Below are 57671 nucleotides of genomic sequence, written 5' to 3'. Positions count from 1 at the left end.
TCCGCTACCCGAGTGCGAGCGGAAGGCAGGTCGAGGAGTCCGGCTTCGAGACCCAGCTTGGCCATCGACCGATTGACCACCATCCCCGTGGACAAGACACTCCGGCAGGCCCTTCGACCTCACAGCCCACTGTCCCTTGAGCTTCGCCCAGCCGTGTCGGCTGACGGCCCTGATCGGCGATCGGATGCGCCGCCACGTGCCCGACTTCCTGCTGGTCATGCGCTCGGGTACGGCGCGGGATGGTCAAGGTCAAGCCAGCTGACCGCCTACAGGATCCGAAGATCGCTGAAGCGCCGGCATGGCCGGGCGCGCTGGTCGAACAGCACGGTTGGGAGTATGAGGTATGGTCCGGCGCGGACCGGGTGCTGCTGGAGAACGTCCGCTTCCTGGCCGCGTACCGGCGCCCCTGTGTCGTGCCCGAGGCCGCGGTCGAGCCGGCCTGAGCGGACGTGGCGGACGGCGAACAGCTGGCCGTCGCCGAGTGATCTCCGGGTTCAGCACGGGGAAGGCGTAGTAGAGGATCCCTCAGCTGGTGATCTGCGTGACGCAGAGGGCGGGGAGGACGGCACGAGGTCGCGACAGGTCCCCTGTTCCGGTCGCGGCCTGGTCCGTGCGGGTGTTGAGATGACTCATCAGAGAATCATCAGCAGCCGTCGGCGCTGACGGGTTCGCGAGCGTCGGTGTCGGCGGCGGCCGGCCCGGCGCAGCACGAGCTGCCCTGTTGCTTGGTCAGGTTGGCGGCGTCGGCCTTGACGACCGCGACGGCGCTGACGCGTAGCCCGCCGGGGTCTCCCAGATGGAGCCGCATGGGGATACCCGTAGACCCTTGGCCGCACGGCACCACCTGGCACTACCCCGACAAGGAGCATGAGCGGAATTTCATTCAAGCCGCGGTCATGGTCAGGCACTTCCACAGCGGGGGTACCTGGAGGTGTCCTTCGAAGGCGACCTGGTCGACAACCACGAAGGCCGGGCACGCCGGGCCCGGTGCGATTCTGACGAACGAGGACGGAAAACACCGGGTTCTGTTCTACAAAGACTTCACCATCAAGGAGCTCTCGGGGATCTACAGAGCCCAGCAGCACGGACGGCCCCGCCGTGCACGACGGCCGCGACAACGGGGTCACCGACACGTGGACACCGGCGCTCACCGGAAGCCAGGACAGGCCTCACGAAAGCCGAGACCCCGCCTGGGTCGTTGTGCCCGACCACCTCACCGCCGGGAGAGATCGTCGGGACACCCCACCTTCATGGCACGCGAACGGTGCCTTGACCGACGCGAAAGCGATGCACCCGGCGTGGTGGGGACTGCGCGGGGCGCACGAAGCGGCCTGACAGCGCTCCGGGGGCGGCGCGAGGTGTCATACATCTGATGGGATGTCTCAAGCGCCCCTGCGCTCCCCCGTGCGCCTCCGAGCCCTTCCGTTCAAGATCGGAAGCGGTGCTCTTCAAGAGCTTTTTCGCTGCCGGCTCCTCAGCAGGAGCCTTCGTCGCAGGCGGTGGGCAGAAGGAAGCGTGAGCAGGAGTGGCCCGCCGACCCCGCGTGCGCCGGCGTACGAGCAGGTGTCCAGATCGGGCCACTGGCGCAGCGTCGCCGGGGCGGCATGCGGTCGGGCTATACGGTCCAGGGGCATCGGTCCCGCCAAGTCTTCCCCCTGCTGCGGAACGGATGCAGCGCACATGTGCGGCCGGCGCCGACAATGCCTTCGGCGCCCAGGCGCCCCGGATGACAAACGAGGCAGATCTGGAGAAGGCGATGCTCCCGTCACCGCAAGAACCTGCGGCCGCCCGGCAACCGGATCGTCCCGATGAGGACTGTGATCTGGCAGAGGTACTGCGCAATGGTCCCTTCGCCCTGGCCCTCCGGCTCGCCATCCGGTCGCGTGGGCTGACGCTCGACCGGATACACCACCGTCTGAGGCTGCGCGATTGTCCGGTCAGTGTCACGGCCTTGAGCAATTGGCAGAGCGGCCGCAATCAGCCGGAACGGCCCGAATCGTTGCGTGCCCTCACGGAGCTGGAGGCGATACTTGCTCTCCCCGTCGGCTCCCTTGCGGCCCTGGTCGGCCCCCCGCGTCCGCGAGGGCGGTGGCTGAACCGCCCTCCCGGCACGAGGACCCCGGAGGACGTTTGGGAGGACATGGCGGCGCTGGGGCGCGTACTGGGAAGCATCGGCGCTTCCGTCCGCGACTTCGATGTCTACACCGACGTCGTGGTTCATCAGACGGCTCATGTGAATGCCAACCGACTCCGCACGGGAGTGAGCCAGCGCAAGACGATCAGGGCCGAGCGGAGCGGTGTGAGCCGGCTGATTGTCGTGTGCCGGGAGGCAGGAGTCTCGCAGCCTCCCAAAATCGTCCGCACCCGTTACTGCCGTCTGGGGAGAACCGGCTTCGACACCGGCAGCGGCTATGTGGCCTTCGAGCTCCTCTTGGACCGGGCCCTGCCCGCAGGGCAGTACGCGTCATACGCGTACGAATTGTTGTTCCCCGCGGGGAGCGAGAGCAGCTTCGCCGATGTCCGGGTGACGTCACGCCTCCAGGAGCTCGCACACGAGGTGACGTTCGCTCCCCTCGCTGTGCCGAGGCACTGCTGCCGGTTTCATCTCGACACGGTCACGTCACCTCATGAGGACGTGTCCGAGATCTGGCTGGGCCCCTCAGCCACCGCGCAAACGGTCATGATGGATCCGGCACCTGGCGTCTACGGCATCCGATGGGAATGGCAGTGAGCCGTGCGAGGCGGTTCCGCCCTGGGGCGGTTCGGAACAACGGCCCCCGGGCGGAACTTCGCCAGGCGGCATCGTCCGGCTCCTGGTGGACGACGACGTCGTCCAGTGCCGCCTCGAAGAGGCTGCCGGATCCCTTGTCCGCCGCGTCGACTCGCAGGTACACGAGCTGTCCGGCAAAGGCCCTGAGGTCCACCGTCACAGTCGTCCACTGTCCGTTCGCGACCGCCGACGACACCCCCTTCTCGGCCAGTCGGGGGCAGGGCGATGAGCGGAGACCGTATCGAGGTCATACCACCGTCGACATCGTGCGATCCCACCGACGATCCGGCAAGCCGGCCGGTGACAAGGCTGTTGGATCCGCTCCGGACCGTGCCCAGCTGCGGGGACCGGAGGGCATGGACGTCGGCTCCGGGTTCACGCGCTCCCACACACCGGTCGTCGGAGTGTCGGAGCCGGTGTCGTCGCGCAACTGGCCGCGGTCCGTCTCGAAGTCATCAAGGAACACCGGTGCCGAGTGCCAAAAACAAGGTGCGGTTGACCGTGAACCACTGGTGCAACGTCGCGGTGGCCTCATCGCCTTGAGGCCCTGGTAGAGGGCCGCTACACCGGCCAGGTGCGGGGTGGCCATCGACGTACCAGACTTGGCTCCGATACCACCGTTGAATACGGCCGAGACACTGCTCGGGCCGGGGGCGCGCAAGTCGACACATGCTCCAGGGCTGGAGGTGGCCGGGCGGGCGTCGGTACGTCGGTACTGGTCGCGTTGGCCACGACGGTGACTCCCGCCGCTGCTCGGGGGTGATGTCGCATGAGCCGTCGCCGGTGTTGCCGGCAGACGCGGCGACGAAGACCCCCGAGGTTGCGAGCGCCTCGACAGCGTCCTCGAGTGATGGAACCGTCAGCAATCGTTTTTTCAGTGCCAAGTAGTTCCCTTCTGTTTCCCGCCGGAGGCACGGCGTGCACGAGTCCAGCGGAAATGCACCGCAGGAGGCACGTGAACCACCGTCAACAAGCGATGGTGGCAGGAATTTCCGAGAACTGGTGGCGGCGTCAGAGCATCCGGGCGAGAGCTGGGAACAAACACGCCCCCATGCCTTCCTCACGGGCAGTGTGAGCCACTGCACCTATTCACTGAAGAGCCAGCGTGATCACATCCGCCAGCGGAGAGCAAGCGTTCGCATTACAACAGGAACAGCGACCACTATGCGCCTGAGCTGCACCATCAGCACAGAGAGATGATTGCGACCACAATGCTTGCTTCCCCGTAACGCCGACTCGTCAAGAGTTTTGAAACCTCTGGAACCAGCCACACTTGACTTGTTCCAGCCCATACCTAAAGTCGTGACCCGACGGGGCAGGTGCCCCCGGTCGGATCGCGCAGCAGTGCATTCCGGCGGGCGCTGGAAGCTCAACTACTGCGCAAGCCCCCGCGTACCGATCCACTTGGATTTCCCTGCGGGAAATCAGTGGGAAAAGGAGTTGAGTTCAGTGAATGCCCTTCGAAGAGAACGACCATCCGGCGCGGCCCGGATACCGGTGGTGGCAGCCTTGAGCCTGGCCCTGGTGGCCGGCGTCGCGGTAATCGGATCGATCGATGAAGACCCCGTGCCGGGCTTCGAGAAGGCGGCACTGACGGTCACGGACGTGCCCGCCGAGCAGGCTGCGAAGAGCGAGTACGTCGTGGCGGTGGCCGGAGACATCTGCGATTCCAGCAAGGAGTGTCTGCTGACGGATCCGCTGGTCGACAACATGAACCCCGACGCCGTGATCGGGCTCGGAGACCAGGCCTACAGCAGCGGCACCATCACGGAGCACAACAGCTACTACGACCCGTACTGGGGCAAGTACACAGACAAGACCAACCCGGTCCCCGGTAACCACGAGTACCTTACCGCCGGCGCCTCGGGCTACTACGACTACTTCGGTGCACGGGCGGGTGAACGAGGCAAGGGCTACTACAGCTTCGACGTCGGCGACTGGCACTTCATCGCACTCAACAGCAGCATCGACATGTCCGTCGGCTCCGCCCAGCACACTTGGCTGAAGGCCGACCTGGCCGCCAACTCCAAATCCTGCACGGGTGCCTTCCTCCACCACCCCCTCGTATCGGTCGGAAGGTACAGCGGCTTCTCGAGCACCAAGCCAGCCTGGGATGAGCTCTACGGCCACGGAGCCGACCTGGTCCTGGTCGGCCACGACCACAGCTACCAGCGCTACGCCAAGATCAATCCGTCCAAGGTCAAAGACCCCAAGGGCATCCGGGAGATCCTCGTGGGCACCGGCGGCAGGGGCTACTACGCCGCCGAGGGCACGCATTCGGCGCTCGAAGCGAAGAACGACAACACCTTCGGCGTGCTCAAACTCCGGCTGACGAGCAGCACTTACAAGTGGGACTTCCTACCCGTAGAGGGATCCACGTTCACCGACAGCGGGACGGCGAGGTGCAACAACGCCAAGGCGATCAGCATCGACCCGGGATCCGTCATCCTTCCCAAGGGCACGTCCAAGAGCGTCAAGATCTCCGTGTCCAAGGAATTCGCAGGCAGCACCGAACTGAGTGTGTCCGGGCTACCCGTTGGCGTAACCGGCTCCATCACCCCGAACCCAGTGACCACTTCCAGCACGCAGGACACAGTTTCGGCCACACTGACACTCACCGCGGACAGCCTTGCCACCTCCGGCAGCGCGACGGCGATCGTCACCGGGACATCGAGCACCCTGACCGAGAAGGCCACATTCGGCGTCCGGGTCGAGGATCAGGTCTACACGGACGACTTCGAAACGTCGACCGGCTGGACGATCAACGCAACTGGGACCGACACCGCCACCGTCGGCAAGTGGCAACGCGGCGACCCGCTCGCCACAAGCCACCGAGGGACGAAGCAGATCGGCACCGCGACCAGCGGACTCAACGCCCTGGTCACCGACAGGCGCTCCGGCGTCCCCTCGACCGGAACAACCGGAGCGACATACGACGTCGACGGCGGAACCACATCGATCCGCTCGCCGGAGATCGCACTGCCCTCGTCCGGTGCTCTCAATCTCTCGCTCAACTACAACTTCGCCCACTACAGCACCAACGCCTCCGCGGACGACCACTTCCGCCTCAGAATCATCGGCGCCACGGGCACCGTGACGGTCCTCGACAAAACCGGGACGCCCTCGACCAACCGGCGCGGTGAGTGGAGGCAGGCAACGGCTGACGTCAGCCAGTTCGCCGGGCAGCGGATCAGGATCCTCATCGAGGCAGTCGATGCCGCCGGCGCCACCATCGTCGAAGCCGCCGTCGACGACGTGAAGATCACCAGGACGTAACCCGAAAAGCTGCTGCGGCGACCCACCGCAGCATGCCGTCCGGCGGGGCCTTCCCCATGCCCCCGCCGGACGGCACTCCCGTCGACGCTCACGGGTGATGCCCGTCCCCTCGCCCCTCGGTGCCATCGTGAACGGAGAACGCCGTGTATCTCTCCGCCCCTTCGACCGAACCGGTCGCCATTCGGAAGATCGGCGGCCTCGCTCGACGCATCCCGAGCACTGTCGTCCTCCTCGGCGTCGTGAGCCTGCTCACGGACATCTCGGCGGAGATGGTCACCGCGGTCATGCCGGCTTACCTCCTGTACGGACTCGGCGTCGGCCTCCTCCAGTTGGGTGTGCTCGACGGCGTGTACACCGGCGCAACCGCAATGCTGCGGCTCATCGGCGGTTATGCGGGCGACCGCACGACCCGTCACAAACACGTTGCCGCGTTGGGATACGGCCTGTCGGCTCTCGCCAAACTCGGCTTCCCCCTCGCGGGCGCCTCGGTTCCCGCCCTATGCACCACCATCGCCGTCGACAGGGCAGGCAAGGGCATCCGCACCGCCCCACGCGACGCCCTCATCTCCCTCAGCGCACCGGTCGGCGACGCCGGACTCGCCTTCGGCGCCCACCGCGCACTCGACACCACAGGAGCACTACTCGGACCAGTGGCGGCCTTCGGCCTGCTGGCCCTCACCGTCGACTCCTACGATGCCGTGTTCTTCTCCAGCTTCTGCATCGCGGCCATCGCGTTCCTCGTCCTCCTCGCCTTCGTCCCCGCGCACCGGCCCGGCACCCGGTCCGCCAGGCGACCGGCACGCCTCGCCTCCGCTTTCAGGCTCCTGCGATCCCGGCGCTTTCGCACCACCTGCCTCTGCGCCGTCGTCCTTGCCGGCCTCACGGTGAGCGACACCTTCCTGTTCGTGGCTGTACAGCAGCGGCTGAAGGCGGAGCCTTTCCTTCTGCCGCTGCTGCCCGTGGCCAGCGCCCTGGTCTTCCTGCTCGCCGCTGTTCCACTGGGCCGCCTGTCGGACCGGCTCGGACGGCTACGGGTCTTCATCAGCGGACACGCGTTTCTGGCCGGCGCCTGCCTCCTGCTCGTTCTCCCGGCCTTCGGGTGGCCCTCAGCCGCCACCGTCCTCGTCCTGCACGGTCTCTTCTACGCATCGACGGATGGCGTTCTCATGGCACATGCCAGTTCCCTGCTGCCCGACGACTTGCGCGGCAGCGGACTCGCCCTGCTGCAAACCGGCCAGGCCGTGGGAAGGATGACCGCGGCTGTGGTCTTCGGCGCCGTGGCCCAGACCGCCGGACTCCAGCCGTCGCTCATCGTCTACGGGCTCCTGCTCAGCACGGCGATCGGGATCGCCGCCCTCTTCCACGGCAAGGTGATGGCATGAGATCGGCGGACCTACCCTCACGACGGGGCGTGATCGCCGCCCTCGTCACTATCGCCGTACTCATCGGCGCCGGCACCGCTTATGTGGCATGGGCAGCACTCGCACGACACAGCACGACGCCGCGTGGGGACGAGCGGTTCGACGCCTCCCACCCAGGGACCCTGCTCTTCGTGGACGAACGGAAGGAGCCCCGCCGGGCGGCCCAGGTGCCGACCGACCACCCGGACGCCGAGCCGCTGTTCGGACCGGCAGCATGCGTGCGCCAGTACGCGGCCGGGGGAACTTCGGTCTGCATGCGCCGGTTCGCGGGCCCCGCCGGCTACGAGATCATCCTGGACGCGAACGGCAGGCGTATCGACCGGAAGATCTCGGTGTGGGGCGTTCCGAGCCGAGCGCGCGTCTCACCGTCCGGACGCCTCGTCGCCTGGACCGTATTCCGTGACGGCGACTCCTACCTCGCGCACGGCTTCTCCACCACCACCGGCATCTACGACCTCAAGACAAAAACGCTGTACGGATCGCTCGAGGACTTCACTCTCCTCGTCGACAACCGTCCCTTCTCGGACCCGAGCCTCAACTTCTGGGGTGTCACCTTCCACGCCGATGACCAGACCTTCTATGCGACGGCGGCCGCGAAGGGACGTACCTGGCTCGTGCGGGGTGACCTGCGCAAGCGGAGCATGACCGCACTCCGGACCAACGCCGAATGCCCATCGCTCTCCCCCGACGGCCGACACCTGATCTACAAGAAGAAGACCGCCACAGGCGCTTGGCGCCTCCATCATCTCGACCTGACCGACGGGAGAGAGACGCCGTTGGCCGAAGCCGCCAACATCGACGACCAGGTGGCCTGGCTCGACAACCACACCGTCGCCTACGCGAAGAAGGCGCCGGGCGGGCGTTCGGACCTCTACGCCGTGGACACCTCTGACGGCGGGACACCCCGCCTCCTACGCCGTTTCGCCTCGTCTCCGGCGTTCATCCCCAACAGCACCCCGTGACGCACAGCGTCCCGCACCCTCCGCACAGATCGGCGCCCACTGGTTCTCAGGCGATCCGCCGCGCCGAACGGCCCTACCGAGAGGTGGTCTTCATGCCGGCATCCGAACGGACCGCTCGCACCACACCAGCCAAGGAGCCGGGCCTGAACCCGCCACAGGCCTCCCTCCTCGAAGCAGACAGCCACCGTGACGGGGGCGGAAAGCGCTACCGGCCCGGCTCCGTCGAACTCCTCGCCGCCCTGCTGCTCACCGCAGTTTTGCTGAAGACTCCGCTTACCGATCGGCTCGACCAGCCGGCCCTCAAGGCCTGGGCAACGGTGTTCGTTTCGATCATCTTTCAGGCCCTGCCGTTCTTGGGATTCGGAGTTCTGCTCAGTGCAGTGATCGCCGTTTTCGTTCCGCGTGACTTCTTCAACAGGGCCCTGCCGAAGCGCCCCTCCCTGGCCGTGCCCGTCGCGGGAGTAGCCGGAGTGGCACTGCCGGGCTGTGAGTGCGCGGCGGTGCCCATCGCAGGCGGGCTCATACGCAGAGGGGTGGCACCTTCAGCCGCCCTGACTTTTCTCCTCGCCGCTCCGGCGGTCAATCCCATAGTTCTCGCAGCCACAGCCATGGCGTTCCCCGGACAACCGGAAATGGTCTGGGCACGTTTTCTCGCCTCGGCCCTGGCGTCGGTGTGCATCGGATGGCTCTGGTTGAAGCTCGGAAAAAGCGAGTGGATCGCCTTGCCCCGCCAAAGCGACCTCGACGGCATGCCGAGAATCGTGGCCCTGGCCACCTCGGTACGGCATGACGTCATCCACGCCGGGGGCTTCCTCGTCATCGGCGGCACGGCGGCCGCGATACTCAACGTCACACTCCCGCCCGAATGGCTGCAGAACCTGGCTGACCAACCCGTGCTGGCCGTGGTTGCCCTGGGCCTCCTGGCCGTACTGCTGTCGATCTGTTCGGAAGCCGACGCCTTCGTCGCCGCGTCCCTGAATCAGTTCTCACCGACAGCGCGACTGGCTTTCCTCGTCGTCGGACCGATGATCGACCTCAAACTCTTCGCCATGCAGGCCGGCACCTTCGGCCGCGGCTTCGCACTGAGATTCGCACCGGCCACCTTCGTCGTGGCTGTCCTCGTCAGCGCCGTTGTCGGCCTTGCTCTCTTCTGAGCGGATACAGGAGTTCTCGTGAACAGTCGAGCGCAGGCTTTTATTCTTCTGCTGCTGGGGTCAGTGGTTCTGCGTGTCAGCCTCACCGACTTCCACCTGCGCTACGTGAAAGGCGGTTTGCGGCCGTTCCTGATCGTGACCGGCTTGATGCTGGTGGGCGTCGCGCTTCATGCCCTCTTCGGCAGGAGAACACGGAGCGGCAGCTGCGGCAACGAAGGCGAACACGGAGCCGGCCCCGGGTGGCTGCTGGTCCTTCCCGTTCTCGCCGTCCTCCTCATCAGCCCGCCGGCACTCGGGTCCTACTCCGCCCAACGCGAAGGCACTGCCCCCGTGGAGCAGGCCACCGGTTTCCCACCACTTCCGGACGGCGACCCCGCCGTGATCCCCGTCATCGACTACGCAACCCGAGCCATCTCCGGGGACGCTCGCCTCAAGGGCCGGACAGTCAAAATCACCGGCTTCGCGACGCCCGGCAAGGGGGGACGGCACTATCTCGCCCGTATTGTCATCGCCTGCTGCGCGGCCGACGCCCGCCCGATCAAAGTTGCCCTCGTCGGCGCACCTTCAGACCTGAAGGCGGATCAATGGTTCGAGGTCGTCGGCGCATTCGACCGAACGGTCGAGACTGACTCGGTCAACGGGGAATTCATCGCAAGCCTCAAAGTGCACAGTATGCGCCCGGTGGCCACACCTGCCCAGCCGTATGAAGGGCGTGGCGCTCCGAAGCGGTAGCAGTGCCGGGGCTCCATGAGGCGAGGACCTCAATGCCGCGAGGGCCTCGAGGTCCTACCGGCGCACAGCCTCGCACACCCACGGCCTCGCCAACCACGCCGCTCCCGTGACCCGGGCAGGACAGGCACAGGCTGCTACGCGCCACCGAGACAATCATTCCATTGCCAGCGCATTCCGTAGATCCCCGGCTTGGCATCCAATGTGACGTTTTGAACAGTGTGAGACGGGCCAATGTGCAGCTCGACAACTTCGTGAGCCGGCGCCGAGGCCCTCGGTCGGTAGTACCGGCTGCAGCTGATCGGCAATGCCTCCGCACAGAAGGCCACCTCCATGGTGAAGAGACGGATGGGAGCCCGGATCAGCAGAGCCGACTCTGTGGAGGCGTTTCCCGGCGGGAAGGCAATATCGAAGTCCACAACCGCATGCTCTCCGATACGCAGCTCGTGGTCGAGTATCAGCTCGAAAGCCAGAAAACCGCTATTTACATCGAAACGGGATCGCCCGAGACGACAGGAGCGCGACTCCACCTCGGGTGCCCGGGAAAGACCCCGTTGCCTGGTGGCGAATACCACCCGCCTCAATCCATCCTTCTCTGCTCTGACGGCCGAACGCCTACTGACACTGACCTCATGCCCATTGCGATCCACTGTGGCGCATTTGTAGATGGAGGTGGATCTGAAGGTGTCGAGGTCATAGGGCGACGCCCCGATGCGGGAGAGTGCCTCGATCAGGTCCGTGGAAGCGGACCAGACTTGCTCGGCAGCCAACGTACCGGGCACATGATGCAGCCATCTCCCTCGCGGCCTGGGCGCTCCGATAAGTCTCCGCAGAGATCCGTCCGGAAGGTCCAGTACAACTTCCAACGCTGTCACGGCCTGCAAGGACTCGGGCTTCTCCGGTTGGTTCTGACCACGCTGCCAGTAACTCATAGCGGTCGTACTGACGCTTACTCCTTGCCGCCGAAGCCGATACTGGATACGTTCCAGGGTGAGTCCACTCGCCCGAATAGCCATTTGCAGGGCCAAACTGAAAGGACCACTGACCAGGACCTCGGCAAGCTCCGGATCACCCACGGGATACATCCCGCGTGCTCCCGCGCCTACGGGAATCGTAACGTTCTCCCGGCGTTTCATAAATGCATTCCTCAAGTCCGCCGCAACGGGGTCGGCGCCTCGCATTTCCGGCGGCTGCCTGGTATGCGGATGGGGCAGTCGAGCACTGACGACTAGCACGTTGGCCATTGGTGAGGGGGATTTTGGACGACATCGGACAAGGTGTCAACACCTGTCCATCAGATGGTCAGGAAGATTTTCACGAAGCAACCCGGCAAACGCCAGCAAGGGCTTCCCTTCAGATTGCCAAAGAAGCCATGCGCGCACTGCACCGCAGGCCTCACAATCGCGCACCTGTCCGGCTGACGCCATTCCGCAGAACCGCCAGTTCAAGCGTCAACCAATTGCCGACTTGCGTCGCATGCCATCGTCGATTCCCTCAGTGGGCCCGGGCCCACGTTTGGGCCGGCTCCATCGTGTCGTCCTCGACGAGCTCGGGGCCCGAGGCGAGCTGGGCTGGTCGCACTACCACTCGGCCTATTCGACGTGCTGGACGGCACCGTCGAGGGCGGCGTCCCCGCCAGCTCCGTCCCGTCGCACAAACGGGACCTGAAAATGCTCTTCCAGAGCTACGCCCCGTTCCCGCTGTCAGTGGCGGACAACGTGGCCTTCGAGTTGAAGGTGGGCAACGCCACCCGCTACCACCTCACCCTCGCCGACGGCACGGAAGTGGTCGCCGAGTCACGCGGACCGGACCGCAGCGGACTCGCCGCCGGCGCCCCGGTCCGGGCGGGCTGGGATCCAGAACGCTCCCGGCTGCTGGCGGAATGACGCCCGCCTTGCGTCGTACGCCCCCGGCCGCCCACCGGCACGCACCCCACCCCGCCACCCACCAAGGAGATACGGCCGTGAAGGTCGCCGCAGCACAATTCGCCCCGACCGCAGACGCGGCCGCCAGCCTCGGCGGTCATCGAGGAGATGACCGCCGAGGCCTCGGCCGTCGGCGTCGGACTGGTCGTCTTCCCCGAGGAGTCGATGCTCCCCTCGGACTTCAGCAACGAGACCGACGCCCAGCTCAGGGACTTGGCCCGTCGCCACTGGGAGCCCTTCCTGGCAGGGCTCGCCCGCACCGCCCGCACTCATGGCATCGCGATCGTCGCCGCGGGCTACGAGGACAGCGACACGGCACTGCCGTACAACGCCATGGCCGCCGTGGACGCCGACGGGGAGTTGCTCGGCCTCTACCGCAAGATGCATCTGTACGACGCCTTCGACTACAAGGAGTCGCGTCGCATCCAGCGTGGCGACACCGGGCCGGTGGTGGTCCGCATCGGCGACTTCAACGTCGGGCTGGTCAACTGCTACGACATCCGCTTCCCCGAGTTCACCCGCTCGCTGGTCGAGATGGGCACGGATCTGCCGGCGGTGTCGGCGGCCGGGGTGAAGGGCCCGCCGAAGGAGGACCACTGGCAGACCCTGCTGCGCACCCGCGCCATCGAGAACACCTGCTGGGTCGTGGCGTCCTCGCTGACCACGCCCGACTGCATCGGGATGTCCATGGCCGTCGATCCCTTGGGTGTCGTGCGGGCCGCGCTCGGCGAGGAGGAGCGCTCGCTGCTCGTCACCGACGCCGACAGAGACCTGATCGACCGGGCCCGCACGGTCCTGCCCGTGCTCCGCAACCGCCGCATCATCATCGGACCGAGGTGACCCGCCCCATGCCCCTGGACAACCAACTCCGCCGTGCTGCACCACGCGGCCGGGATCGTCGGCCCGGGCGATGTGGTGGTGGTCGACACCGGCGCCGACCGCCGGCACGCCCCGACGGGGGAGGTGCTGGTCAACGCGCTGGCCGCGCGGGGCGCGGCGGGTGCGGTGGTGGACGGTATGCGCACCGACGTCGACGCGCTGCGGGAGGTCGGGCTGCCGGTGTACGCCTTCGGCCGTACCCCGCTGACCATCAAGCTGCACGGGCTGGCAGACGGTTCGCTGTGCGCGCCGGTCACCTGCGGCGGGGTGCCGGTACACCCCGGCGACCTGGTGCTCGGCGACGCCAACGGGCTGATCATCGCGTCGGCGGGCCGGCTCGCCGAGGTTCTGGACGAGGCAATCGAGGACGACGCGGCGCTGGTCCGGACGGTACGGGAGCTGACGACGGCGGGCTGATCCCGCCCCCTCGCCCGAGTGATCCATAGCCTCCGACGGCAAGAAGCCGCGAGGCCGTCGACTGTCCGGCCCGGGCGGACTCGGTCAAGCCAACACATCCGGTCGCGGATGCACTCCAGGCCACCGGATTCGCCCAGGTCTCGGCCATGGTCCCTTATGCAGCCGCTCCTCGGCTTCAGTCCGCCGCTCGGATTCGTCGCCGACACAGGATCGCTCCGCATCGAGCACGGAGCGATCCGGCGGGGTTGCGGGCGCCGATCTTCGACCAGGTGGGTGCAGGCAGCACACTCGCCAGCTACGAGCCCGCCACCTCCGCGACTTCCCCTTCCTCGCGGCACTGTGCCCTCTACCAGGCGCCGGGCGGACGAGTAAACCAGACCATCGCACAGCAGTTGCACCCGGACGATCTCCGACAGCGTCTACGACGTGGGATTGTTGATGAACAGCAGGCGGTTCGGGGAACCGGGTCCAGCGTTGGAGACCTTGCCGGGCGTAGCGCTGTTGATCACTGCGGCGTGTACTTCCGCTGGTGTTGCGGCGGGGTGGGCTGCCAGGTAGAGCGCCGCCGCGCCGCCGACGTGCGGTGTGGCCATGGAGGTGCCGCTGGCCGTCCGCGTCGAGGTGTTGGTTCCGATCCACGCGGACGTGATTCTGGTCCCGGGGGCGAACAGGTCGGTGCACTTCCCGTAGTTCGAGGTGGACGCCCGCTGGTCGGCGCTTGTGGAATTTTGCACGGTAAGGGCTTCCGGGAGGTGGCCTGGCGAGTAATTGCAGGCGTCACGGCCGTCGTTGCCGGAGCCCACCACGTATGTGATGCCGGCGGCGATTGACTTCCTGAATGCCTCGTCCTTGGCAGCGCTGATGCTGCCGCGAATGCTGACATTGGCCACCGCGGGCTTGACCGCATTGGCCGTGACCCAGTCGACGCCCGCGATGATCTGCGAGGTGGGACCGGTGCCTCCACAGCCGATCACCCGTACTGCGATCAGGTCGACCTGCTTGGCGATACCGAAGTCTTTGCCTCCGAGGGTGCCGGCGACATGGGTTCCGTGTCCGTGGCAGTCCTGACCGTTTCTGCCGTCGCCGACTGTGTCGACGCCGATGCGCGACCGTCCGGCGAACTGCTCGTGTGTGGTCTGGATGCCGGTGTCGATGATGTACGCGCTCACGTCGGCGGCAGTGCTTGGATACGTGTAGCGGTCGTTCAGTGGCAGGTTCCGCTGGTCCACCCGGTCCAGACCCCACGAGGGCGGATTCGGCTGTGTCTCTGCGATGCGCTCTGTGCCGTCCTGTTCGACGAAGGCCACTTGCGGATCCGCTGCGAGCCGGTGGGCCTGGGCGGCACTCATCTCGGCCGCATAGCCCTTGATCGCGGAACCGTACGTGTGTCGGACCTTGCCGCCGTACTCCCGCACAAGGCTCGTGACCCGCGACTTTACGATCCGTGGCGGGATCGCGGTGTCCTTGAGCACCACGATGTAGCGGCCTGGGATGGGGTCCGCCGCAGGGACAACCCTGCCTTCCGGCACCCGTAAGTGTTCATCGGGCTGTGCGGCGGCGGCACCTGATCCCATCAGGCACGCGAGCGCAAGACCGCCGACCGTGATGACGCCATGGCGACTTCTGAACACTGTTTCTCCTAGGGGGAGTTGAAGATGAGGATTGCGTGTTCAGTTGTACTGCCGACAGCCGGTCAAAGGTGTCACGCTCCAGCCAGTGGCACTGGCTGGTCACCCTGCTACTGCAGTGCGTTCAGGCCAACTTGACCGGGTGGGCGCCTGCGGCGCTGTGTCGATGTGCCCAGTTGTCGAGGGCCGTGCGGCATGCGTGGTCGACGTGGTCGACTTGAGAGAGGTCCAATTCGACCGGACGGTCTCGCGGGAGGGATTCAAGTCTGTCGAGGATTTTCGGAAGTCTGAGGAACGTCGCGTTTCCCGACAAGTGGGCCCGGATGGGACCGGTGCCGCTCTCGATGATCTCTACGCGGACGTGGGACGTGTCCCAGGCCGCCTTGACCACCGCGAGTGCGAGGCCGATCAGGACACCCTCGAACATGCTGATCGTGACGATCGACGCTGCGGTGGCGACCAGGACCAAGGACTCGCCTCGCTGCTCATGCCACAGCGTCACCAACTGCTTGACGGGGATGAGCTTGCCCCCTGCGTAGATAAGTACGCCGGCCAGCGCAGGGACCGGAATGATGCCCAGAGCTGCCGGCAGGAGGGCGGCGAACAGCAGCAGCCAGCCGCCGTGCATCACCCGTGAGGCCTTCGTACGCGCGCCGGCCTGAACATTGGCCGCACTGCGTACGATGACCGCTGTCATGGGCAGGGCGCCGAGCAGTCCGCTGACGGTGTTGCCCACACCCTGTGCCATCAGCTCCTTGTCGTAGTGCGTGGGCGGCCCGTCGTGCATCCTGTCCACCGCAGCCGCGCTGAACAGACTTTCGCAGGAGGCGATGAGCGCGAAGGCAAGGACGGTGGCAAGGACCCCTGTCTCCGCCAGTTTTCCCAACTCCGCGAGTGTGGGGGGCTGGGTGGCCGCGGCCAGTCCCTCCACCTCCACGTCGGCCACGGGCAGGCCGAACCCCCATGCGGCGATGGTTCCGAGCGCCACAGCTGCAAGGGGCCCGGGCACCATACGGACTGTTGCGGGCAGCTTTGACCACAGCAGCAGAACCGCGATGGTGCCGGCGCCCAGCAACAGCGACGCCTGAGCAGACGCGGAGCTCATCGAGTGCGTGAGCATCGCGGGCAGGCCGAGAATCTTGTCGACTCCGGTGGCAGGGGCGCTGCTTCGCGTCATGACGTACAGCTGTCCTGCGATCAGGACGAGTCCGATTCCGGCGAGCATGCCTTCGACGACGGCTACGGAGATCGCTCTGAACCAGCGGCCGAGGCGCAGGGCGCCCATTCCGAGTTGTAGCAGGCCGGTGGCGAGCACGATGACGCCGAGTGCGGCAAGTCCGTGGGCGTGGACCGCTTCGAAGACCAGCACCGTCAGGCCCGCGGCGGGGCCTGAGACCTGCAGGCTGCTGCCCGGCATCATGCCGGTGACCAGACCGCCCACGATCCCTGTGACGATTCCGAGTTCGGCCGGGACACCCGAGGCAACGGCGACCCCGACGCACAGGGGCAGGGCGACCAGGAACACGACCACTGAGGAGGCGAAGTCCTGCCGTAAGTGAGCCTTCGTATGCAGCAACTGGAGCCTCACAGCGCGACGAAGGTGTCGGAGCCGGCCTCGGACGCCAGGACTGTCCCGGTGTGGACCTCGTAGAACCAGGCGTGAACCCTGATTCGGTTCTCACCGAGGCGCGTCTTCACGCACGGGTAGGACGTCAGCCGGAGTATTTGGGCGAGCACGTGGTGCTGCACGGCTTCGGCCATCGTCGGGTCGTCGAGCGCACCGACGGGCCGCACAGCAGCGTACTTGAGCCAGTCGCGCACCGCCGGTACCGCCCTCAGATCGTCGCCCCGTAAGAGAGCGCCGACCGCGCCGCAATGCGAGTGTCCGCACACCACAATGTCCGTGACTCCGAGGACCTCCACGGCGTACTCGATGGTGGCGGCCCCCGAGGTCGGCCCGGCACCATGGGGCGGAACGATGTTACCCACGTTGCGCAGCTCGAAGAGGTCCCCGGGACCTGCGCCGGTGATCAGCGCAGGAACCACCCGCGAGTCGGAGCAGCTGATGAACAGGGCCCGAGGCGACTGCCCCTCACCGAGTTTCGCCAGCCTTTCCTTTCGGGAGGTGTTCTCCGCGAAGCGGCGTGCATTGTCGATGAATGGAAGCATGTCGGTTCCCTCCTGGGCGCCGGTGTCCGGGGCGTCGGATGACCAGGCGTGTTACTGGCAAGAGCGAATGGGGCGACCTTGGCGGAGCCCGGCTCGAGTGACGGCGCCGGTTCCTGGTGCGCAATGCACTTTCTGCAGCACGTGTCAGCGTGTCGGAATTCAGGCTGACAGCGGGAAGGCCGGCCGCTCGAAATGTATACAGCCCCGAACCCGGATTCCGTGTCCTTGTGACGCCACTGACTCGATTGGGCACCCTCACGTCTACAAGGCGTCTTGACGAAGATCTTGGACATGGCACCATGTCAGCCATCGCGACGGCTCACAGTCCCCCAGCGAACGAGCACCGCAGTCTCCTGCCCGCCGCCGGCTCATGCCCGGCTCCCGTAGGAAGCACCTCTATGACAGAAACCCCTCTCTCCGTACACCTTCGAGAGCTGGGCTTGCCGCAACGCGAGTCCGAGGCCTTCGAGACACTGCTCCGGACCGGCCCCTGCGGCGTTGGAGAGCTGGCGACGGAGCTGAATTGGGAAGCAGGACCGACAGCAGATGCCGTTGGACGGCTCATGGATCTCGGCCTCGCCACGACCTACGGTCCCGACCACGCTGCGGTCTGTCCCGCAGAGCCCACACTCGCCCTCGACCGTCTTACCCATGCCCGTTCGGCCGAGATCCAGCTGGCGCACCTTGCAGCCCTCAACGCCTATCGCGAATTTCGCAGGGCCATAGGGCCACAGGGCAATGAAACGCTTGTTGAGGTAGTGACCGGCGCCCCTCAGATCCGGGCCCGCATCCGAGGGTTCGAGAAGGCGGCCGAGCACGAGGTGGTCCGCTTTGATTCCCCGCCGTACCACAATCTCGGCCGCGCCAATCCCACAGAAGTAGCCAACCTCGAACGCGGCGTCAAGTACCGCATTGTCTATTCCACCTCAGCAGTGCAGAACGGCAGGTACTACGCCACCAACATCCAGCCCTGCATAGCCGCCGGTGAGCAGGCGCGCGTGCTGCCGACGGTCCCCGTCAAGCTCACCATCTTCGACGCACGTCTTGCCTTCGTATCGATGTCGTCGGTCGAGGCCGAAGCCAACGATTCCCTGCTTATCGTCCACCCCTCGAGCCTGCTCTCGGCACTTCTCGGCCTCTTCGAGACATCATGGCGCTCCGCGTTTCCCATGCACCTCAAGGACCAGGTCCCGCCGGCACTGACCCCGACCCAACGCCGCTTGCTGGAACTTCTCGGCACCGGGATCACCGATGAAACCATTGCCGAGCTGCTCGGCGTCAGCCGCCGGACCCTTTCCCGCAACATGGAGCAGCTCTACCAGCGTGCCGGTGCCACGTCGCGGTTTCAACTTGCGCTGCACGCTGCGCGCATGGGATGGGTCTGAGGTTGGGACTGATCGGTTGGCCAGCTGCATGGCCACAAGTCGCCAGCAGCGCAGTATGGACACCATGCCGGGGCATAGCCGGGTATTCAGGACAGCCGCGATGCACGCTCAAGGAGATGCCCCATGGATGCGACAAGGTCGACCTTCTCACTCCCTGCAACGCCGGCGGCCGTTCGTGCGGGACGCCACCAGATACAGGACACACTCTGCTCATGGGGGCTCAAGCTCGACGAGGACCTCGAGCTCGCCGTCGGTCTGGTTGCTTCCGAGCTGCTGACGAACGGCCACCGCCATGCGGGTGGACAGCTGACGGTCGTGATCGACGTGGACGCCGACCGTCTCATCCTCGAGGTCTTCGACGACAGCGTGACACTGCCGGTGCGAAGAGAGGCCGCGCCGGATGCGTGCGAGGACGGCGGCCGTGGGCTCGCACTCATCGAGGCATACTCTCTGACCTTTGGCGCGGAGCTCACCATGACCGGCAAGCGGTGCTGGGCCGTGCTGACTCTCTCCTCGGCCGTCCTTCCGGAGGGGACGGCCGCCCCCGCTGCGGATACCTCCCTCTGGTCTCTCGACGCTGCTGGTGCCGCGCTGCTCGGACAGAACCAGCCGTCACCTCCAGCGGCGTCCCCGCCGGCGGCAGCACGGAGAGGGAACCCGGAGTCCACTGCGGCCCACGACGGACACCGTTGACGCCGTGATGTGCGTGCGGGTAGGCGTTCAGCCGCTCAGAGACGCAGGTGATTCCGCGTCGCGGATCAGGACGTGGGGACGACCGGTTCCGTCTGCGGGAACGTGCCAGACGTCGGACCGTCCACGGCTGCGCGGCAGACCGTAGGCGATGCTGTCGTTGTCGATCCACGCCGGCTGGTCGTCAACGCTGCGTGTTTCGGCCAGCGGAGTGGTCCGTCCCGAGGCCAGATCCAGCACTGTCAACCGCCACCCCTGCTCGGGGTCGCCCTTGACGGCTGACTTGTAGGCGATGCGCTTGCCGTCAGGCGAGAGTGAGGGGCATTCCACGTTCTTGCGCAGGGTACGAAGGGTCTTGCCGACGATGTCTCCCTGGACCAGGTAGCGCTGCCCGCCGGTGGACATGGTCGCGTAGAAGTGCTGGTCGTCGGGGGTGAAGGTGATGCCCCAGAAGTTGCGGTCGGCGGCCTTGTTGCGTTTCCCGTCGACGAAGGCGGGCCATTCCTCGAGGTTGCCGACGAGCTCTTCGGTCACGGTGTCGAGGAAGCCCGCGCGTGTGGAGAAGCGACCGCCGTTGTAGGAGTCTCCGGTGACGAAGACGGTCCAGGCGACGTGGCGGCCGCTGGGGGAGACACGGGCGCGGTTCGGGACGCCGACGAGAGGGATCGTTGTCCGCTCTGTCAGCTTGCGGTCCAGCACTACGAGTTCGTACGTGGTCAGTTCGCTCGCGTCCAGGCGCAGGCACAGTCCGGTGCCTCCTGCGGTGTAGAGGCGATTGCACGTCTTGGGTGACACCACGCGTTGGGCACCTGGGTCGGACGTGGGTACGGTGGCGAGTCTGCCGTTGCTTCCCGGGGCCGTGCTGCGGAACGCCAGTCGGGGGCCGGGAGTCAAGGACACTGTCCCCGCCGCCTGCGGACCGGCTTCCTGTTGCGTGCGCTGTTCCGCGGACTTGACGGCGAGGGCCGCGGCGCCGATCAGCGCGGTGACGGATGCCAGCAGGATGAGAATGCGTGCGGAACGTTTCACCGGGCGGACTCCTCGGTTCTCGGTGCGGTACGCAGGAGCAGCACGGCAGTGGCTCCGGCGGAAAGGACAACGGCGCCGGTGGCGAGCCAGAGTGCCGTGGCGGTGGTCCCGTACTGCCAGGCCACGCCGAACCCGACAGAGGAAACGACGTATGCGAGAGCCTGACCCGTCTGGACCAGCGCCAGTCCGGTGGCCCTGAGCGGCTGCGGCAGGACCGGCCCTGCGAGTGCCATGAGGACACCGTCGGTCGCGGCGTAGAACATCCCGTACAGGGCAAGAGTGAGCACGGCCGCGGCTGTGCCCGCCCAGTTGGACAGGAGGAGCAGGTACACCAGAGCCAGAGCAGCGTAGCCGCCGAGGAACACAGGAGTGCGGCCCCAGCGGTCGGCGACGACGCCGAGCGGGCCCGCCAGCAGCAGAAAGGCGAGGTTGGTCGCGATGGCACACATCGGGAACCACGCTGTGCCGAAGCCTTGGTTGCGCATCAGGAGCAGATAGACGAAGCCGTCTCCGACAGTGACCAGGCCGAGCAGGCATGCCGCGGTCAGGACCCGGCGCACCGCACCTTCCTTCAGAAGGCCCACGGACCGCCGAACGGACACAGCTTCCTTGGTCGACGCGGACCCAGGGTGGTCCCGTACGAACAGGGCCAGGACCATCACGCCGGTGACGGCGACGCAGAAGCTGACCATGAACAATGCGTCGAACGCTTCGGGGGTGGCGGCGCCGATCACCCCCAGCACCGCGAGCGCGACGAGAGGGCCGGCGAAGGCGCCTGCACTGTCCATCGCACGGTGCACCCCGAACGCACGCCCGAGAGCGTGTTCCGGGGTGGACAAGGTGATCAGCGCGTCCCTGGGGGCGGAACGCAGCCCCTTGCCCGTGCGGTCTGCGACGAGCACGGCGCCGATGGCTCCGGCTGAGCTGCCGGCTGCCAGCATGCCCAGTTTGGCTGCCGCCGATATGCCGTAGCCGGCGCCGGCCACTGCCTTGTGGCGGCCGGCGCGGTCGGCCACGTAGCCGCCGACCATCCTCAGCACAGCACTCGCACCGGTGTAGAGGCCGTCCATCACACCGTAAGCGGCGGGAGTCATTTGAAGCGTGATGACGAAGTACAGGGGAAGCACGGCGGTGACCATCTCGGCGGAGACGTCCGTCAGCAGGCTCACCATGCCCAGGGCGAAGACGTTGCCTCCGACTGCGGCGGCGCCGGCCCGTTTGCTTTTCGCTTGTGAGATCTCGCGTCGTAGGCCGAGGGTGGACAAGTACATGTGCTCTCCTGCCTGCCGTTCGGAGCGCGGCGGCCCGGCGGCTGCCGGAGCACGGTGGTGACCCGGCAGCCGCTGTGGTGCGTTGGGTCAGTTCGTGGTGATGGTGAGGTCGTCGATCTGGGCTTCGAAGAGGCTGGCCGTGCCGGCGTCGACCGCTTCGACGTACACGCGGACGGTTTTGCCGGCGAAGGCCGAGAGGTCGACGGTCGCGGTGCGCCAGGCTCCGGCCACCTCGCTCGCAGCACCTGTCTTTTCGAAGACAGTGGTCGGCGTCGTGCCGTCGAGGACGCGCACGCGCAGGTAGTCGTCGGGGCCGGAGTTGTCACCGTGCGCGACGTTGTACGACACCTTCAGGGACAGCGCACCACTCGACGGCAGCGCGACCAGAGGGGAGAAGGCCGTGGTCCTACCGCCGTCGAGGTCGTTCGCGCCGTACCCGGAGCCTGCGGCGGCCCCGGTGGACAGGGCTCGGATGCCGGAGACAGTGGTGCCCAGTTGCTTGACCTGATCACTGTAGGTGGACAGCGTCTGCTCCGGATCACCGACTTCCCAGACCCCCGTCGTCGCCGTGTCCGTGCCCGCAGCATCGATCTGCCAGCCGCGATCCGACTCGAAGTCGTCCGAGAACACCACCGAACCCCCGGTGGCACTGACGGACCAGGTGAACGTGGCGGAGTCGGTCTTTCCGGCCGAGTCCTTCAGATCGACGGTCACGGTGAAGGTTCCGGGGGCGGTCGGCGTTCCGGAGATGAGGCCGGTCGCTGTGTCGATGGAGAGGCCGGGGGGAAGGCCGGTGGCCGACCAGGAGTACGGCGCGGTGCCGCCCGATGCGGACAGTTGCAGGGAGTCCGCGGTGCCGACCGTGCTGCTCTGGTTGGCGGGGTCGGTGATGGCCGGCAGGGTCGGATCGGTCGGTGTCGTCCAGACGTCGGTAATGGGGCTCTTGTTGGCGGCGTTGCCCAGCGGGGCGAGGCCGTACATGTCCTCCAGTGTCCGCAGGATCGTGTAGTGGTCCACGGGCGTGGTGGACTGGTAGCCGGCCTTGACATGCTGGCCGGTGAAGGTGGTGAAGATCTGGTTGACCGAGGAACCGGAATCCTCGTCGAATGTCTGGATGAGCAGGCTGTTGTGGGTCTTGGCCCACTCCGCGTATCCGCCGAGCTTGTTCTTCATCCAGTTGTCGCCCGTCCCGATCGAGCAGTCGTGCATGTCGCTGCACATGTCCGGGGTCACGAAGGAGACCGTCGGCAGCTTCGAGTAGTCGGTCGGGAACTGCGAGAACGGCACGTGGTACGTGGAGTTGCTGACCGTCGGGAAGCTGGCGGCCGGCGCGTGCTTGCGGTAGTACCGGCCGCTCGAGCAACCGCGGTAGCCGGCGCTGGGCAGTCCCTCCGAGTACGAGCGATAGCTGATGCCCTTGTCGACGAGCTGCTGGCCGAGATTGGGGCCGGTTACGTCCTTGCAGGTGTTGTTCGTGATGCCCTGCGTTGCGCCGGAGAACAGGCGGATGTAGTTGGGCTGGCTGGGGTGGGTCAGACCATACGACTTGGTGAACAGCGTGCCTTCAGCGGCCAGCTTGTTCAGGTAGGGGGCATTGGAGCTGCCCTTGATCGAGGAGTAGTTCTTGTTCTCGAAGAGCACGATGACCACGTGGTCGTACTTCGGTATGGCTGCCGTCGCCGAGACGGACTGCGTGGACGCAGCCTCTGGCGCGGGGCTCGGGGAGCTGCCGGTCGGCAGGACGGCGAGTGCCGCGAGTGCTGCGGCGGTTGCCGTGATGGCGATGCGCGATGGTCGCACCGTGTTGCCTCCTTCAGGGTCAGGCCGAACCTGATGGCTCGGTCTGCGGGGGGTCGCACTCCGCACCGGGCAGGAGCGAAGTGGTTGAGGGAGCGGCGATGGGGTGCCGCAGGGGGAAGCGTGGTCGCAATCGACTGTGGTCGGGTCAGTTCGTGGTGATGGTGAGGTCGTCGATCTGGGCTTCGAAGAGGCTGGCCGTGCCGGCGTCGACCGCTTCGACGTACACGCGGACGGTTTTGCCGGCGAAGGCCGAGAGGTCGACGGTCGCGGTGCGCCAGGCTCCGGCCACCTCGCTCGCAGCACCTGTCTTTTCGAAGACAGTGGTCGGCGTCGTGCCGTCGAGGACGCGCACGCGCAGGTAGTCGTCGGGGCCGGAGTTGTCACCGTGCGCGACGTTGTACGACACCTTCAGGGACAGCGCACCACTCGACGGCAGCGCGACCAGAGGGGAGAAGGCCGTGGTCCTACCGCCGTCGAGGTCGTTCGCGCCGTACCCGGAGCCTGCGGCGGCCCCGGTGGACAGGGCTCGGATGCCGGAGACAGTGGTGCCCAGTTGCTTGACCTGATCACTGTAGGTGGACAGCGTCTGCTCCGGATCACCGACTTCCCAGACCCCCGTCGTCGCCGTGTCCGTGCCCGCAGCATCGATCTGCCAGCCGCGATCCGACTCGAAGTCGTCCGAGAACACCACCGAACCCCCGCTGGGCGGCGGTGAGTTGCCGTCGATGAACAGGTTGCGGTTGGGGCTGCCGCTGCCGGCGTCGGCTATCACGTCGGGGGTCGCCGCGCCGGTCAGTGCGGCATGCACCTCGGCGGGGGCTGCCGCCGGATGGGCGGAGAGGTAGAGCGCTGCGGCGCCGGCGACGTGCGGGGACGCCATGGAGGTGCCGCTGATCGTGTTGGTCGCGGTGTCGCTGGTCTTCCACGCGGACTTGATGCTCGCGCCAGGTGCGAACAGATCCGTGCACCGTCCGTAGTTGGAGCTGGAGGAGCGGGCATCGCGGCTGGTGGCATTGTTGACGACCAGCACCTCGGAGATGCGTCCCGGGGAGTTCTTGCACGCATCGGTGCCGTCGTTCCCGGAGGAGGCCACATAGGTGATGCCGCCGGCGATCGAGTTCCGGATCGCTGCGTCTTCGGTACTGCTCGCGGGGCCGTTGATGCTCATATTGACGACCGCGGGTTTGACGGCGTGTGCAGTGATCCAGTCCACGCCGGCGAGGATCTGGGACTTCGAGCCAGTGCCGTTGCAGTCGAGGACGCGCACGGAGACGAGCTTGACCTCCTTGGCGATGCCGTAGTCCTTGCCACCCAGAGTTCCGGCCACGTGGGTGCCGTGCCCCTTGCAGTCCTGCCCGTTGTAGCCGTCGCCGACGGCGTCGAAGCCGACGGAGGCGCGCCCACCGAACTGGCTGTGCGAGGTCCGTATGCCGCCGTCGAGGACGTAGGCGGTGACGTTGCCGGCGGTTCCCGGATAGCTGTAGCTGCTGTTGAGCGGAAGACTGCGCTGATCCACACGGTCCAGTCCCCACGAGGGCGGATTCGGCTGCGAACCGGACTCCCTGATCACGCTGTCCTGTTCCACCCGAGCCACCCGAGGATCCGCTGCGACGCGCTCCGCTTCCGCAGGACTCATCCGCGCCGCATAGCCGCGCAGCGCGCTGCTGTAGACGTGGCGGACGCTCCCCCCGTGCATCTGAGTCAACTCGGCAACGTGCACCCTCGCCGCATGGTGCGAGAGCTGCTGGTCTTTGAGGACGACGACGTAGCCGGCCGGCACAGGCGCGTCCGAGAGAACGACTCGGCTGAAGCCGGGCCTGTTCTCCGGGGGTTGCGCGCCTGCGGTCGTCGCGGACAGCGCCATCAGAGCGCCTGTCGCAATCGTGGCTGCGGCCAAGGGATGAACGCTTTTTAACACCTGGACTCCAAGAGAAGCGGACCACACCGAACGGAAGACTGCTCTCCATGGATGTACTCGGGTGACGCAACGTCGTGTGGCAATGGAAAGCCAGTGGCGCACATGTGCATACGAGCTACGACTTCACAACGGACGTCGTGCCGACATGGCATCGCGAAGTCCGTCAGGTCATGGCGCGGGCTCGAGGCCGTCGGCATCGGGTGGCTTGACAGCGGCTTTCGCGCAGGCGTAGATATCCCTGCCAACGATCACCGGGACGTTCCTGTCCCACTCGGCTTCGCAGCACAGAGGCTGCGCGCAGCGACACACGCCGAGGCGGCTCACCCGGACGTCGATATCCACGGGTGGATGTCCGTCACGTGGTCACCCTTGCCATTGCGCCCCCGGGTCATGCCGGGAGCTCTCTATCCGTCCCCTGAACCACGCCAGAGGCCGAGGACATGCGTATCCGCAACAAGCCCATCCGGGTTCAGATCACTGCACTTCTCCTGGTCCCACTCACGTCGCTGGTCGGCCTCGGAGTATTCACTGCTCTCACCGTCACCGTCGAAGCCCGCGAGATGGTGCTGGGCACCAGGCTTCGTCAGCAATTCGGCCGGTCTGCCGACGGATTCCTTCTGGCCCTTCAGAATGAGCGCAGCGCCGCCATGGCATCTCTGGCCTCGGGGGGCTCCGGCGCCGTAGTGCAACAGGTTCAGACGGCGGCCACGGACGAGCTCGCGGACGCTGTAGTGCGCAGCCAGGCCCACCAGGGGGCTTCCCTGACCTCCGAGTGCCAGACCAAGCTTTCCGAACTGGTCGCGCTCATCGAGCAACTGCCTGCCGTCCGAGAACAGGTTCGGGTCAAGGTCCCCGCTCACCAAGTGATGGAGAGTTACAACACGCTCGTCACTGCGACGATCCAGTTCCGGTTCAGTCTCACGGCGGACACCTTCGCAACCCACTCACATCGCGTGTCCGTGCTCGATGATCTCACCCTCATACGGGAATTCATCTCCCAGGAGGAGGCAGCGCTCGCCGCTTCGCAGGAGAACAAGCCGCTCAGCGAACCGCTGTTCCGCCTGCTCGACGGTTCGGTCGAGGTGCATCGCACGCTGTACCACCTCACCGCCCCCGAGTTGCGGGGACAGGACCGGGCTGCGTATGCCAGGGTCGAGCAGAGTGGGTCCTGGAAGGACCTCGACCGCTTCGAGGCCTCCTTCCTCCGGGACGATCACGAGGAAACCCGCCTGGTCGTCAGGCCCGCATTGTGGCGCAGCAGCGCACAAACCGTGCTGCGCGACATGGCGTTGATCGAGAGCGGCATCAACCAGGACATCGCCGAGGAGAGCAGGGAGCAGGCGTTCGCCGTCATTCGGGAGCAGGCCGTGATCGGCGGGCTCGCCCTGGTGGCCGTGCTGACCTCCGTGGCCCTCTCCGTTCGGACCGGCCGATCGCTTGTGCGGCAGCTGCTGACCCTACGTGATACCGCGCAAGACCTTGCCCACAGCCGGCTTCCGCGCACCATCGGCCAGTTGCGCCGGGGGGAACCGGTCGACGGGGAGGCAGCCGCAGCACCGCTCGCGGTCCACTCCAACGAGATCGGCCAAGTGTGCAGGGCCTTCAACGTGGTGCAGCGAGCCGCGATCGACGCGGCCATGGAGCAGTCCGCGCTGCGCCGTTCAAGGGACGCCGTGTTCGTCAACCTTGCTCGCCGCACCCAATCGCTGGTACATCAACAGCACGCTGCGTTGGACATGATGCAGCGGCAGGCCGCAGACCCGGACGAGCTGACGAACCTCTTCCGGCTGGACCATCTCACCACGCGGATGCGGCGCCACGCCGACGGCCTCATCGTACTTTCCGGCGGTTCCTCGACGATCGGCCGGCACGAGGCGGTCTCGGTCCTCGACCTTGTACGCGGGGCTGCGGGCGAGGTCGAGGACTACACCCGGATCAGCCTCTGTCCCAGCCCGATGGTCGACATCATCGGCCCGGCCGTCGCGGATATGACGCATCTGATCGCCGAACTGCTGGAGAATGCGACACGCTTCTCTGCACCAGACACCTCGGTCACGGTCAGCGGCGATTTGGTTTCCCAGGGATACGTGCTGGACATCGTCGACCGCGGACTGGGCATGGGCGCCGAGGCAATGGCCCGGGCGAACCGGAATCTCACCTCCGAGGACGAATTCGAGCATGCGGATGCCGAGCGTCTGGGGCTGTTCGTGGTCAACAGGCTCGCCCGCCGGCACGGTGCCGACGTAGCTCTGCGGCACTCGGCCTACGGGGGCACCAGCGCGGTGATCCTCCTGCCGCACAGCCTTTTGATTTTCGACGGCGACCACTCAGATCTCGAACGCCCGCCCGGTCCAACCGTCCCGACGGCCTCCCCCTCGCAGACCGCCGTCCCCAGCCGTGGCGACCTGCGGCAGAGTCGAGACGGCCGGGCGGAACAGGACACCGAGCTCGGGAGCTACCCGGCACAAGAGTCACATCCCGACTCTGCCCACGGGGCCGACCCGATCAACACACACCGGCCACAGCCGCGTTCCGGTGCACGCGCGGACCTGCCACGGCGTGTCCCCCAGGCGAACCCTTCCAGGCGGCAGTCCGTCGGGAGTGGTCACGGGGCCCGAGACCCAGGGCTGGAGAACCACCGCGTTCCTTCACCGCGAGAGGACTCGCCGGAGCGGGCCCGGGACACCTTCACGGCCTTCCATCGCGGGACCCCCCTTGAGACGCCCGGCTCTACACCCAACACACCGCATACGCACACAACCGACGAGGGAGACACCTTGTGAACGCGACACCAGTGACCCACTCCGCCCTGAACTGGCTGCTGGACGAAATCGTCGACCGCGTTCCCCGGATCAGGCACACCGTACTGCTCTCGAGCGACGGCCTGGCCACGGCTGTCTCCGGGTCGCTCGGCCGGGAAGACGCAGAGCATCTGGCAGCTGTGGCAAGCGGGATCCACAGCCTGGCCAAGGGCGCCGGGCTGCAATTCCATTCCGGCAGGGTGCGGCAGTCCATGGTGGAATTCGACGAAACCTTCCTCTTCATCACCGCCGCGGGCGAGGGCAGCTGCCTGGCGGTGCTCAGCGACGCCACCGCGGATCCCGGCCAGATCGCTTTCGAGATGGCCCTCCTGGTCAAGAGGGTGGGCGAGCACATGGGGACTGCGGCCAGGAGACCGACGCCTGGGCCGGAGAGCGACACCGCCTGATCCCGTGCCGGACCGGGGCATCCCTCCAAAGACGCCCACATCGTAGCGAGTCCGGCATTGGAGCAGGGAAGCCGCGGAAGTGGTGTTGGTGGCCCATTCGCGCCACTGGCAAACGGATGCCACTCCCATGAGGAATCAGCGAGTACACCAAACGGGACCGCCGAGTTCCGGCGGTTCCCTCCCCCTAGGAGCAGTTGTGTACACCGGCATCCCATGACGGCTCACTGTTCGGCTCCCACTTATCGAGATCGCTGCCCGGGCCCCGCGGGCCGACGGCACACTCGTCGGGCCGGACCGAACATCTACCAGCGGGTGCAGGTCACCGACGGCACGTCCACCACCATCAAGTTCGAACCGAACGGCACCGCGGAATTCCGGGTCGCCAGGGCATGGAGAGCGGCAACCGCTGATCTGTCCCCCTGTACGGGCAAACCGTCCGTGTGCTCTTCGAAACCGCCGATCAAAGCGCCGGCAGCATTGTCGAATCGCAGATCGACGACTTCACCCTCACCAGCAGTTGACGGCGCCTCTCCCCCGGGCACCGACTTCCCTCATCCCTCCGGACCACGAAATCACGAGATCACGAAGAGGAAGAACCAAGTATGAAAAGACAGTTGCTCGCCGCTGCGGTGGTCGGCCTGACCATCGCGACAGCAGCGGGTTTCGCCCCCGCATCCCCGTACACCCCCACGGCCGCGCTGCGCCTGGCTCCCGCCGAGGCCGAGCCCGTGCCGGACACCTATATCGTCCGACTCAAAGACGGCCAGGACGCCAAGGGCATCGCCCGGGCCCTGCAAGTACGCACGCAGCACACCTGGGGCGCCGGCATTGACGGTTTCGTGGCCCGGCTCTCCTCCGGCCAGTTGCACGCCGTCCGGCAGCACCCTTCCGTCGCCTACGTGCAACAGGACTCGGTGCTGACCGGTGACCCCCTGGACTCGACCCAGACCTCTCCCTCCTCCTGGGGCCTGGACCGCATCGACCAGCGCGCACTCCCACTGTCGGGTACGTACACCTACAACTCCACCGCCCCCGCGGTGCACGCCTACGTCATCGACACCGGGTTGGATCCGAGGCATCCCGACTTCGGCGGTCGCGCCACACAGGACTACGACTCCACCGGTGAGAACGGGAAGCTCTGCAAGGACCACGGCACCCACGTCGCGGGCACGCTCGGTTCCCAGACCTACGGCGTCGCGAAGCAGGTGCGGTTGCACGGCGTCAAGGCCCTGGCCTGCGGCGACCAGACCATGTCGATGTTCATCGACGGCGTCGAGTGGGTTACCGCACATGCTCAGAAGCCGGCCGTCGCCAACATGTCGTGGAACGCCAGCGGCAAGTACGACCAAACCCTCAATGACGCGGTGGAGGCCCTGTCCGCCTCCGGTGTCTTCGTCGCCGCCTCCTCTGGAAACACCGGCGATGACTCCTGCGACATTTCGCCCCGCGCGGCTGACGGCATCAGCGTCGTCGCCAACGCGACCAACACGGACACCCGGTCATCAACCTCGAGCACCGGTTCCTGCGTTGACGTCTATGCTCCCGGCACCGGCATCATCTCCACGATCTTCAACGGCTCCACAGGCACCAAGTCCGGCACCTCCATGGCCACGCCCCATGTCGCGGGAGTCGCTGCCCTGTACAAGGCCGTCAATGGCGACGTCCCCTCCGAAACGCTCAACCGGTGGATCACCGACAACGCCACCCCCGGCATCGTCGAGGGCGGCTCCGAGGGCGGAACGGCCAACCGCATGCTGTACGTGAGCCCGGTGTTCGGACAGACACTCCCGATCTTCTCCGACGACTTCGAAACCGACCGGGGCTGGCAAACGAACCCCGCCGGCTCCGACACCGCCACGACCGGCCGCTGGGAGCGCGGCAACCCGGAGCCCACCCAAACAACATCCGGACCGCTTCAGCTGGGCACCACCACGAGTGGCTCCAACGACCTGGTGACCGGCCGGCTCGCCGGAGCAGGCAACGGAACTTACGACGTTGACGGCGGAACCACATCGATACGATCCCCGCTCATCGCGCTGCCCTCCACCGGCGGCACCATCCGGTTGTCCTTCTCCTACACCTTCGCCAACGGTTCCGACTCCTCGTCCTACGACTACCTGACGGTGAAGGTCATCGGCTCGAACACCACCACCGTGCTGACCCAACGCGGGGTTTCCTCGGAGGTCGTCAACGGCGAATGGAAGACGGCGACTGCGGACCTCAGTGCCTTCGCCGGGCAGACCGTCCGTCTGCAGTTCGAGGCAGCGGACAAATCCACAGGAAGCATCGTCGAAGCCGCTGTGGACGACGTCATCGTCCACCAGTGACCCCATGCGCCGCCCTCCGGGGCGGCGCATGCCGGGCTTCTGGCCCCGGAACAGCAACTGTGACACCTCCCCGCCGTGTTAGGCCCTCGGTGGCGGAACGCCGGGATGCCCCTCTGAACGGCGTTGATCTACTTTTGATCGAGCGTTTTCCTGAACTGCCAACTCCCCGACGAGTGCAGGAAGACCGACATCACATTGGCCAGAAGATAGGGGTCTTCGGCCCCGCACAGTTCGCGGGCCGAGTGCATGGAGAGGATCGCCACTCCGATGTCGACGGTTTTGATGCCGTGTCTGGCAGCCGTGATGGGGCCGATGGTGCTGCCGCAGCGCACTGCGTTGTGGCTGACGAACGGTTGCCACGGCACATCGGCCCGCTCACAGGCGTCGACGAATACGGCGCGTCCGCTGCCATCCGTGGCATAGCGCTGGTTGGCGTTGACCTTCAGCAGTGGTCCGCCGTTCGGTCTGGGGTGGTGGCCGGGCTCGTGATACTCCGGGTAGTTGGGGTGGACGGCGTGGCCGGTGTCGGACGACAGGCAGAAGGTGCCCGCGAAGGCACGGGCCCTTTCCTCGTGGCCACCGCCTCGGACGAATACCGAACGTTCCAGTACGTTGCCGAGCAACGGTCCATCAGCGCCGACGTCGGACCGGCTGCCGATCTCCTCGTGGTCGAAGGCGGCGAGCACGGGGATGTGCGGGATCCCCGGCTGTGCGCAGACGGCTGCCAGCGCGGCCGTGCCGGCGTGCACGGAGATCAGGTTGTCCATCCTGGGGCCGGCCAGCAGCTCACGGTCTCGGCCGAGGTAGGCCGGGGCTTCGACACTGTGTGCCATCAGGTCCCAGCCCCAGATGTCGTGCGCCGACACGGCTACCTGGTCGGCTACGAAACGGAGCAGGTCTCCCTTGGAGGTGTCGCCGAGCCCCCAGACCGGGACCATGTGCCGCTGCTGGTCGAGCTTGAGTCCGTCGGTGTTGACGCTTCGGTCGAGGTGCACGGCAAGCTGCGGGACACGCAGCAGCGGCCGGTCGACGCACACGAGCCGGTGTGAGCCGTCGCGCAGGACGAGCTGTCCGCTGATGCCGAGGTCCCGGTCGAGCCAGGTGTTGAGGAGGGTCCCGCCGTAGATCTCCACGGCAACCTGCCGCCAGCCGTGGCCCCCCGTATCCGGGACCGGCTTGACCCTCAAATTCGGGGAGTCCGTATGAGCCCCGATGATGCGGAACGGTGTGGAGGGCTCGGCTTCCTCCGGTACGTACCAGGCGACGAGCGAGCCACCTCGCAGCACGTACTGTCCGCCGGTGCCGGCGCTGCCTGCCCCATGGTCCGCCGTCCAGTCGGCGGTCTCCTCGACCCGACGGAAGCCGGCCTTCTCCAAGCGCTGGGCAGCGTTCGCTGCCGCATGGTAGGGCGACGGCGATGCCGCGATGAAGCTGATGAGATCGTCGGTGTGGGCGCGGTTGAACGGGGCGGGAGTGCTCATGCCTGACCCTCGGCTTCCTCCGCCGACCACGCCGGATCACCTGGGCGAGGGCAGCCGGTCAGCGCTTCCGGCCGGACGATTCCGGCGATCTCGGCCCTGGTCAACAGACCTTGCTCCACAACGATCTCGGCCACGGGACGGTGTGTGGCCATCGCCTGCTGGGCCGCCTCGACGGCATGCGCGTGCCCGATGTATGGGGTGAGTGCGGTGACAATGCCGAGTGAACGCTCGACACCCGCGCGAAGACGTTCCTCGTGGGCTGTGATGCCGGTGATGCAGCGCTCAGCCAGGACCAGGCAACCGGCCCGCAGCTGCGCGAGGCTCTGGAACAGGCTGTAGGCAATGACCGGTTCGAAGGGATTGAGCTGGAGCTGACCGGCCTGGGCAGCCAGGGTGACGGTGAGATCGTTGCCGATGACACCGAAGGCGATCTGGTTGACCACCTCAGGTATCACCGGGTTGACCTTGGCCGGCATGATGCTGGAGCCCGCCTGCACAGGAGGGAGAGTGATCTCGGCCAGGCCCGTATACGGCCCTGAGGACAGCAACCGCAGATCGTTGCATGTTTTGGAGAGCTTGACGGCGATCCGTTTGAGGACTCCCGAGAGTTGGACGAAGGCACCGACGTCTTGGGTGGCCTCAATGAGGTCGAAGGCGAGTACGAGCGGAATACCGGTGATGGCCGCCAAGTGCCCGCACGCGAGCGGCGCGTAACCGGGATGGGCGTTGATTCCGGTGCCGATGGCTGTACCGCCCAGATTGATTTCGCAGATCAGGCCGCAAGCCTCGAGGAGGCGCTGTTCGTCCTCCCGGAGCATGACGGCATAGGTCGCGAACTCCTGGCCGAGCGTCATGGGGACCGCGTCCTGGAGCTGCGTGCGGCCCAGCTTGATGACGCCGCTGAATTCGTGTGCCTTGGCCTCGAAGGCCAGGCGCAGGTGGACCATGGCTCCCTCGAGCCTGCGCGCGGCCAGGTACAGGGCCACCTTCACAGCGGTGGGATAGGCGTCGTTGGTGCTCTGGCCGGCGTTCACATGGTCAAGGGGATGGAGATGCTGGTACTCGCCACGCCGGTGGCCGAGGTGCTCCAGTGCGCGGTTGGCGATCACCTCGTTGGCGTTCATGTTCGTCGATGTTCCGGCCCCGCCTTGGATGACGTCCACGACGAACTGCTCGTGCAGTTTTCCGCACCGGATCTCCTCACATGCTGCGATGATCGCATCCGCCCTGACTTCGTCGATCACCCCCAGATTCCGGTTGGCCGTCGCGGCGGCCTGCTTGACGCACGCCAGCGCTGTGATCAGGTCGGCGTGGGCCGAGATGGGGGTCCCCGTGATGGGGAAGTTCTCCATCGCCCGAAGCGTGTGGACGCCGTAGTACGCCGTTGAGGGCACCTTTCTCTCGCCCAGGAGATCGTGTTCGCTTCGGAAGGTGCTGTCCGTCATCGGCTGGTACTCCTCTGTGTCCGGCCCCGAGGATCGGGGTGCGTCGGGGCATGCGGCGGCCGACTCCTTGCTGTCGACGGATTCGGCGTGGGAACGCGCACGCATGGTGATTTCCGACAACCGACCGGCGGCGCCCTGCCGGGCCGCGTCGCCGCATCGGGAACTCTGCTATCCGGTCCACAGGCCGGCAAGATCTTCGTGGGCGCGGGACTTCTACAGGACACCGCGAACTGTCAACGGGGGGCGCCGCCTACTCCTGGGGTTTCCCTGCGGCGACAACCTGCCAGGGTGCTCCGCCTGCAGCCACTGGCCGACCGGTAGGCGGCCCGCCGTGGCCATGGCGCAGCCATGCCACCAATGACGTGCGGGGCCGGGCATCATTCCCTGTCATCGGTTCAGGACAGAGCTGGACGGGATTGCTCCCGGTCGACCCAGCGGCCGTGAGAAGCGGAATGGCAATGCGCCGACCCAGCGGTTGTCGCTTCGTGCGCTGGCCGGCTTCGCGCGAGCGCGGCACTCCCCATTGCCGCCTCCGGGATGAGTTCTGCGCCGATGCCCGCGGCCCCGAGTTCCACAGAGCAAGGGGCCGTGGGCGAAGCCCCTCGGCGTAGCCGGGAGCCGGCTCTGGTGTCGAAGTGCCATTGCGCCCCGCGGCTTCCCGGGGGCGTGGCGCCGCCGCAGCTTCGGAGGGCTGGGACATCTCAGCGAAGTCACCCCCCGTCGTTCGACTCACCGCCGGGCCGACGGCCGGGGACGAGGAGCCCGCTTTCATACGCGATCACGACCAGCTGGGCACGGTCACGGGCGGCGAGCTTGGTGAGGATCCGGCTCACGTGCGTCTTGACGGTCAGTGGCGAAAGGAACAGCGAGGCGGCGACTTCGTCGTTCGACAGGCCGCTCCCCACTAGACCCAGCACCTCCTGTTCGCGATCGGTCAGGGCATCGAGCTTCGGGGCGTCCGGCTTCGAACCGGTCCGGCCGTGCTGGGTGAAATCCTCGATCAGGTGCCGGGTGCGCCGTGGCAGCAGCAGGCTGTCCCCGACGGCCGCCGTCCTGATCGCCGCGAGCAACTCGGAAGGCGCAGTGTCTTTCATCAGGAAGCCGCTTGCGCCCGCCCGCAGGGCGGAGAAGACATGCGCATCTTGGCCGAAGGTCGTCAGAATCACCACTTTCACCTGGGCCAGTTCCTCGTCTGCGCAGATCGTCTCGGTGGCAGCGATGCCGTCCAGCACGGGCATCTCGATGTCCATGAGGACAACGTGCGGGCGCTCGGCCTGGACAAGGGCCACGGCCTCGGCTCCGTTGCATGCCTCGGCCACGACCTCGAGGTCCGGCTCGGAGTCGATCAGCACTCTGAGGCCGCCCCGGATCAGAGCCTGGTCATCGGCCAGCAGCACGGTCACGGTCATGGTGCCTCCGTCGGAATGTGTGCCACGAGGCGGAACCCACGGGGCTGGAGGTGAGAGATTTCCAGGGTGCCGGCGATGGCCTCCACCCGTTCGCGCATGCCCCGCAGGCCGAAGCCGGACCCTCCCTGCCGTGTGCCGATGCCGGCTCCGTCGTCCTCAACCCTCACCCGCACCGATCCCGGCAGGAACGCGACCTCGACCTGGACCCGGGTCCCAGGGCCCGCGTGCTTGACCGTGTTGGTCAACGCCTCCTGCACCAGTCGGAAGACAGTGGTACCGATCACCACGGGCACCTCTCTGACCTGGCCGTGCAGCGTGTACTCCGCAGCCAGGCCACTGGCACGAGCGCGATCCACCAAGGTTGGCACGTCATCGAGCTGTGGCGCCGGTCCTACCGGCGTACCGGCCTGATCGGCGGTACGCAGCAGCCCGAGAGTGGTGCGGATCTCCTCCATGGCTTCGCTGCTCGCACCGCGGATCAGCTCCAGTGCCTGTTGTGCCTTCACGGGCTGCGTGCCGATCACATGTGCCGCAACCCCGGACTGGATGTTGATGACGGCGATACTGTGCCCGACCGCGTCGTGCAGTTCCTGGGCGATCCGCAGCCGCTCCTCGCTGACCCGGCGCCGCGCCTCTGCTTCGCGGGACTCTTCTGCGCGCAAGGCACGCTCGTGGGAAGCGGCCCTCAACCGGCGGTGGTTCCCTTCGGCGAATCCGGCGGCTGCCGCGGTGATGAACCAGCCCAGCTCATTGACGCTGGCCAGGTCGAACGACTCGATGTTCCGCACGAGCTGCACTGTGAAAAACACGGCGACGGTGCTGATGCCGGTGGACACGACGACCAGCCGCAGGGGGCAGGACATCCCGACCTGGTAGAGGGCGACCAAGGTCATCAGAGCGATCGGGAAGGCGAAGCCTGTCAGAGCCATCGAGACCAGGGAGCAGGTCAGGGCCACCAGCAGGACCGGCAGCGGCCTGCGGGCGCGTTGGGTCAGTGCAGCGCACCCGATGACGGCGACGGCAGCCAGTTCCCAGGTCATCAAGTGGGTCTCGACGATCACCGGCAGGCCGATCGAGATCACGAACACCACCGCGGCGCCAAGCCACTGCCGTAGACGCGTGTACACAGTGCAACCTTACGACTGCGGGGCGGCGCCCGCGGGCAGGCCGGGGCCGTCCGGCCGAGGTGCTCCGCGCCCCCGAGCCGACACGGGGCCTGGGGATGTACATCCCCAGGAGTACAGCGCAATGGACGACCCTCTGGAGAGGGATCCAGGTGTCTTCCCACGCCGGACGCGGGGGTACGGCCGGGCGGACGAAGGTGAGTACAGGTGAACGCCTGCCGGTCGGAAACCGGTGATCAGGGCGGCCTCGCCGAAACCCATCAGGAGCCTGAACCACATGCTTCCCCACCCCGACTACGCCCAAGACGGCCCGCAGGACGAGGGCGCTCACGGGCTGTCGTCCGTGTTCCAGCCGGGCGCGGCCGACGCAAGTGCCACGGACGGCGCGAACCTGCTCTCTCCGCATGGCCGAGGCCTCGTGTCCAAGCTGACTGGAGGGCCCACTCAGGAACGCCGCTGGATCGTGACCATGGCCACCTGCAGCTGTGACGGCCGGCCGGGCCTCCACGCTTTCGTCGTTCGGGCTACGACCGCGCACGACGCCTACCACGCCGCCGTCGCGCTGGCCGGGACGGCGGCAGCCGTGGCGCACCGCCGCGGCGCCAGGCTGGATCCCACCTCGGCCGTGACCAGTCTCTGGCAGTCATGAACCATCCCGGACCGCACCCACCACGCTCACGATCGCTTTCTCGACCTGTCATGGATCACTGTGTCTGATCATCTTTCCGCCGAGCATCTGATGCTTCTTGGCCTGGCTGCCCCAGAGGCCCGTGTGTATCGCCATCTGCTGGAGCACGGGGCCCAGCGAACCGCCGACATCGCCACCGCCCTCGGCCGTGAAGGACGCGAGGTGAGGGCCGCTGTCCAGGCTCTGATCGACAAGGGCCTGGTCATCGCACGTGATGCGGCCGAGAGGGAGGTCAGGCTCGTCAGGCCTGACACGGCGCTGCACCGGCTGGTCCACGAAAGAGTGGCAGCCATTCGATGCTCGCAGGCCGCAGTGGCGAACTCCTATCTGGCGTCGCGTTGGACCGCGCATCCGGAGGTCGGCGAAGACCTGCTGGAGTACGCGACCGGTGAAGAGGCACTGGCGCGTCTGGCCCACGCGGAGCGGATGGTGCGCAGCGAAGTCTGTCGCTTCGAGCCCGCGCCCGGTCCGGGCGATCATCGGCCCGGGCCTGTGGAGCTCGGCAACCTGCGCAGGGGTGTCGCCTACCGCGTCGTGTACGCGAAGCGCGCCGTCGAGGACGAGGATCACTATCAGCGTGTCATCCGGCCGAGGATCGCCGAAGGCGAGGAGGCCCGGGTGCTTCCCGACCTGCCCACGCAGCTGACCGTCTTCGACGGGCTCACCGCGTTCGTCTCGCTCTGCGCGGACGGCGGGCCGGGTGACGCGGCCGTCCTGGTGGTCCACAGCTCAGGACTGCTGTGCGCGCTCGCCGGGCTGTTCGACCATGCGTGGCGGGCCGCGTACCCGATGCACGTCAGCGAGGCGAACCCGCCGCAGCTGCGTCCCGTGGAACGACAGGTCCTGGAACTGCTGAGCTGCGGGCTGTCCGACCAGCTCGTCGCGGAGCGGCTCGGCATCAGCCGCCGCACCTTCTCCCGGCACATGGAGCGGCTCAGCCACCGCGCCGGCGCGGCCACCCGATTCCAGCTGGCACTGTCCGCCACACGCAACGGCTGGCTGTGAATCCGGCTCCGGGCCGGGGATTCAGCAACGCAAAGAGCGCACCGCTCGGCCGGCGCTTGAGCCCCGCCATTTCCAGCCGATTCCATGGATGCCGGGCAGGCAGCGCGCGGGCAGCAGGAACACGCTGTGTGAGGTGTCCGGAACGATGGTGCTGCGCTGCTGCAGTTCCATGGCTCTTCCGGGCCGGTAGTACGTCTGGCAGCTCTCGGGGACGGCTTCGGGATGGAAGTAGACGTGCAGGAGATACTCCCGCAGGCGGGTCCTGGTGAACCGCTCGTGGAACGTGGACGGACGGCCGCAGTCACCGATCTCGACCTCGTAGTCGACGATCACGGTCTCGTTCGACCGCAGAGTGCGGCCGAACATGACGTCCGCTACTACGTAGTTGAGGTTCCGGTCGAACCGCATGGCGACGAGCGTCCCGCACCGGACGCGCACCTCGACGGATGCGGCGCCGGTGTCGACGCGATGCAGGAAGGTGTAGTGGTCCGCACCGTCGCGCACCGCTCGCAGCACCTGGGTTCCGCGGATCTGCCGGACGCAGCCGCGGGCGTCCAGGCGCACGACCTCTCTGCTGGTCAGCACGACGAGGTCCTCGTTGAAGTGCTCGAACGCGGCCCCCAGGGCCTTCTCTTGAACGGAGCCGATCCCGTACACGCGCTGGGAAGCGGCCAGGTCCTGGAGGCGGGAGGCCGACCTCCCGCGCAGGCGTCTGGGTGGCAGGCGGGACATCAGGCTGTCCGCCGGCAGGGCGAGCAGGGATTCCAGCGCTTCGACCGCGAGCAGCGACTGGGGGTGCTCGGGCCGTCTGCTGCCACGCTGCCAGTGGCTCAGGGTCGCGGTGCTGACGCTGATCCCGCGCTGCGCCAGATGATGGCGTACCCGTTCGAGGGGGAGGCCACGCCGGATCAGCGCCGAGCGCAGCTCCGCAGCGAACGCGGTTCTGCCCGATGCCTCATCGGCGCGGCCCGTGCCGATGACTTCCAAGTGCGCCGGTGCGCGGCCTGCAGAAGTTTGCTGTCTGTTCCTGTGAATCGGGTCGGGGGCGTTCATCGTGGATTCTCCGGTGAGTGGGGCCTTGACATTCCTTGACCCCGGAAACGTCATGCTGCGCGGTTGGTTGGCGCTCGCCTGCATGGCCGTCCACTCGGTTGGCAAGGGTCCGATGAGTGGCGGCGTACGCCAGGGTGGGTGCTACCTGGTGCTCACCACAGCCGTGATGGTGCCCAGCGCATTCGTGCCGTCGTCGCAGGACACGGTGCCGAGGTAGCGGGTGCCCGGGGCCAGCCCCTGCCAGCCGAGGGAGACCCGGACTGTGTCACCGGTTTTCACGGCGGCTGAGGCCGGGGTCGCGGTGGCGTTGCCCGTGGCCGAGCCGTCGAGGACGAACTTCTCGACGCGGACCGCTGCCGAACTGCCCGGTGCGGAGGCCAGGTCTACGTACAGAACGTACGCCGAGCCCGCCTTGGGTGAGCGGATCTGGACCCACCCCTCCGAGCTGCTGCCGCTGCTGCTCGCGGAGAGTGTGAGCGTCCCGTCCGAACCCTTGCGATAGAGGTAGAGGTTCACGTCTGTGGAGTCGGCGTAGTCCGCGGCGAACGTGGCGAAGCGGAATCGCTCCGTGCCGGCCGGAACCGTGAAGGAGTACGCGGCGGTGTGGTCGCTTGCCGTCGGCCTGTCACGGTCGAACGGCTGGCTACCGGCGGCGTTCAATTCAAAGGTCTGCGGGGCGGAGGCGGCGAGCCCGTTCACCACGGAGTTCAGTGTCCCGTTGTAGCCGACCTGCACCGGCACGTCGGTGCGGCCCTGCGTTCCGGTGCCGGCCGCGGTGGCGGGGACCTTCGCCGCGACGGCCTTGACCGCGATGGGACTGCGCACGCTGTGGTGGACGCTGGACCAGACGAGGGAGCCGAAGGCGTAGGTATCCAGAGGGGCGTCGGTACGGGTGAGGGTCACTCGGTAGGTGGCCGACTCGCCGCTGCGCAGGTCCAGGGTTCCGGGGCTGACGGTGGCGGTGAAGCCCTGGGGGGCCTGAACCGATGCACGGTAGACCGCCCTCTTGCCCACATTGGTGACGGTTCGCGTGACGGTCTGACTGCCGGGCAGGTCACCGACCGCGATGGACGGATAGTTCAGATCGCTGGGATCGGCCTCATCGATTCCGGCGCAGCCGTCGGAGCCGTCGGTGGTGGGCGGCTGCTGGCCGATGGCGCACACGTACCGCACCCACTGGTCGGCACCGGTGTCGTACACCAGTCCCGGGTCGAACGCCGACGCCGGGACGACGTGCCCCGAGCCGTAGTCGAACGGTGTGGCATCCCTGCCGTTGCGCTGGATCGGAGCTCCCGAGCTGTCCGTCTGCGCGGCCGTGGTCATGAGCGCGGACTTCACTGCTGCCGGAGACCACCGCGGGTGCTTGGCCCGCAGGAGCGCGACGACCCCCGCCAGGTGCGGGGCCGACATGGACGTGCCGGACAGCAGGTCGAAGTCGCGGCCGTAGTAACTGTCACGGGACACTCCGGCCAGCACGTCGACACCGGGACCGGTGATGTCCGGCTTCAGGAGGTCGCCGTCGCCGGCCGGCGCGGGGCCGTAGGAGGAGAACGCGCCCATGACCGGCGCGGTCTGGGTGTACTGCTGGCCCGCCCCCATACGCGCGGTCGGCGCCGCCCCGGACGCATACGCCCTGACCGCGGCGCCATCGGTGTCGGAGATGTGGATCGTCGGCACGAGGTGGTTGTCGGCGTTGAGGCTGCCGGTTTCGGCGTTGCGGAGCACCATGCCGATGCCCCCGGCTTCCTTGACCGCACGGGACTTCTCCACCCGGGATCCGGTGAGCCGCTTGCAGAGCACGATCCTGCCCTTGACCTTCACCGGATCGAGTGTGCCGGGGAAGCACAGGTCGAGCTCGGCCGGGTCGGCACCGGCACGTCCCGCGTCATTGGAGTCGACAAGCGGCGCGGAGGGCACGGCTTCGCCGCTGCCTGCTCCGGTGTAGGTTCCGCCGTCGCCAAGAGTGAGCGTAGCCCGCCAGGCACGGGGGTGCGTAGAGGCTGCGACGGTCATGGTCCAAGGCGCGTTGTGGGCGACGGAGGGGTTCGCGGAGCCACCGTTGTTGCCCGCCGAGGTGACCACGACGACGCCGGCCTTGGCAGCGTTGAAGAAGGCGGTCTCCACGGAGTTCGTCACTGAGGTCGTGGAACCGGATATGGAGTAGTTGATGACGTCCACACCATCCGCGACAGCCTGGTTGACGGCCGCCACCGCGTCGACGCTGGCGCAGCCACCGCCCGCCCGGACCACCCAGCATGTCTTGTAGACCGCGAGACGGGCTGCCGGGGCCATTCCCGACACCGTCCCCATCGGTCTGTCGTCCACGGTCGCGGTCACCCCATGGTCTCCGACGGCGGTGGAAGCGGTATGGGTGCCATGACCATCGAAGTCCCGGGGCGAGAGATACTCGGCGTCGACCGGGTTGACCCCCGCGTGGAAGTAACGGGCACCTATCACCTTGTTGTTGCAGGCGACCTGCGCCTCGATGCCCCGGTCACAGGTGCCGTTCCACTTCTTCGCGACCAGTGCCGCGTCGGGACGCGGTTCGGGCAGCGGGGCGAAGAGCCTGTGCTCCGGAACGAATCCTGAGTCAATCACACCGACGATCACGCCCTCGCCCGCGTGCTCCTCCCCCTTGAACTCCTTCTTCCAGACACCGTGCCTCCCGCTCAGCCCGAGGAAGTCGGGAGTGGTCGCCGTGTCCGCCTCGAGCAGGGTGTTCGGCTCCAAGGAGGCCACGCCCCTGGCCGCCGCGAGTTCGGTGGCCTGCCGAGCCGTCAGCTTCGCCGCGAAACCGTTGAAGGCCGTGTCGTATACATGCAGTGGCTTGATGTCCGGAACGTTCGCCAGGACGGCGGCTCGCTGCTTCGACAGATGCGCCCGATAGGCCCGGGAGGCAGCGGAGCGGGTGTCCAGCTTCGCGCCTTTGGACGGCGCGGTGGGATCGAGCCCCGCGGTCCCTCCCTCGTAGGAAGCCAGTGGCGCCTCAGCAAGCCGCACCAGGTACAGGCCGGCGGAGTACCGGGCGGCGCCGTCCACCTCCTCTGCTGCTGCGTCGTCCGCCGCAGACGCGACAGCGGAGGCGGGAGGCTCCGGTGTGTTCACGGGCCTGGCGTGGACCGGCGTCGTACCGGCCAGGAGCAGGGCCAGGGCGGCGAGAACTGCGGGCGGCGCCGCGCCCAGCCCGGTTCTCCACCTGCGATGTCCACGGGCCATGAGGAGCCTCCGAAGGATGGGTGTTCGTGCAGCGATGCGGAACGTGGCGCACAGCCTCGCTGTGAGCCATCCCAGGCCACAAGGGGTGCACGCGGCTGGAATATCCAGTGAGTTGGGAGATCCGCTGCGGCGATCCGAGAGTGCGGCCAGGCTGTGACAGTGGCGGCAACGCGCGACCGATATACCCGTCACCTCCGCATATGCCTGCTGCCCGGCGGTTGACTGCAGGCCGGGCGTCGGAGCATCATCCACTCCACCGACGCCTCGACACCTCGCGACGGCGCCAGCTCTTGGTCCGGAACATGGATCGGCCCGCGCTGTTCACCGCCCCGTCCGCGGACATGCGGAACGAAATCACGGCAGTCCGGGAGAACCTCATGATTCCCGCAGTCGAGAACACCAAAGCACGTACGTTGGCTGACCCGAAGTTGGCTGAAGCTCTGCGCAACGGCCCTTTCAGCGAGGCATTGCGGCTGGCCATCCGCTGCCGCGGTCTCACCCTTGACCGCATTCAGCACCGCCTGCGGCAGCGAGGTCTGATCATCAGCACAACGACCCTCAGTTACTGGCAGCGCGGGCACAACCAGCCCGAGAGGCCCGAGTCACTGCGAGCGGTGGCGGAACTGGAGGACGTCCTCGGTCTGCCCGGGGGGTCTCTGAGAGCTCTGATCGGCCCTCCTCGCCCTCGAGGGAGGTGGCTCCAGAACACCCCCGGTATGCTCGCTACCCACCAACTCTGGGACGCCTGGACGGAGCTGATCGACACCCTCTCCGGCATCGGAGCCTCACCTCAGGACTTCAGCACCTTTACCTCGGTCGCCACCCACAAGCGCACCGTTGTCGACGCCAACCGACACACGGCGAGCACAAGAAGGAACGTGACCGTGCGTGCCGAACGGGACGGCTTGCGGCGGATCGTGCTCATCTCCCGACAGCGCGACCTCCTCCGAGCCCCCGAGGTCACGAGCACCGTCTACTGCCGGCTGGGCCGCGCACGCTGTGACATCAATAGCGGATTCCAGGCCATCGAGTTGCTCCTCGAACATGAACTGGGCCTCGGCGAACACGCGACGATCCAGTTCGAAATCGTCTACCCGCCAGGAAACGCCAGTACGTTGTCTCGCCTGTTCGTGAGGAACCCCAGACGGCAGCTCACCCACGAAATCATCTTCTCTGCCGAAGCGCTGCCGATCAGCTGCGTCCACTCTTACCGGCCACAGCCGACTGCCCCCCTCACCGATGAGCGCGAGCTACAGCTCGGTTCCTCGCACCTCGCGCAGCACGTGGCAATCGACCCCCTCCCAGGCATCTACGGCATTCGATGGAGCTGGGACTAGCTTGATCTTTAACATCGGAGCCCGAACGAGTCCTCGTACTTGATCACTCGGACTGGTATCCGCCTTACACGTGGACGACCTTCGGCTGCTTCGAGTGCACGCATGCGCCCCCGCGGAATGCACGCCGGCGGGGTTCTGGTTCTGATCACGGCCGATCAGGGCCCCGCCTCATCAGCAGGACTGGGGGCGGACCCCTGGTGGGCGCGGCCGCCGGGCCACTCCACCAAGGGCGGATTATTGGATCACCGTGTCAGGGTCGTCGATCCCGGCAGCTTCGAGGACAGCGGCCATGAGTAGCCGGTTACCCAGAATTCTCGTCCGGCCGTGGGAGTTCACCGTCACTCACCGGCCGGCCGACGCGGAGGCTGGTGTACAACGATCGGCACCTCACCCACACAGCCAGCCTGTCGCCTCGGGGCCACGGCAGTCACCTCAGCTCGCCGCGGCAGTGGCGATTCTCCCCCGTCCACGCAGCAGAAAACACATTAATGACCCTGCTGCGGGCGTGACAGCTCACGCAGCGGGCAGAAGGCATGGCACCGCAAAGGCGGGCAACACCCTTGAGCCGTTCCCCATCGTCAATGCCAACCTGCCCCGCATGGCCCTGCCCGCCCCGATATTCCGACCACGGTCGTCGACGCCCAGGAGATCGAAAACCTGGTGACCCTGACCGACATCGCGCCCAGCTCCCTGCTCCTGGAACGGGCAGCAGACCCCCAACGCTCCACCTGGGCGCTCAACGAATGCCTCAACGGACACGACGTTGACCGCAACCCGGTCCTCGACCAGGGATGGGCGTCTTACCCCTGGGCGAAAGCCCGGCTGCCATCTGTCCCGGAGAGGCTGTAGGTCCTCCGAGCAGCTGCTACGCCAGCAATCCGTCCCACAACCAGCTCAGCCGATGCCCCGGCATCAACCGTCCGGGCCGGCCAAGTCCGAGGGAAGACCTATACAGCTTCTCCGGTGACGTCCTCGCGAACTCGGCGACTCGCGGCATCGCCCCACACACAGACGTGGTTTCGTCTCGAGCTGAGAGGCAGGTGAGAGGGCAGACTTTTGTGGACTACTCACAATCCGCCGCATCAACATATACGCGGAGCCGGCCCTCACCCATCTCTCGCGACGAACACACACCATGACCTGCACCGACTACCAGACCGCGGTGCCGACGCAGCGTCGGCCGGCTCACCCTTGGCGCGACGACAACGCGTGAACCACCATCAGGTCAACTGACTACCCGTCAGCAAAGTCAGCATTGAGTCAGCATTCGTCCCACCAAAGGTCACTACACCCTGCGCCACATGAGAATCGCGCCCGAGACGCGGAGCCCACCTCCAGTGGCGATGCAGCGGCTATGACCCGACCAGAAGCGGAGGAGCCAGGAAGCCGGCCCACCTGGCGCCGAGACGGGAAAACGCTCCAGTTCAACGCACCCTTCCCCGCGCCTTCAGCGGCGTCGCGGGCAGCTCCGGGGCCGGCAGCGGAGGGCCGTCGTAGCCCTTGACCTCGCCGAAGCGGGTGCCGTTCATCCAATCGTCGCGGGCCTGTGCGATGTCCTCCTGGGACCGTCCGATCCAGTTCCAGAACATGACGATCTCCTCCTCGAACGGCTCGCCGCCCAGCAGCATCAGTCCGGCGTCGGACTCGGCGCGCAGCGGGAGTTCGGTGCGGCCGCAGCCGAGGTAGAGCATCGAGCCGGGGAGCACCGGTACGCCGTCGACGTGGGCCTCGCCGGACATGGAGAGGACCGCGTACTCGAAGTCCGGATCCAGCGGCAGGTTCACCTCCGTGCCGTGGGCGAGGGCGAGATCCGCGCCCACGAGGGGCGTGTACGTCGTACCGGGTGAGGTCGCGCCGTCGAGGGTGCCGAGTACGACCGTGGCGGTCAGGCCGGGCGCGGTGACGGTGGGCAGGTCCGCGTGGTGCTGGAAGTGCGGTTCGACGTCGCGGTGCTCGCCGGGGAGTGCCACCCACAGCTGCGCGCCGTGCAGGAAGCGGGCGTGCGGGCGGGGGCTCTCCTCCGAGTGGCTGATCGCCCGGCCGGAAGTCATCAGGCCCAGCTCCCGGGGCCGGATGGTGGCCAGTGCCCCGGTGCTGTCGCGGTGCAGGACTTCGCCTTCGTGCAGCCAGCTGACCGTCTGCAGGCCCATGTGCGGGTGCGGTGGCACCTGCATGCCGGGCTCGTCGGCGATGTCGTCGGGGCCGTAGTGGTCGACGAAGGCCCAGGCGCCCACCATGCGGCGGCCCAGATTGGGCAGCAGCCGGCGGACCTCTGTCGATTCACCGAGCCGGACCCGGCGGGGGCTGAGGAGTTCACGGACGGGCTCGGCGACGACGAACCCACGACCGCCGCATACGGAGGGGGTGGCCTGACGATCGAGATTGCTCATGGGGCACAACCTATTCCCGTACGGACGCCGGGAGTCCAGCCTCCGCGTCCGAGTTTCCCGCAGGGCACCACGAGCGGGTGCCGGGCGGGTGGACGCTCATGCGAGCAACCAGGCGATCAGGGACAGCGACCCCATGGAGAACAGGGTGGACAGCACGACGGTGTCGGAGGCCAGCCGCGTGTCGAGGCGGTACTGCGAGGCGAAGATGAAGGCGTTCTGGGCCGTCGGAAGTCCCGCGCAGAGTACGACCGCGAGGAGGTCGGGGCCCTCGAGCCCGAACAGCCAGCGGGCGAGCGCATAGGCGAGCAGTGGTTGGACAACCGTTTTGAGGGTGACGAAGACGTACCGCTCGGCGCGTTCGGCCGGTGCGGTCTTCTCGGGTGGCGCGTCCACTGGCCCCGCTCCGCCGCTGCCGGCCCGACGGGGCTTCGGTCCGTGGGTGTTCGCCCCGCCGATGCCCGCCCCGCCGGTGTCCGCCCGCGGGGTGTTCAGCGACATGCCCAGCGCGAACAGCGCAGCGGGGACCGCCGCACCGCCGAGCATCTGCGCCGGCGCGCTCAACGCCTCGGGCAGACGCAGGCCGCAAGCGGCCACCGCCAGACCGGCCGCCGACGCGGCGATGATCGGGTTGCGCAGCGGCAACCGCAGGACACGGCGGCGGATTCCCTCGCCACGCCCGGCGTCGAGGTCCATCAGGGTGAGTATCACGGGAGTGACGAACAGCGTCTGGAACAGGGCCGCCGCGACCATGAACGAGGCGTCGCCCAGGACGTGTACGGCCACCGGGATGCCCAGGTTCGCGGAGTTCACGTACGCGCCCGCCATGGCGCCGACCGCGCCTTCGGCCGGCCCGCGGTGGAACAGCCACCGTCCGATCAGCAGTCCGAGTCCGAGCATGATGAGGACGCTGGCGGCGAAGACGGCCACTCCCGGCCTCGCCAGATCGGATATACGGGCGCGTGACAGTGTCACGAACAGCAGCGCCGGCATGGCGAACGCGAAGGCGAACCCGCCCAGCACGGACTGGGCCTGCTTTCCGAGTACGTCGAAGCGGCCGGCCGCCCAGCCGACCGCGGTGATGGCCCAGATGGGCAGAAAGCCGTAGAGCACGGTCACCGGGTCAGCATGCCGGACGGTGATCAAGCCGGGCCGACCGCCCCCGTGCGCACCGGGACAGCCGACGGCGGTCGGCGGCGGCCGGCGGCGGTCGGCGGCGGTCGGCGGCGGCCGGCGGCGGTCGGCGGCGGCCGGCGGCGTTCGTCAGCCGGCCCGGTACGTCTCCAGCAGCCTCAGCCAGACCTCGCTGATCGTCGGGAAGGACGGCACGGCGTGCCACAGCCGGTCGATCGGAACCTCTCCCGCCACCGCGATCGTGGCCGAGTGCAGCAGCTCGCCGACGCCGGCGCCGACGAAGGTGACACCCAGGAGGATCTCGCGGTCCAGGTCGACCACCATCCGGGCGTGGCCTCGGTAGCCCTCCGCGTAGAGCCCGGCCCCCGCGACCGACGACAGGTCGTAGTCGACGGCGCGTACTCGGTGTCCGGCCCGTTCGGCCTCGGCGAGCGACAGTCCCACGGCAGCGGCCTCGGGGTCGGTGAACACCACCTGCGGCACGGCGGCGTGGTCGGCCGTCGCGGAGTGCGCGCCCCAGCGGTCGGTCTCGAGGAGCGGGACATGCTGGGCCCTGGCGGCGATGGCGGCACCCGCGACACGTGCCTGGTACTTGCCCTGATGCGTCAGCAGCGCCCGGTGGTTGACGTCCCCGACGGCGTACAGCCAGTCCGTTCCCTCGACGCGGCAGGTGTCGTCGACGGTCAGCCACGAGCCCGGTTCCAGGCCCACGGTCTCCAGTCCGATGGTGTCGGTTCGCGGTGCCCGGCCCGTCGCGAAGAGCACCTCGTCGGCCTCGACGCGGTCGCCGCCGGCGAGGACCAGCGTCACCGGGCCGGTGCCACCGGGGCGTTCGACCGCGGTGACGTCGGTGTCCGTGCGGACCGTCACACCGGCTTCCGCGAGCCCCTCGGCCACGTGCTCGCCCACGAACGGCTCCATGCGGGGCAGCAGTCCGCCACCGCGCACGAGCATGGTCACCTGCGAGCCCAGCGCCTGCCAGGCGGTGGCCATCTCGACACCGACCACTCCCCCGCCGACGACCGCGAGCCGGGCCGGAGCCTCCTTGGCGCTGGTGGCCTCGCGGCTCGTCCACGCCCGGGCGCCGGCGAGGCCCGGGATGTCGGGCAGGACGGCGCGGCTGCCGGTGCTGACGACGACGGCGTGCCGCGCGGTCAGGGTGTGCCGCTCGCCCTCCGGCCCGGTCACCACGACCTCTCTGGGGCCGCGGAGAGCGCCTTCGCCCCGGTAGACGCGTGCGCCCACGGATTCCAGCCAGGCCAATTGGCCGTCGTCCTTCCAGTGGGACGCCTGCTTGTCGCGGCGGGCGAGTACCGCCTTCGTGTCGAGCGGTCCCTGCGCCGCGCCGCTCAGGCCGGGCAGTCTGCGGGCGTCCGCTCGCGCGATCACGGGGCGCAGCAGCGCCTTGCTCGGCATGCAGGCCCAGTACGAGCATTCGCCGCCGATGAGCTCGTTCTCCACCACGGCGGTGCTCAGTCCCGCCGCTCTGGCCCGATCGGCCACGTTCTCCCCGACGGGGCCCGCGCCCAGCACTACGACGTCGTACTCCACAGCTTGGGTCATACGGTCAGTCTGATCCGGGGTGTGCGTCCTGGCCACATGGGCAGGGGCAGGAATAGTACGGCCCCGGGCACCGTTGTGCGGGGCGAGTCCGCCGGACATCAGGAAGAGGTAGCACGCCATGAGCACCGTTGAGCTCACCAAGGACAACTTCGATCAGGTCGTGACCGACAACGAGTTTGTCCTTATCGATTTCTGGGCTTCCTGGTGCGGTCCCTGCCGCCAGTTCGCGCCGGTCTTCGAGGGCGCGTCCGAGCGTCACCCCGATCTGGTGTTCGCGAAGGTCGACACCGAGGCGCAGCAGGAGCTCGCCGCGGCCTTCGAGATCCGTTCGATCCCCACGCTGATGATCGTCCGCGACAACGTCGCGGTCTTCGCCCAGCCCGGCGCGCTGCCCGAGTCGTCCCTGGAGGACGTCATCGGACAGGCCCGCGCGCTGGACATGGACGAGGTCCGCAAGTCGATCGCCGACGCCCAGCAGGGGGCCGCCGCTCCCGAGGGCGGCCAGGCGGGGGCCTGACCCGGGTCCGACCTCGAGTCGGACGTGCGGGGCGTGAGCGGACAAGGATCCGGTCACGCCCCGCGCTCACGTCCGTGTGCTCCGTGACGCGGCAGCGATTCCGCCGGTTTCGGTGCGCACCGGCGTCCGCCGCGTCACACCTGAGGCGTCGCGTCACTGCGGCGTCGCGTCCTGCCCGCCGCGCCGCGTCCGCCGCGTTCCACCTGCCGCGTCGGCGTTCCGGCACCAGGGCGAGCCCCGGTCCCTCCCTCGTCACACCTCGCCCGCGTCGACCACCAGCGCGGACAGCCCGAGCGAGAGCTCCGCACCGTCGACCAGCAGCGCCTCCACCGCGCGGGTCTGCGGATCGATGTCGGCCTCCACGCCGTCGCCGACGTAGCGCGGATAGCCCGACGTGCCCTGCTCACCGGTCGCGTCGACGACGGCGGAGCGGATGGCGTGCCGGGCGAGGGTGGCGGGGTCGTTTCCTTCGACGGTCTCGGGGACCACGAGGATCCCGAAGCGCTGCGGTTGAGTGTTCATGCAGGCGACGCTAGACACCCGGCGCGTGCCGCGCACTACGGTGACGGCATGACGCATTCCACCGTTCCCTCCCCCGGCCCGCACTCTCCGCACGTTCCGGGCAGCACAGGGCCCTCCGCCACCACCGAGGCCGATCCGGCGCACGTCGGGCCGGTGCGCACCTCGTACGCCCCGGACCGCGACGGCGATCCCGACCCCGGCGAGATCGTGTGGACCTGGGTGCCGTTCGAGGAGAACGACGGCCGTGGCAAGGACCGGCCGGTCCTGGTGGTGGCGAGGGAGGCGGCCGGCACGCTGCTCGCCGTACAGCTGTCCAGCAAGCGGCACGACCGCGACCGCGAGTGGGTGCCGATCGGTTCCGGGCCGTGGGACGGCGCCGGCCGGGAGTCGTGGGTGGACCTGGACCGGGTGCTGCGGGTGCACGAGACCGGGATGCGCCGTGAGGCGTGCGCGCTGGACCGGGGCCGCTTCGACCGGGTCGTGGGGCGGCTGCGCGAACGCTACGGCTGGAGCTGAGCTTCCGCGCCGACGCCCGTCCGGTCGGCGAAGGCATGGCGGAACGCGGCCAGGGTCGAGGACGTGCCGGACCGGTCGAGGACGGCGAAGACGACCTCGTCGAAGTGCCCGGCGAAACGCCCCTCGCCGGTCAGGAGCGCGTGGAAGGCCGCCGCCACCGTGCCGGGGTCGTTGCGGAAGACCCCGCAGCCCCAGGCCCCCAGGACGAGACGGCGGTAGCCGCAGGCCGCGGCCGTCTCGAGGACCCGTTCGGCGCGCGACGCGAGAGCGGCGGGGACGAGGTGCGCCTCGTCGGGGGTGCGGCGGGTGATGACCCCGGCGTTCGGCGCGGGCGAGGTGAGGAAGCCGACCGTGTACGGCTGCTCGAGCAGTCCGCCCCGGTCGTCGCGGAAAACGGGCACGCCCGGGGAGTAGATCACCCGGTCGGTGTAGAAGACGCTGCGTTCGCCGCGGTGGTGGTCGTAGAACTCCGGCACGCGCAGCAGCGTGGCGTGCAGCGCGGAGGAGCGGCACAGCGCCTCTTCCTGCGCCTGTGCCCCGTTGAGATAGCCGCCGCCGGGATTGCGGGCGGAGGCGAAGTTCAGGACGGCCACCGCTCCTGTTCCCGTGCCGGTGAGCCGTCGGGCCGCTTCCGTGCTGCTCTCGCCCGTGACCTCGAAGGCGGTGGCGCGGTCGGTGTCGGGTGTCACCGCGACGGGTGCGGGCCCGTACATCCGGGTCCCCTCCAGCGCGGCGGCGATTTCCTGCCCGATGCGCACCTCGCGTCCGTCGGGCAGGCGGTACGCGCCGGCCCGCACGATCTCCTCGGTCTGTTTCGCGATCCCCCGCAGTCGTGCGCTCATGACGGACATCATCGGGAACGGCAGGTGGCCACGGCAATCGGATTTCCGCTCCTCAGGGGCACTCTTGTGCGAACCCGCGGACGTGGCCTTAGGTTGGCAGAAGCCCTTCGACAGGGTCCCTTCGACAGGAGGAGCCGATCATGCATCCACCCGGACCGGGCGACTCGGGCCGTCCGATCTCCGAGGACGAGGCCGAGGACCTCCTCCGGTGCATATGCTTCAAGACCGGCCCGCCCCGCACCCTCGGTGTGGAGCTGGAGTGGCTGGTCCACGATCTGGAGCAGCCGGAGAAACCCGTCGAGCCGGACCGCCTGGAGGCGGCCTTCGACGATGTACGTGCACTGACCCTGGATTCCGCTCTCACCTTCGAGCCCGGCGGCCAGCTGGAACTCAGCTCGCGCCCCGCCTCCTCGCTGATGGAGTGCGTCGATTCCACCGCGGCCGACCTGGCGGCCGTGCGGGCGGCCCTCCGCCCGGCGGGCCTCGCTCTGAACGGTCTGGGTCTCGATCCCTGGCACTCCCCCCGCCGTATTCTCCGTGAACCGCGCTACGACGCGATGGAGACCTACCTCGACCGCTCCGGCCCCTTCGGCCGGAGCATGATGTGCAGCTCCGCCTCGATCCAGGTCTGTCTGGACGCCGGCGAGGAGGAGCCCGGTCCGCTGGGACACGGACGCCGCTGGCGGCTCGCCCATCTGTTCGGCGCGGTACTGCTGGCGGCCTTCGCCAACTCCCCTGTTCTGGCCGGTCGTCGCACCGGCTGGCGTTCCACGCGCCAGGCGGTGTGGAACGCTCTCGACCCGGTGCGTCCGATGGCGCCCCCGCTCGAGGTCGAGCCGCGTTCGGCGTGGATCGCGCACGCCCTGGACGCGCCCGTGATGTGTGTGCGCATGCCGGTAGGGCCCTGGCCCCTGCCCGAGGGGCTCACGTTCCGCGAGTGGCTCCGTAAGGGCGCGCCGCGGCCGGTGACCGCGGAGGATCTCCAGTACCACCTCACCACGCTGTTCCCTCCCGTACGGCCCCGTGGGCACCTCGAGTTGCGCATGATCGACGCGCAGTCCGGTGAGGACGGCTGGATGGTGCCGCTCGCGGTCACCACCGCGGTGTTCGACGACCCGGAGGCGGCGGAGACCGTCTACCGGACGCTCAAGCCCCTGGCCGAGGGCATGGGTGCCGACCCCGCACCGCGCAACCCCCTGTGGGTGGCGGCGGCGCGTCACGGGCTGGCCGACCAGGAGTTGCACGCCGCCGCGGTGGCGTGCTTCGCCGCCGCGCTGGAGGCCCTGGACCGTCGCGGCGCGTCGGCCCCTGTGCGCGACGCGGTCGCCCGCTTCAACGACCGTCATGTACTGCGGGGCCGGTCCCCCGCGGACGAGCTGAGCATCCCCTCCGTGGCGAAGGAGTCCGGCACATGACCGACGATCTGCGGAGCAGGGCCCTCGACGCGCTGACGCGCGCCCGTGCGCGCACCGCCGCACTCACCTCCTGCGTCGACGACCGTGATCTGACCGCCCAGCACTCCCCGTTGATGTCTCCGCTGGTCTGGGACCTGGCCCACATCGGCAACCAGGAGGAGCAGTGGCTGCTGCGCACCGTGGGCAGGGGCGAGGCGCTGCGACCCGAGATCGACTCCCTCTACGACGCCTTCGAGCATCCCCGCGCGACGCGTCCCTCGCTGCCGCTGCTGGCGCCCGCGGAGGCACGGGTCTACGCCTCCGACGTACGCGGCCGGGTGCTGGACATCCTGGAGCGGACCCCGTTCGAGGGCGGGCCGCTGGTCGACGCGGGCTTCGCGTTCGGAATGATCGCCCAGCACGAACAGCAGCACGACGAGACGATGCTGATCACCCATCAGCTGCGGAAGGGGCCGGCCGCACTCTCCGCGCCCGAACCGCCGGCCCGTGACACCGGTCCGCTGCCCACGGAAGTCCTGGTGCCCGGCGGGGCGTTCACGATGGGCACGTCCACCGAGCCGTGGGCGCTGGACAACGAGCGGCCGGCCCACCGGCGCATCGTGCCGGCCTTCCACATCGACACCGTCCCGGTGACCTGCGGCCGGTACCAGGCGTTCATCGAGGACGGCGGCTACCGCGACCGGCGCTGGTGGGCCGACGAGGGCTGGGACCAGATCCGGCGGCACGACATCGGCGCGCCGCTGTTCTGGCGGCGGGAGGGCGGCGTGTGGCTGCGCCGCCGCTTCGGTGTGACGGAGGAACCGCCGCCGGACGAGCCCGTGCTGCACGTCAGCTGGTACGAGGCGGACGCCTACGCCCGCTGGGCGGGGCGCCGGCTGCCCACGGAGGCCGAGTGGGAGAAGGCCGCTCGGCACGATCCGCACACCGGCCGGGTCCGTCGCTACCCGTGGGGCGACGCGGATCCGACGGCGTCGCACGCCAACCTCGGCCAGCGCCATCTGCGGCCCGCCCCTGCGGGCAGCTACCCGGAAGGAGCCTCGCCACTGGGCGTGCGGCAGCTGATCGGCGACGTGTGGGAGTGGACAGCGAGCGACTTCCTGCCGTACCCCGGCTTCGCGGCTTTCCCGTACCGCGAGTACTCGGAAGTGTTCTTCGGCAGCGAGCACAAGGTGCTGCGCGGCGGCTCCTTCGCGGTCGACCCGGTCGCCTGCCGCGGCACGTTCCGCAACTGGGACCTGCCGGTGCGCCGCCAGATCTTCTCCGGCTTCCGTACCGCGCGGGACGCGGAGGAAGCGGCCGGCCCGGACGGAGGACTTGCCTGATGTGCCGTCATATCGCCGTGCTGGGGCCGCCGGAGCCGCTCGGCACGTTCCTCACCGAGCCCGCGAGCGGTCTGCTGCACCAGTCGTGGGCGCCGCGCCGGCAGCGCCACGGCACCGTCAACGCCGACGGCTTCGGCGTCGGCTGGTACGCGGAAGGCGATCCCGTGCCCGCCAGGTACCGGCGCGCCGGACCCATCTGGGCGGATCTGTCGTTCACCGATCTGGCTCGGGTGGTGCGCAGTTCCGCGGTACTCGCCGCCGTACGGGACGCCACGGCGCCCGGTGCGGACGGTGAGGCGGCGGCGGCGCCGTTCGGGTCCGGTCCGTGGCTGTTCAGCCACAACGGGGCCGTGCGCGGGTGGCCCGCCTCGATGGGCGCGCTCGCCGCCTCGCTCCCCGCCGACGAACTGCTGTCGATGGAGGCGCGCAACGACTCGGCGCTGCTGTGGGCGCTGGTGCTGCACCGGCTGCGCGCGGGCGACGGCCTCGGCCAGGCGCTCGCCGACACGGTCAGTGACGCGGCCGCGGCCTCCCCGGGTTCCCGGCTGAATCTCCTCCTCACGGACGGCACGGCGATCGCCGCGACGACGTGGGGCGACACCCTCTGGTACCTCGACGGGCCCGGCCGCACGGTCGTGGCCTCGGAACCGTACGACGACGATCCGCTCTGGCGGGAGGTGCCCGATCGCACGGCCTTGACCGCGACCCGCACCGAAGTCCTGCTGACCGAGCTCAAGGAGCCGACCTAAGTGAGCCCGTTCCTTCTGACCCGCACCCTGCCCGAGGACGCCACCGGCGCCGCGCTGCGCGCCGACGTGCTGCACGGCCTCACCCGTACGCCCAAGTCCCTGCCGCCGAAGTGGTTCTACGACGCGCGCGGCAGCGAACTCTTCGAGGAGATCACCCGGCTCCCCGAGTACTACCCGACGCGTGCAGAACGGGAGATCCTGGCCGGCCGGGCGGCGGAGATCGCCGAGGCGACCGGGGCGCTGACGCTCGTGGAGCTGGGATCCGGCTCCTCCGAGAAGACCCGTTTCCTGCTCGACGCGCTGCCCGGTCTGCACAGCTACGTTCCGGTGGATGTGAGCGAGAGCGCCCTGACGGGTGCGGCCGAGGCCCTGCTCGCCGAGCGTCCGTCGCTCAACGTGCACGCTCTGATCGCCGATTTCACCCGGGGCCTCGCGCTGCCGGGTACGCCGGGGCCGCGGCTGGTCGCGTTCCTGGGCGGCACGATCGGCAATCTGCTGCCCGGCGAGCGGGAGGTGTTCCTGCGGTCGGTGCGCGGCCTGCTGCAGCCGGGCGACTTCCTGCTGCTGGGGACGGACCTGGTGAAGGACGAGGGGGTGCTGGTCCGCGCGTACGACGACGCGGCCGGGGTGACCGCCGAGTTCAACAGGAACGTCCTCGCCGTCGTCGCCCGTGAGCTCGGCGCGGACGTGGACCCGGGCGACTTCGACCATGTGGCGCGGTGGGACCCCGACAACGAGTGGATCGAGATGCGGCTGCGGGCACGGTCGGCCCTCACCGTCAAGATTCCTGAGCTGGATCTGGTGGTGCCGTTCGAGGCGGGCGAGGAGATGCGTACGGAGGTGTCCGCGAAGTTCCGTCAGGACGGCGTACGGACCGAACTCGGCGCGGCCGGGATGGACCTGACGCACTGGTGGACGGACGAGGAGGGCCGGTTCGCGCTGTCCCTCGCGACGGCGAGCTGAGCGGCCCGGGCCAGTGAGCGGCGGTCGGGCAGGCTCCCGGGGAGGATCGGCGGCAGCAGCCGGATCTCCGCGGTGAGCGTCCCGGCCGCCGCGACCCGCCACAGGGACGCGAACAGCGGGTCGTCGCCGACGAAGGCCGCCGCTCCGGTCGGCAGATAGCTGATGCGTACGGGCTGGACGGCGGCGCCCGCGTCGAGCGCGGCCTGGAACGCGGCCGGCCGGAACCGGCCCTGGCCCCGGCCGCACCAGGTCGATCCTTCGGGGAAGACGACCACCCGTGCCCCGCCGCGCAGGGCGTCCGTCATCGACACGACGGTGGCGGGCAGCGTGCGCAGCCGGTCCCGTTCCACGAAGAGGGTGCCGCCGCGGGCGGCGAGCGGTCCGAGGACCGGCCACGAGCGCACCTCGCTCTTGGCCAGCATCCGTCCCGGCAGGACGGCGGCGACCAGCGGGATGTCCAGCCAGGAGATGTGGTTGGCGACCACCAGCGAGGCACGCAGGTCGTGCGGCAGGCCGACGACCCGTACGCGTACGCCGAAGGCACGCAGCACGGCCCGCGCCCAGCAGCGGGTCAGCAGGTGGCGGAAGGCGGCGCCCAGCAGCAGGCCGAGCAGCGCCACGAGAGGGGCGAGCAGTACGCCGCAGGCGACGGCCGCCAGACCGGCCAGCAGCCGGGCGACCGCCCGCACGGGGCGGGCGGCGTGTCCGACGTGGGTGGCGCAGCCCTGGGGTGTGCAGGGCGCGCTGGGCAGCCAGACGCTCATCGTACGGGGGCGAGGGAGAGGAAGTGGCGCAGGTAGCGGGGGTTGGTGCGGCGCAGTGACAGGAGGACGTAGAGGTCGGCGACGTTGAAGTCGGGGTCGTGGGCGGGCGCGCCGCACACCCAGGCGCCGAGCCTGAGGTAGCCGCGCAGCAGCGGCGGCAGTTCGGTGCGGCCGGCGGGGCGGGACGCGGCGGCGGGTGCCGGGCTCCACAGTTTGTGCGGGGTGACCCAGTGGTCCTCGGGTGCGAGGTTCTTGGCCCGCACGGTGTCCCAGGTGGCCGCCGCGAGGGTGCCGCCGTCGGTGAGCGGGATGGAGCAGCAGCCTGCCAGCCAGTTGTGTCCGGTACGGGTCATGTAGCGGGCGAGGCCGGCCCAGATGAGGGCGATCACGGCGCCGTTGCGGTGCAGCGGGTGGACGCAGGAGCGGCCGACCTCGACGAGGTCGTGGCGGATCGGGTCGAGACGGGTGAGGTCGAACTCGCTCTCCGAGTAGAGGCGGCCCGCGATCCGGGCACGGTCGGGCGGGAGCAGCCGGTAGGTGCCGACCACCTCCCCGGTGTCCGCCTCGCGTACGAGCAGGTGGTCGCAGTACGCGTCGAAGGCGTCGGTGTCCAGGCCCGGTTCCGGGCCGTCGAGCCTGGCGCCCATCTCGCCGGCGAACACCTGGTGGCGCAGCCGCTGCGCGGCGCGGACCTCTTCCTGGTCGCGGGCGAGGGAGACGACGTAGCGGGGTTCGTCGCCCTGGGCCGGTACGGTGGCGGGCATCGGTGCCGGGGCGGGCAGCGGAGCGGGGACGACGAGCGGCGATGCGGGCATGGCGGTCTCCTGTGCCGGACGGAGGGACGGACCGCGGGTGCGGCGGCCCGGCTCCTCGTTTCTTCCGTGGCAGGCTGGATTCGACATGACCGCCCGGCGGAGAGCGGATGTGAGAACGCTGAATGGCGGGCGACCGGGCCCGCGCCCCGGCGCCGGGCCGGGTGACGCGCGGCTCCGGCCGGGACCGGGAGACGACGCCGGCCGGGACCGGTGACGCGCGGCTCCTCGGCGCCGGCGCGGGGTCTGCCGGCCGCCCGGCCCGGATCAGGGCCGCAGTGCCGCGGTGATCCTGTCGGAGGCCGCCCGGGCCACGCGGGCGGGGTCCTGGCCCAGGAGGACGGCCGTCATGTACGGCTTGATGGGGTTGTCGGCCTCGACGGCGGCCCACTGCGGGGAGTTGGGTGTGGCGCGTCCCCGGGCGGCGCCCTCGGCCATCGCGGCGGTGC

48 protein-coding genes (1 of these 48 running past the window's edge) are annotated in these 57671 nt (G+C 68.2%); 24 read left to right on the top strand and 24 right to left on the bottom strand.

What is annotated here, in order from left to right:
* Window positions 1–239: 239 nt before the first annotated feature.
* A complete protein-coding gene (locus tag ACFYV1_RS07285; RefSeq protein WP_389394367.1) occupies window positions 240–443 on the top strand; it encodes a hypothetical protein in 204 nt (67 codons plus the stop codon).
* A 200-nt stretch (window positions 444–643) separates the two neighbouring features.
* On the opposite strand, the gene ACFYV1_RS07280 is transcribed toward ACFYV1_RS07285, so the two are convergent.
* Window positions 644–808 carry a hypothetical protein gene (locus tag ACFYV1_RS07280; protein WP_389394366.1) on the bottom strand — a complete coding sequence of 55 codons (165 nt, stop codon included), beginning with the start codon at window positions 806–808 and terminating at the stop codon, window positions 644–646.
* Between the two features lie 918 nt (window positions 809–1726).
* Here ACFYV1_RS07280 and ACFYV1_RS07275 point away from each other — a divergent pair.
* Window positions 1727–2731 carry a hypothetical protein gene (locus ACFYV1_RS07275; protein ID WP_389394365.1) on the top strand — a complete coding sequence of 335 codons (1005 nt, stop codon included), beginning with the start codon at window positions 1727–1729 and terminating at the stop codon, window positions 2729–2731.
* A gap of 286 nt (window positions 2732–3017) precedes the next feature.
* Here the strand turns inward: ACFYV1_RS07275 and ACFYV1_RS07270 are convergent, their stop codons facing one another.
* Window positions 3018–3566: a S8 family serine peptidase gene (locus ACFYV1_RS07270; protein ID WP_389394594.1), complete on the bottom strand. Its 549-nt coding sequence runs from the start codon at window positions 3564–3566 to the stop codon at window positions 3018–3020.
* 704 nt (window positions 3567–4270) lie between these two features.
* Between ACFYV1_RS07270 and ACFYV1_RS07265 the strand changes: the two genes are divergently transcribed.
* The 5 genes from ACFYV1_RS07265 (at window position 4271) to ACFYV1_RS07245 (ending at window position 10315) form a co-directional block, all read left to right on the top strand.
* Window positions 4271–6046: a metallophosphoesterase family protein gene (locus ACFYV1_RS07265; protein ID WP_389394364.1), complete on the top strand. Its 1776-nt coding sequence runs from the start codon at window positions 4271–4273 to the stop codon at window positions 6044–6046.
* A 143-nt stretch (window positions 6047–6189) separates the two neighbouring features.
* On the top strand, window positions 6190–7428 hold the full coding sequence (locus tag ACFYV1_RS07260; protein WP_389394363.1) for an MFS transporter: 1239 nt from the start codon (window positions 6190–6192) through the stop codon (window positions 7426–7428).
* On the top strand, window positions 7425–8429 hold the full coding sequence (locus ACFYV1_RS07255) for a hypothetical protein (protein ID WP_389394362.1): 1005 nt from the start codon (window positions 7425–7427) through the stop codon (window positions 8427–8429). Before ACFYV1_RS07260 ends, ACFYV1_RS07255 begins: the two co-directional genes overlap by 4 nt.
* A 92-nt stretch (window positions 8430–8521) precedes the next feature.
* Window positions 8522–9583 carry a permease gene (locus ACFYV1_RS07250; protein ID WP_389394361.1) on the top strand — a complete coding sequence of 354 codons (1062 nt, stop codon included), beginning with the start codon at window positions 8522–8524 and terminating at the stop codon, window positions 9581–9583.
* 18 nt (window positions 9584–9601) lie between these two features.
* Entirely contained in the window at window positions 9602–10315 is a 714-nt protein-coding gene (locus ACFYV1_RS07245) for a TIGR03943 family putative permease subunit (protein WP_389394360.1), read from the top strand.
* A gap of 134 nt (window positions 10316–10449) precedes the next feature.
* Here the strand turns inward: ACFYV1_RS07245 and ACFYV1_RS07240 are convergent, their stop codons facing one another.
* A complete protein-coding gene (locus ACFYV1_RS07240; RefSeq protein ID WP_389394359.1) occupies window positions 10450–11094 on the bottom strand; it encodes a hypothetical protein in 645 nt (214 codons plus the stop codon).
* 819 nt (window positions 11095–11913) lie between these two features.
* Here ACFYV1_RS07240 and ACFYV1_RS07235 point away from each other — a divergent pair.
* The 3 genes from ACFYV1_RS07235 to ACFYV1_RS07225 all read left to right on the top strand — a co-directional run bounded on the left by ACFYV1_RS07235 (window position 11914) and on the right by ACFYV1_RS07225 (window position 13533).
* Window positions 11914–12198 carry a TOBE domain-containing protein gene (locus ACFYV1_RS07235; RefSeq protein WP_389394358.1) on the top strand — a complete coding sequence of 95 codons (285 nt, stop codon included), beginning with the start codon at window positions 11914–11916 and terminating at the stop codon, window positions 12196–12198.
* Between the two features lie 147 nt (window positions 12199–12345).
* Window positions 12346–13077, top strand: a complete 732-nt coding sequence (locus ACFYV1_RS07230) for a nitrilase-related carbon-nitrogen hydrolase (protein ID WP_389394357.1) — start codon at window positions 12346–12348, stop codon at window positions 13075–13077.
* Window positions 13078–13110: 33 nt separating this feature from the next.
* A complete protein-coding gene (locus ACFYV1_RS07225; protein ID WP_389394356.1) occupies window positions 13111–13533 on the top strand; it encodes a hypothetical protein in 423 nt (140 codons plus the stop codon).
* A gap of 419 nt (window positions 13534–13952) precedes the next feature.
* Here ACFYV1_RS07225 and ACFYV1_RS07220 read toward each other — a convergent pair whose 3' ends face one another.
* The 3 genes from ACFYV1_RS07220 to ACFYV1_RS07210 form a co-directional block, all read right to left on the bottom strand.
* On the bottom strand, window positions 13953–15164 hold the full coding sequence (locus tag ACFYV1_RS07220; RefSeq protein WP_389394355.1) for a S8 family peptidase: 1212 nt from the start codon (window positions 15162–15164) through the stop codon (window positions 13953–13955).
* A gap of 121 nt (window positions 15165–15285) precedes the next feature.
* On the bottom strand, window positions 15286–16734 hold the full coding sequence (locus ACFYV1_RS07215; protein ID WP_389394593.1) for a SulP family inorganic anion transporter: 1449 nt from the start codon (window positions 16732–16734) through the stop codon (window positions 15286–15288).
* 11 nt (window positions 16735–16745) lie between these two features.
* The gene (locus ACFYV1_RS07210; protein ID WP_389394354.1) at window positions 16746–17330 is read right to left on the bottom strand and encodes a carbonic anhydrase; all 585 of its coding nucleotides are present in this window, start codon (window positions 17328–17330) and stop codon (window positions 16746–16748) included.
* A 563-nt stretch (window positions 17331–17893) separates the two neighbouring features.
* On the opposite strand from ACFYV1_RS07210, the gene ACFYV1_RS07205 reads away from it, so the two are divergent.
* Together ACFYV1_RS07205 and ACFYV1_RS07200 are read left to right on the top strand one after the other, a co-directional pair.
* Window positions 17894–18715, top strand: a complete 822-nt coding sequence (locus ACFYV1_RS07205) for a LuxR C-terminal-related transcriptional regulator (protein ID WP_389394353.1) — start codon at window positions 17894–17896, stop codon at window positions 18713–18715.
* 123 nt (window positions 18716–18838) lie between these two features.
* On the top strand, window positions 18839–19408 hold the full coding sequence (locus ACFYV1_RS07200; protein WP_389394352.1) for an ATP-binding protein: 570 nt from the start codon (window positions 18839–18841) through the stop codon (window positions 19406–19408).
* 27 nt (window positions 19409–19435) lie between these two features.
* Here ACFYV1_RS07200 and ACFYV1_RS07195 read toward each other — a convergent pair whose 3' ends face one another.
* The 4 genes from ACFYV1_RS07195 to ACFYV1_RS07180 all read right to left on the bottom strand — a co-directional run bounded on the left by ACFYV1_RS07195 (window position 19436) and on the right by ACFYV1_RS07180 (window position 25402).
* Window positions 19436–20434 carry a TolB family protein gene (locus ACFYV1_RS07195; protein WP_389394351.1) on the bottom strand — a complete coding sequence of 333 codons (999 nt, stop codon included), beginning with the start codon at window positions 20432–20434 and terminating at the stop codon, window positions 19436–19438.
* Window positions 20431–21705 carry an MFS transporter gene (locus ACFYV1_RS07190; protein ID WP_389394350.1) on the bottom strand — a complete coding sequence of 425 codons (1275 nt, stop codon included), beginning with the start codon at window positions 21703–21705 and terminating at the stop codon, window positions 20431–20433. The genes ACFYV1_RS07195 and ACFYV1_RS07190 overlap by 4 nt, the downstream gene beginning before the upstream one ends.
* Window positions 21706–21792: 87 nt before the next feature.
* Window positions 21793–23505 carry an alkaline phosphatase family protein gene (locus ACFYV1_RS07185; RefSeq protein ID WP_389394349.1) on the bottom strand — a complete coding sequence of 571 codons (1713 nt, stop codon included), beginning with the start codon at window positions 23503–23505 and terminating at the stop codon, window positions 21793–21795.
* Between the two features lie 145 nt (window positions 23506–23650).
* Window positions 23651–25402, bottom strand: a complete 1752-nt coding sequence (locus ACFYV1_RS07180) for a S8 family serine peptidase (RefSeq protein ID WP_389394348.1) — start codon at window positions 25400–25402, stop codon at window positions 23651–23653.
* 461 nt (window positions 25403–25863) lie between these two features.
* On the opposite strand from ACFYV1_RS07180, the gene ACFYV1_RS07175 reads away from it, so the two are divergent.
* The 3 genes from ACFYV1_RS07175 to ACFYV1_RS07165 all read left to right on the top strand — a co-directional run bounded on the left by ACFYV1_RS07175 (window position 25864) and on the right by ACFYV1_RS07165 (window position 30958).
* Window positions 25864–28206, top strand: a complete 2343-nt coding sequence (locus ACFYV1_RS07175; protein WP_389394347.1) for a nitrate- and nitrite sensing domain-containing protein — start codon at window positions 25864–25866, stop codon at window positions 28204–28206.
* Complete coding sequence (locus ACFYV1_RS07170; RefSeq protein WP_389394346.1) at window positions 28203–28631, top strand: roadblock/LC7 domain-containing protein; 429 nt, start codon at window positions 28203–28205, stop codon at window positions 28629–28631. The genes ACFYV1_RS07175 and ACFYV1_RS07170 overlap by 4 nt, the downstream gene beginning before the upstream one ends.
* A gap of 602 nt (window positions 28632–29233) precedes the next feature.
* The gene (locus tag ACFYV1_RS07165; RefSeq protein ID WP_389394345.1) at window positions 29234–30958 is read left to right on the top strand and encodes a S8 family serine peptidase; all 1725 of its coding nucleotides are present in this window, start codon (window positions 29234–29236) and stop codon (window positions 30956–30958) included.
* A gap of 128 nt (window positions 30959–31086) precedes the next feature.
* On the opposite strand, the gene ACFYV1_RS07160 is transcribed toward ACFYV1_RS07165, so the two are convergent.
* The 4 genes from ACFYV1_RS07160 to ACFYV1_RS07145 form a co-directional block, all read right to left on the bottom strand.
* Window positions 31087–32439 carry a M18 family aminopeptidase gene (locus ACFYV1_RS07160; RefSeq protein ID WP_389394344.1) on the bottom strand — a complete coding sequence of 451 codons (1353 nt, stop codon included), beginning with the start codon at window positions 32437–32439 and terminating at the stop codon, window positions 31087–31089.
* Window positions 32436–33884 carry an aspartate ammonia-lyase gene (locus ACFYV1_RS07155; RefSeq protein WP_389394343.1) on the bottom strand — a complete coding sequence of 483 codons (1449 nt, stop codon included), beginning with the start codon at window positions 33882–33884 and terminating at the stop codon, window positions 32436–32438. Before ACFYV1_RS07155 ends, ACFYV1_RS07160 begins: the two co-directional genes overlap by 4 nt.
* Window positions 33885–34594: 710 nt before the next feature.
* A complete protein-coding gene (locus tag ACFYV1_RS07150) occupies window positions 34595–35293 on the bottom strand; it encodes a response regulator (RefSeq protein ID WP_389394342.1) in 699 nt (232 codons plus the stop codon).
* On the bottom strand, window positions 35290–36420 hold the full coding sequence (locus ACFYV1_RS07145; RefSeq protein WP_389394341.1) for a sensor histidine kinase: 1131 nt from the start codon (window positions 36418–36420) through the stop codon (window positions 35290–35292). The genes ACFYV1_RS07150 and ACFYV1_RS07145 overlap by 4 nt, the downstream gene beginning before the upstream one ends.
* Window positions 36421–36694: 274 nt before the next feature.
* Between ACFYV1_RS07145 and ACFYV1_RS07140 the strand changes: the two genes are divergently transcribed.
* Entirely contained in the window at window positions 36695–37066 is a 372-nt protein-coding gene (locus ACFYV1_RS07140; RefSeq protein WP_389394340.1) for a hypothetical protein, read from the top strand.
* Window positions 37067–37126: 60 nt separating this feature from the next.
* Window positions 37127–38110: a helix-turn-helix domain-containing protein gene (locus ACFYV1_RS07135; RefSeq protein ID WP_389394339.1), complete on the top strand. Its 984-nt coding sequence runs from the start codon at window positions 37127–37129 to the stop codon at window positions 38108–38110.
* Window positions 38111–38131: 21 nt separating this feature from the next.
* On the opposite strand, the gene ACFYV1_RS07130 is transcribed toward ACFYV1_RS07135, so the two are convergent.
* On the bottom strand, window positions 38132–39163 hold the full coding sequence (locus ACFYV1_RS07130) for a hypothetical protein (RefSeq protein WP_389394338.1): 1032 nt from the start codon (window positions 39161–39163) through the stop codon (window positions 38132–38134).
* Window positions 39164–39304: 141 nt separating this feature from the next.
* Window positions 39305–42379 carry a S8 family serine peptidase gene (locus ACFYV1_RS07125; protein ID WP_389394337.1) on the bottom strand — a complete coding sequence of 1025 codons (3075 nt, stop codon included), beginning with the start codon at window positions 42377–42379 and terminating at the stop codon, window positions 39305–39307.
* Between the two features lie 377 nt (window positions 42380–42756).
* On the opposite strand from ACFYV1_RS07125, the gene ACFYV1_RS07120 reads away from it, so the two are divergent.
* Complete coding sequence (locus ACFYV1_RS07120; protein ID WP_389394336.1) at window positions 42757–43716, top strand: hypothetical protein; 960 nt, start codon at window positions 42757–42759, stop codon at window positions 43714–43716.
* Window positions 43717–45140: 1424 nt separating this feature from the next.
* Here the strand turns inward: ACFYV1_RS07120 and ACFYV1_RS07115 are convergent.
* The 3 genes from ACFYV1_RS07115 to ACFYV1_RS07105 form a co-directional block, all read right to left on the bottom strand.
* Window positions 45141–46106, bottom strand: a complete 966-nt coding sequence (locus ACFYV1_RS07115; RefSeq protein WP_389394335.1) for a pirin family protein — start codon at window positions 46104–46106, stop codon at window positions 45141–45143.
* Window positions 46107–46202: 96 nt separating this feature from the next.
* Window positions 46203–47222, bottom strand: coding sequence for an AEC family transporter (locus ACFYV1_RS07110; protein WP_389394334.1), 1020 nt, complete (start codon window positions 47220–47222; stop codon window positions 46203–46205).
* A 144-nt stretch (window positions 47223–47366) separates the two neighbouring features.
* Window positions 47367–48800: a dihydrolipoyl dehydrogenase family protein gene (locus ACFYV1_RS07105; RefSeq protein WP_389394333.1), complete on the bottom strand. Its 1434-nt coding sequence runs from the start codon at window positions 48798–48800 to the stop codon at window positions 47367–47369.
* Between the two features lie 118 nt (window positions 48801–48918).
* On the opposite strand from ACFYV1_RS07105, the gene trxA reads away from it, so the two are divergent.
* Window positions 48919–49317: a thioredoxin gene (gene trxA / locus ACFYV1_RS07100; RefSeq protein ID WP_389394332.1), complete on the top strand. Its 399-nt coding sequence runs from the start codon at window positions 48919–48921 to the stop codon at window positions 49315–49317.
* A 252-nt stretch (window positions 49318–49569) separates the two neighbouring features.
* Here trxA and ACFYV1_RS07095 read toward each other — a convergent pair whose 3' ends face one another.
* A complete protein-coding gene (locus ACFYV1_RS07095) occupies window positions 49570–49839 on the bottom strand; it encodes a hypothetical protein (RefSeq protein WP_389394331.1) in 270 nt (89 codons plus the stop codon).
* Between the two features lie 48 nt (window positions 49840–49887).
* Between ACFYV1_RS07095 and ACFYV1_RS07090 the strand changes: the two genes are divergently transcribed.
* A complete protein-coding gene (locus tag ACFYV1_RS07090; RefSeq protein WP_389394330.1) occupies window positions 49888–50355 on the top strand; it encodes a type II toxin-antitoxin system PemK/MazF family toxin in 468 nt (155 codons plus the stop codon).
* On the opposite strand, the gene ACFYV1_RS07085 is transcribed toward ACFYV1_RS07090, so the two are convergent.
* A complete protein-coding gene (locus ACFYV1_RS07085; RefSeq protein ID WP_389394329.1) occupies window positions 50340–51197 on the bottom strand; it encodes a TIGR02452 family protein in 858 nt (285 codons plus the stop codon). The two genes, ACFYV1_RS07090 and ACFYV1_RS07085, sit on opposite strands and share 16 nt — an antisense overlap.
* Before the next feature lie 140 nt (window positions 51198–51337).
* Between ACFYV1_RS07085 and egtA the strand changes: the two genes are divergently transcribed.
* The 4 genes from egtA to egtD are packed head-to-tail and all read left to right on the top strand — an operon-like array spanning window position 51338 to window position 55646.
* The gene (egtA, locus tag ACFYV1_RS07080) at window positions 51338–52612 is read left to right on the top strand and encodes an ergothioneine biosynthesis glutamate--cysteine ligase EgtA (RefSeq protein WP_389394328.1); all 1275 of its coding nucleotides are present in this window, start codon (window positions 51338–51340) and stop codon (window positions 52610–52612) included.
* Window positions 52609–53934, top strand: a complete 1326-nt coding sequence (egtB, locus tag ACFYV1_RS07075) for an ergothioneine biosynthesis protein EgtB (RefSeq protein WP_389394327.1) — start codon at window positions 52609–52611, stop codon at window positions 53932–53934. Before egtA ends, egtB begins: the two co-directional genes overlap by 4 nt.
* A complete protein-coding gene (gene egtC, locus ACFYV1_RS07070; protein ID WP_389394326.1) occupies window positions 53934–54683 on the top strand; it encodes an ergothioneine biosynthesis protein EgtC in 750 nt (249 codons plus the stop codon). Before egtB ends, egtC begins: the two co-directional genes overlap by 1 nt.
* Window positions 54684–55646 (top strand): L-histidine N(alpha)-methyltransferase, encoded by a 963-nt coding sequence (gene egtD / locus ACFYV1_RS07065; protein WP_389394325.1) that lies wholly within the window; start codon window positions 54684–54686, stop codon window positions 55644–55646.
* Here egtD and ACFYV1_RS07060 read toward each other — a convergent pair.
* The 3 genes from ACFYV1_RS07060 to ACFYV1_RS07050 all read right to left on the bottom strand — a co-directional run.
* Complete coding sequence (locus ACFYV1_RS07060; RefSeq protein ID WP_389394324.1) at window positions 55541–56410, bottom strand: lysophospholipid acyltransferase family protein; 870 nt, start codon at window positions 56408–56410, stop codon at window positions 55541–55543. The genes egtD and ACFYV1_RS07060 overlap by 106 nt on opposite strands.
* The gene (locus ACFYV1_RS07055) at window positions 56407–57225 is read right to left on the bottom strand and encodes a GNAT family N-acetyltransferase (RefSeq protein WP_389394323.1); all 819 of its coding nucleotides are present in this window, start codon (window positions 57223–57225) and stop codon (window positions 56407–56409) included. The genes ACFYV1_RS07060 and ACFYV1_RS07055 overlap by 4 nt, the downstream gene beginning before the upstream one ends.
* A gap of 264 nt (window positions 57226–57489) precedes the next feature.
* Window positions 57490–57671, bottom strand: partial view of an extracellular solute-binding protein gene (locus ACFYV1_RS07050; protein WP_389394322.1) — the 3' end only. 1066 nt of this gene lie beyond the right edge of the window; 182 of the gene's 1248 nt are visible here — the last part of the coding sequence; its start codon lies off the right edge, out of view — the gene reads right to left on this strand; it ends in the stop codon at window positions 57490–57492.

The organism is Streptomyces sp. NPDC003023, assembly GCF_042888225.1.
Taxonomy (GTDB): Bacteria; Actinomycetota; Actinomycetes; order Streptomycetales; family Streptomycetaceae; genus Streptomyces.
Note: the sequence above shows the minus strand (reverse complement) of the source record. Positions and strands in the feature narration are given on the sequence as shown.

Excerpts from the sequence above, each read along its gene's own strand:
- ACFYV1_RS07090 (WP_389394330.1), top strand. The coding sequence starts at position 49,888 with ATGACGCATTCCACCGTTCCCTCCCCCGGCCCGCACTCTCCGCACGTT.
- ACFYV1_RS07205 (WP_389394353.1), top strand. The coding sequence starts at position 17,894 with ATGGATCTCGGCCTCGCCACGACCTACGGTCCCGACCACGCTGCGGTC.
- ACFYV1_RS07055 (WP_389394323.1), bottom strand. The coding sequence starts at position 57,225 with ATGCCCGCATCGCCGCTCGTCGTCCCCGCTCCGCTGCCCGCCCCGGCA.
- ACFYV1_RS07200 (WP_389394352.1), top strand. The coding sequence starts at position 18,839 with ATGGATGCGACAAGGTCGACCTTCTCACTCCCTGCAACGCCGGCGGCC.
- ACFYV1_RS07115 (WP_389394335.1), bottom strand. The coding sequence starts at position 46,106 with ATGAGCAATCTCGATCGTCAGGCCACCCCCTCCGTATGCGGCGGTCGT.
- egtA (WP_389394328.1), top strand. The coding sequence starts at position 51,338 with ATGCATCCACCCGGACCGGGCGACTCGGGCCGTCCGATCTCCGAGGAC.
- ACFYV1_RS07150 (WP_389394342.1), bottom strand. The coding sequence starts at position 35,293 with ATGACCGTGACCGTGCTGCTGGCCGATGACCAGGCTCTGATCCGGGGC.
- ACFYV1_RS07140 (WP_389394340.1), top strand. The coding sequence starts at position 36,695 with ATGCTTCCCCACCCCGACTACGCCCAAGACGGCCCGCAGGACGAGGGC.
- ACFYV1_RS07190 (WP_389394350.1), bottom strand. The coding sequence starts at position 21,705 with ATGTACTTGTCCACCCTCGGCCTACGACGCGAGATCTCACAAGCGAAA.
- ACFYV1_RS07280 (WP_389394366.1), bottom strand. The coding sequence starts at position 808 with ATGCGGCTCCATCTGGGAGACCCCGGCGGGCTACGCGTCAGCGCCGTC.
- egtB (WP_389394327.1), top strand. The coding sequence starts at position 52,609 with ATGACCGACGATCTGCGGAGCAGGGCCCTCGACGCGCTGACGCGCGCC.
- ACFYV1_RS07255 (WP_389394362.1), top strand. The coding sequence starts at position 7,425 with ATGAGATCGGCGGACCTACCCTCACGACGGGGCGTGATCGCCGCCCTC.
- ACFYV1_RS07160 (WP_389394344.1), bottom strand. The coding sequence starts at position 32,439 with ATGAGCACTCCCGCCCCGTTCAACCGCGCCCACACCGACGATCTCATC.
- ACFYV1_RS07275 (WP_389394365.1), top strand. The coding sequence starts at position 1,727 with ATGACAAACGAGGCAGATCTGGAGAAGGCGATGCTCCCGTCACCGCAA.
- egtC (WP_389394326.1), top strand. The coding sequence starts at position 53,934 with ATGTGCCGTCATATCGCCGTGCTGGGGCCGCCGGAGCCGCTCGGCACG.
- ACFYV1_RS07210 (WP_389394354.1), bottom strand. The coding sequence starts at position 17,330 with ATGCTTCCATTCATCGACAATGCACGCCGCTTCGCGGAGAACACCTCC.
- ACFYV1_RS07120 (WP_389394336.1), top strand. The coding sequence starts at position 42,757 with ATGATTCCCGCAGTCGAGAACACCAAAGCACGTACGTTGGCTGACCCG.
- ACFYV1_RS07060 (WP_389394324.1), bottom strand. The coding sequence starts at position 56,410 with ATGAGCGTCTGGCTGCCCAGCGCGCCCTGCACACCCCAGGGCTGCGCC.
- ACFYV1_RS07130 (WP_389394338.1), bottom strand. The coding sequence starts at position 39,163 with ATGAACGCCCCCGACCCGATTCACAGGAACAGACAGCAAACTTCTGCA.
- ACFYV1_RS07285 (WP_389394367.1), top strand. The coding sequence starts at position 240 with ATGGTCAAGGTCAAGCCAGCTGACCGCCTACAGGATCCGAAGATCGCT.
- ACFYV1_RS07155 (WP_389394343.1), bottom strand. The coding sequence starts at position 33,884 with ATGACGGACAGCACCTTCCGAAGCGAACACGATCTCCTGGGCGAGAGA.
- ACFYV1_RS07250 (WP_389394361.1), top strand. The coding sequence starts at position 8,522 with ATGCCGGCATCCGAACGGACCGCTCGCACCACACCAGCCAAGGAGCCG.
- ACFYV1_RS07125 (WP_389394337.1), bottom strand. The coding sequence starts at position 42,379 with ATGGCCCGTGGACATCGCAGGTGGAGAACCGGGCTGGGCGCGGCGCCG.
- ACFYV1_RS07095 (WP_389394331.1), bottom strand. The coding sequence starts at position 49,839 with ATGAACACTCAACCGCAGCGCTTCGGGATCCTCGTGGTCCCCGAGACC.
- ACFYV1_RS07105 (WP_389394333.1), bottom strand. The coding sequence starts at position 48,800 with ATGACCCAAGCTGTGGAGTACGACGTCGTAGTGCTGGGCGCGGGCCCC.
- ACFYV1_RS07085 (WP_389394329.1), bottom strand. The coding sequence starts at position 51,197 with ATGAGCGCACGACTGCGGGGGATCGCGAAACAGACCGAGGAGATCGTG.
- trxA (WP_389394332.1), top strand. The coding sequence starts at position 48,919 with ATGAGCACCGTTGAGCTCACCAAGGACAACTTCGATCAGGTCGTGACC.
- ACFYV1_RS07175 (WP_389394347.1), top strand. The coding sequence starts at position 25,864 with ATGCGTATCCGCAACAAGCCCATCCGGGTTCAGATCACTGCACTTCTC.
- ACFYV1_RS07230 (WP_389394357.1), top strand. The coding sequence starts at position 12,346 with ATGACCGCCGAGGCCTCGGCCGTCGGCGTCGGACTGGTCGTCTTCCCC.
- ACFYV1_RS07165 (WP_389394345.1), top strand. The coding sequence starts at position 29,234 with ATGAAAAGACAGTTGCTCGCCGCTGCGGTGGTCGGCCTGACCATCGCG.